Source organism: Dyadobacter sp. LHD-138 (assembly GCF_030929615.1).
In the GTDB taxonomy this organism is placed as follows: Bacteria; Bacteroidota; Bacteroidia; order Cytophagales; family Spirosomataceae; genus Dyadobacter.
In genome coordinates this window covers 1-57,671 of the sequence record NZ_JAVFVU010000021.1, presented here as the reverse complement: position 1 = coordinate 57,671, position 57,671 = coordinate 1, and the positions used below count along the sequence as shown (strand labels likewise).

At 42.8% G+C, this 57,671-nt stretch carries 39 protein-coding genes, 1 tRNA gene and 1 pseudogene (1 of these 41 running past the window's edge); 17 read left to right on the top strand and 24 right to left on the bottom strand.

The annotated features are described in order from the left end of the window. On the bottom strand, positions 1-147 hold the 5' end (the start) of the coding sequence (locus RB622_RS16700) for a hypothetical protein (RefSeq protein ID WP_308047717.1). The gene continues 558 nt to the left of window position 1, outside the view; 147 of the gene's 705 nt are visible here — the first part of the coding sequence; it begins with the start codon at positions 145-147; its stop codon lies off the left edge, out of view. Positions 148-728: 581 nt separating this feature from the next. On the opposite strand from RB622_RS16700, the gene RB622_RS16695 reads away from it, so the two are divergent. From RB622_RS16695 to RB622_RS16685, 3 genes are all read left to right on the top strand, one after another. Continuing rightward, positions 729-3,806, top strand: coding sequence for a TonB-dependent receptor (locus RB622_RS16695; protein ID WP_308047716.1), 3,078 nt, complete (start codon positions 729-731; stop codon positions 3,804-3,806). 37 nt (positions 3,807-3,843) lie between these two features. Then, entirely contained in the window at positions 3,844-5,304 is a 1,461-nt protein-coding gene (locus tag RB622_RS16690) for a RagB/SusD family nutrient uptake outer membrane protein (RefSeq protein WP_308047715.1), read from the top strand. 95 nt (positions 5,305-5,399) lie between these two features. Continuing rightward, complete coding sequence (locus RB622_RS16685; protein WP_308047714.1) at positions 5,400-6,935, top strand: sulfatase; 1,536 nt, start codon at positions 5,400-5,402, stop codon at positions 6,933-6,935. Between the two features lie 150 nt (positions 6,936-7,085). On the opposite strand, the gene RB622_RS16680 is transcribed toward RB622_RS16685, so the two are convergent. The 8 genes from RB622_RS16680 to RB622_RS16645 form a co-directional block, all read right to left on the bottom strand. Next, positions 7,086-9,551, bottom strand: coding sequence for a TonB-dependent receptor domain-containing protein (locus RB622_RS16680; RefSeq protein ID WP_308047713.1), 2,466 nt, complete (start codon positions 9,549-9,551; stop codon positions 7,086-7,088). Between the two features lie 171 nt (positions 9,552-9,722). After that, complete coding sequence (locus RB622_RS16675) at positions 9,723-10,886, bottom strand: PepSY-associated TM helix domain-containing protein (RefSeq protein WP_308047712.1); 1,164 nt, start codon at positions 10,884-10,886, stop codon at positions 9,723-9,725. Positions 10,887-10,948: 62 nt separating this feature from the next. Then, positions 10,949-12,151: a hypothetical protein gene (locus RB622_RS16670; RefSeq protein WP_308047711.1), complete on the bottom strand. Its 1,203-nt coding sequence runs from the start codon at positions 12,149-12,151 to the stop codon at positions 10,949-10,951. Between the two features lie 59 nt (positions 12,152-12,210). Further along, a complete protein-coding gene (locus RB622_RS16665) occupies positions 12,211-14,583 on the bottom strand; it encodes a carboxypeptidase-like regulatory domain-containing protein (protein ID WP_308047710.1) in 2,373 nt (790 codons plus the stop codon). Between the two features lie 373 nt (positions 14,584-14,956). Continuing rightward, entirely contained in the window at positions 14,957-16,186 is a 1,230-nt protein-coding gene (locus RB622_RS16660) for a DUF4374 domain-containing protein (protein ID WP_308047709.1), read from the bottom strand. Beyond that, positions 16,183-16,854, bottom strand: a complete 672-nt coding sequence (locus tag RB622_RS16655) for a hypothetical protein (protein ID WP_308047708.1) — start codon at positions 16,852-16,854, stop codon at positions 16,183-16,185. Before RB622_RS16655 ends, RB622_RS16660 begins: the two co-directional genes overlap by 4 nt. An 84-nt stretch (positions 16,855-16,938) precedes the next feature. Beyond that, positions 16,939-17,478: an RNA polymerase sigma-70 factor gene (locus RB622_RS16650; protein WP_308047707.1), complete on the bottom strand. Its 540-nt coding sequence runs from the start codon at positions 17,476-17,478 to the stop codon at positions 16,939-16,941. Positions 17,479-18,526: 1,048 nt separating this feature from the next. After that, on the bottom strand, positions 18,527-18,931 hold the full coding sequence (locus RB622_RS16645) for a DoxX family protein (RefSeq protein WP_308047706.1): 405 nt from the start codon (positions 18,929-18,931) through the stop codon (positions 18,527-18,529). A gap of 356 nt (positions 18,932-19,287) precedes the next feature. Here RB622_RS16645 and RB622_RS16640 point away from each other — a divergent pair, with 356 nt between their 5' ends. Further along, entirely contained in the window at positions 19,288-21,801 is a 2,514-nt protein-coding gene (locus RB622_RS16640) for a phosphocholine-specific phospholipase C (protein WP_308047705.1), read from the top strand. A 379-nt stretch (positions 21,802-22,180) separates the two neighbouring features. After that, the gene (locus tag RB622_RS16635) at positions 22,181-24,259 is read left to right on the top strand and encodes an ATP-binding protein (RefSeq protein WP_308047704.1); all 2,079 of its coding nucleotides are present in this window, start codon (positions 22,181-22,183) and stop codon (positions 24,257-24,259) included. Here the strand turns inward: RB622_RS16635 and RB622_RS16630 are convergent, their stop codons facing one another. The 4 genes from RB622_RS16630 to RB622_RS16615 form a co-directional block, all read right to left on the bottom strand. Further along, on the bottom strand, positions 24,260-25,417 hold the full coding sequence (locus tag RB622_RS16630) for a TlpA disulfide reductase family protein (protein ID WP_308047703.1): 1,158 nt from the start codon (positions 25,415-25,417) through the stop codon (positions 24,260-24,262). It abuts the gene before it with no gap. A gap of 337 nt (positions 25,418-25,754) precedes the next feature. After that, positions 25,755-26,057 carry a hypothetical protein gene (locus RB622_RS16625; RefSeq protein ID WP_308047702.1) on the bottom strand — a complete coding sequence of 101 codons (303 nt, stop codon included), beginning with the start codon at positions 26,055-26,057 and terminating at the stop codon, positions 25,755-25,757. Positions 26,058-26,256: 199 nt separating this feature from the next. Then, complete coding sequence (locus RB622_RS16620) at positions 26,257-27,183, bottom strand: NAD-dependent epimerase/dehydratase family protein (RefSeq protein WP_308047701.1); 927 nt, start codon at positions 27,181-27,183, stop codon at positions 26,257-26,259. A 40-nt stretch (positions 27,184-27,223) separates the two neighbouring features. Continuing rightward, positions 27,224-28,216 (bottom strand): aldo/keto reductase, encoded by a 993-nt coding sequence (locus RB622_RS16615; RefSeq protein ID WP_308047700.1) that lies wholly within the window; start codon positions 28,214-28,216, stop codon positions 27,224-27,226. A 186-nt stretch (positions 28,217-28,402) separates the two neighbouring features. Between RB622_RS16615 and RB622_RS16610 the strand changes: the two genes are divergently transcribed. The 3 genes from RB622_RS16610 to trpA all read left to right on the top strand — a co-directional run bounded on the left by RB622_RS16610 (position 28,403) and on the right by trpA (position 31,524). Beyond that, positions 28,403-29,299: a LysR family transcriptional regulator gene (locus RB622_RS16610; protein WP_308047699.1), complete on the top strand. Its 897-nt coding sequence runs from the start codon at positions 28,403-28,405 to the stop codon at positions 29,297-29,299. 246 nt (positions 29,300-29,545) lie between these two features. After that, positions 29,546-30,742, top strand: a complete 1,197-nt coding sequence (gene trpB, locus RB622_RS16605; RefSeq protein WP_308047698.1) for a tryptophan synthase subunit beta — start codon at positions 29,546-29,548, stop codon at positions 30,740-30,742. Further along, complete coding sequence (gene trpA / locus RB622_RS16600; protein ID WP_308047697.1) at positions 30,739-31,524, top strand: tryptophan synthase subunit alpha; 786 nt, start codon at positions 30,739-30,741, stop codon at positions 31,522-31,524. Before trpB ends, trpA begins: the two co-directional genes overlap by 4 nt. Before the next feature lie 164 nt (positions 31,525-31,688). Here the strand turns inward: trpA and RB622_RS16595 are convergent, their stop codons facing one another. Further along, positions 31,689-32,639, bottom strand: coding sequence for an aldo/keto reductase (locus RB622_RS16595; protein WP_308047696.1), 951 nt, complete (start codon positions 32,637-32,639; stop codon positions 31,689-31,691). A 179-nt stretch (positions 32,640-32,818) separates the two neighbouring features. On the opposite strand from RB622_RS16595, the gene RB622_RS16590 reads away from it, so the two are divergent. Together RB622_RS16590 and RB622_RS16585 are read left to right on the top strand one after the other, a co-directional pair. Continuing rightward, positions 32,819-33,541, top strand: coding sequence for an IclR family transcriptional regulator (locus tag RB622_RS16590; RefSeq protein WP_308047695.1), 723 nt, complete (start codon positions 32,819-32,821; stop codon positions 33,539-33,541). A 111-nt stretch (positions 33,542-33,652) separates the two neighbouring features. Beyond that, on the top strand, positions 33,653-34,237 hold the full coding sequence (locus tag RB622_RS16585; RefSeq protein WP_308047694.1) for a TetR/AcrR family transcriptional regulator: 585 nt from the start codon (positions 33,653-33,655) through the stop codon (positions 34,235-34,237). A gap of 54 nt (positions 34,238-34,291) precedes the next feature. Here the strand turns inward: RB622_RS16585 and RB622_RS16580 are convergent, their stop codons facing one another. Next, entirely contained in the window at positions 34,292-35,623 is a 1,332-nt protein-coding gene (locus RB622_RS16580; RefSeq protein ID WP_308047693.1) for an MATE family efflux transporter, read from the bottom strand. A 1,620-nt stretch (positions 35,624-37,243) separates the two neighbouring features. Here RB622_RS16580 and RB622_RS16575 point away from each other — a divergent pair. The 3 genes from RB622_RS16575 to RB622_RS16565 all read left to right on the top strand — a co-directional run bounded on the left by RB622_RS16575 (position 37,244) and on the right by RB622_RS16565 (position 41,410). Then, positions 37,244-38,479 carry a Pycsar system effector family protein gene (locus RB622_RS16575; RefSeq protein ID WP_308047692.1) on the top strand — a complete coding sequence of 412 codons (1,236 nt, stop codon included), beginning with the start codon at positions 37,244-37,246 and terminating at the stop codon, positions 38,477-38,479. Positions 38,480-38,491: 12 nt separating this feature from the next. After that, positions 38,492-40,516: a polyphosphate kinase 1 gene (gene ppk1, locus RB622_RS16570; protein ID WP_308047691.1), complete on the top strand. Its 2,025-nt coding sequence runs from the start codon at positions 38,492-38,494 to the stop codon at positions 40,514-40,516. A gap of 84 nt (positions 40,517-40,600) precedes the next feature. Further along, complete coding sequence (locus RB622_RS16565) at positions 40,601-41,410, top strand: SdiA-regulated domain-containing protein (RefSeq protein ID WP_308047690.1); 810 nt, start codon at positions 40,601-40,603, stop codon at positions 41,408-41,410. 219 nt (positions 41,411-41,629) lie between these two features. Here the strand turns inward: RB622_RS16565 and RB622_RS16560 are convergent, their stop codons facing one another. From RB622_RS16560 to RB622_RS16535, 6 genes and pseudogenes are all read right to left on the bottom strand, one after another. Beyond that, positions 41,630-43,045 carry an efflux transporter outer membrane subunit gene (locus RB622_RS16560; RefSeq protein WP_308047689.1) on the bottom strand — a complete coding sequence of 472 codons (1,416 nt, stop codon included), beginning with the start codon at positions 43,043-43,045 and terminating at the stop codon, positions 41,630-41,632. A gap of 12 nt (positions 43,046-43,057) precedes the next feature. Then, positions 43,058-46,231, bottom strand: coding sequence for an efflux RND transporter permease subunit (locus RB622_RS16555; RefSeq protein WP_308047688.1), 3,174 nt, complete (start codon positions 46,229-46,231; stop codon positions 43,058-43,060). A 23-nt stretch (positions 46,232-46,254) separates the two neighbouring features. Then, a complete protein-coding gene (locus RB622_RS16550; protein ID WP_308047687.1) occupies positions 46,255-47,379 on the bottom strand; it encodes an efflux RND transporter periplasmic adaptor subunit in 1,125 nt (374 codons plus the stop codon). 235 nt (positions 47,380-47,614) lie between these two features. Then, entirely contained in the window at positions 47,615-49,987 is a 2,373-nt protein-coding gene (locus RB622_RS16545; RefSeq protein WP_308047686.1) for a GAF domain-containing protein, read from the bottom strand. A 556-nt stretch (positions 49,988-50,543) separates the two neighbouring features. Then, complete coding sequence (locus RB622_RS16540; RefSeq protein ID WP_308047685.1) at positions 50,544-51,527, bottom strand: lipid A deacylase LpxR family protein; 984 nt, start codon at positions 51,525-51,527, stop codon at positions 50,544-50,546. 594 nt (positions 51,528-52,121) lie between these two features. Next, positions 52,122-52,709 (bottom strand): annotated as a pseudogene (locus tag RB622_RS16535) (NmrA family NAD(P)-binding protein); the annotation flags it as partial. A 117-nt stretch (positions 52,710-52,826) separates the two neighbouring features. Here RB622_RS16535 and RB622_RS16530 point away from each other — a divergent pair. Both RB622_RS16530 and RB622_RS16525 read left to right on the top strand, forming a co-directional pair. Then, positions 52,827-53,162 (top strand): DUF1508 domain-containing protein, encoded by a 336-nt coding sequence (locus RB622_RS16530; protein ID WP_308047684.1) that lies wholly within the window; start codon positions 52,827-52,829, stop codon positions 53,160-53,162. A gap of 318 nt (positions 53,163-53,480) precedes the next feature. Next, positions 53,481-53,567, top strand: a tRNA-Ser gene (locus tag RB622_RS16525). A 101-nt stretch (positions 53,568-53,668) separates the two neighbouring features. Here RB622_RS16525 and RB622_RS16520 read toward each other — a convergent pair. From RB622_RS16520 to RB622_RS16510, 3 genes are all read right to left on the bottom strand, one after another. Then, positions 53,669-54,064, bottom strand: coding sequence for a S24 family peptidase (locus RB622_RS16520; protein ID WP_308047683.1), 396 nt, complete (start codon positions 54,062-54,064; stop codon positions 53,669-53,671). Positions 54,065-54,197: 133 nt separating this feature from the next. Then, positions 54,198-54,410 carry a hypothetical protein gene (locus RB622_RS16515; protein WP_308047682.1) on the bottom strand — a complete coding sequence of 71 codons (213 nt, stop codon included), beginning with the start codon at positions 54,408-54,410 and terminating at the stop codon, positions 54,198-54,200. Between the two features lie 86 nt (positions 54,411-54,496). Then, the gene (locus RB622_RS16510) at positions 54,497-54,793 is read right to left on the bottom strand and encodes a helix-turn-helix domain-containing protein (RefSeq protein ID WP_308047681.1); all 297 of its coding nucleotides are present in this window, start codon (positions 54,791-54,793) and stop codon (positions 54,497-54,499) included. 449 nt (positions 54,794-55,242) lie between these two features. On the opposite strand from RB622_RS16510, the gene RB622_RS16505 reads away from it, so the two are divergent. Both RB622_RS16505 and RB622_RS16500 read left to right on the top strand, forming a co-directional pair. Beyond that, entirely contained in the window at positions 55,243-55,725 is a 483-nt protein-coding gene (locus RB622_RS16505) for a hypothetical protein (protein ID WP_308047680.1), read from the top strand. Positions 55,726-56,653: 928 nt separating this feature from the next. Further along, positions 56,654-57,493, top strand: coding sequence for an SH3 domain-containing protein (locus RB622_RS16500; protein ID WP_308047679.1), 840 nt, complete (start codon positions 56,654-56,656; stop codon positions 57,491-57,493). Positions 57,494-57,671 lie beyond the last annotated feature (178 nt).

Sequence of the window (57,671 nt, the reverse complement as noted above, 5' to 3'; positions counted from 1 at the left end):
GAATCCATCGTAGAGATAGCGATCTTTGGTGGAGATGACGGTTCTGATATCACCACCATTATTAACTCTGAATGCCGGATTATTGATTTGCGCCGACGTATAAAGTGGCGCTACAAAAAATAGAAAAATTGCGAAGAGGTTTTTCATGATTTTGTTAGGAGAAATTATTTTATTTCATAGCAACTAAAAATACAATATTTTGATCAAAAAGTTAAAATAAATATTTTTAAATCAATTACGGATACATAGGCGGATTTTCTTGCTTTAAGATAAATCAGGAAAATTAAGGTGTTAAGGAAATGAAGGTTGTCGTTATCAGGGAGCTTTCCGGCATACGAAAAGCTGTTTTTTGTTTATTTAACAACAAAATCATGAATTTTTCCTGAAATTTAATAAACATCAGTTTACAAATTTGGATTGTTAGGTTTAAATATCTTTACTTTGTCTATATAATTAATAGGCTTTATAGCATTTGCCTTCCACTATTTGACAAGATTATACTAAACCCGGATATGTTATTAAGTATTAATAAACCAGTTTCTTCATTTGTAAATCAGACTCCGGAAAGTCTTATTTCCGGCAATTCCTGCTCTTCCGTTTCGTGTTTGGCATGTTGTTAAACCCGGGACGATTGTAACCGTTAAGTACACTTCACTGTATCAGCTTCATCAAACGTCCCATTTCCATTTGCTTAATTAATCTATAATATCTATAATTTCAATATACTAATGTCGAGAATAATTTTACAACGACTCAGAGGAGCGGCTTTTTATTTGCCTGTCCTTTTATTGGTACTGCATAGCCTGCATGGTTATGGCCAATCGGTGACCGTAAGCGGTTTGGTAAAATCGCAGGGTGAGCAGTCAGCCATTCCCGGAATCAATATTCTGGTGAAGAATTCACTGACAGGAACGGCTACCGATGCGCAGGGGAAGTATACGATTAATGCGGCACCGGACGCGATTCTGGTTTTTTCAGGAATTGGTTTTCTTACGCAGGAAGTTTCTATCAATAGCTGCAGTGTTATCAACGTGACTTTGCAGGAAGATACCAAGCAGCTTAATGAACTCGTTGTGATCGGTTATGGTACGCAGAAAAAGAGTGACCTGACGGGTTCCGTTTCTTCAATTTCGGAGGCGCAGTTTAAGAAAACACCGGTTGTGTCGCTGGACAACGGTCTGCGTGGCAGGGCAGCCGGGGTACAGGTAACAAGTACTTCGAACCAGCCCGGCGGGGCCACCAGTATCCGGATCCGCGGGAGCAATTCCGTCAATACGGGCAGTGAACCGCTTTATGTTATTGACGGCTTTCCGATATTTAATGATAACGCTTCTACGGCTGGCGGAGCAACCGTGGGTCCGAAACTCAATGCGCTTTCGCTGATCAACCCCAATGATATTGTGTCGATCGAAGTTTTGAAAGATGCCTCGGCGGCGGCGATTTATGGTGCACGGGGAGCAAACGGTGTCGTATTGGTAACAACCAAAAAGGGGCAGGAGGGAAGACTGAAAATTGATTTTAACGCATACTACGGCGTGCAGAAAGTTTCAAAAACACTTCCGCTTTTGAATGCAACAGAATACGCTCAGCTGGTAAATGATGCCAACGGGAAAGTAATTTATACACCTGAACAAATTGCTTCTTTTGGTGCGGGAACCAACTGGCAGGACGAAATTTTTCGGTCGGCTCCGATTCAGAACTATCAGGTATCGGCTTCTGGTGGTGATGCGAAAACGAAATATTCACTTTCGCTCAACTATTTTGATCAGGACGGGATTATTATCAATTCCAATTTCAAACGGTATTCGGCCCGTTTTAATTTTGAAAAGCAGGCGACTTCCAAACTGACCTTTGGTTCTAATTTCAGCGTGGCCAATACCAATGCAAACCAGGCATTGAGTAGCACGGGTGGGGGAGAAGGAACCCAGGGGGTGATTGTATCGGCCCTTGATTTTAACCCGATCCTGAAAATCAGAAATGCAGACGGCACTTATGTACTGGAAAGTGACCGCGGTATACCGATTGGAAACCCGGTGGCAACGGCGCTTGAACTGACCAATAAATCGGTGAGCACGCGGTTTTTGGGAAATGTTTTTGCAAGTTATAAAATCATTGACGGTCTGGAATTCAGAACGAGTATTGGTGCCGATATTACGACGACCGGTGAGAAATATTATGCGCCGCGGACAATTCTGGCGGGATCAAGTGCGCAGGGGGTTGGCCGTGTCTCAACGGCCAATGGAACTTCCTGGCTGAATGAAAACACGCTGACTTATTCAAAAGCCTTTGACAAACATGCCATCACAGCACTGGCCGGTTTTTCTGCTCAAAAATATACGAGGAATCTGCTGACATCGGCGGCGTCCGGGTTTGTCAACGATTTGCTGGGAGCGGATAACCTTGGTTCGGGCGCAATCATCAGCACGCCGGTAACCAATCTGGTGGACTGGAGTCTGTTATCTTATATTGGCCGGATCAATTACAGCTTCAACGACCGATATTTGCTGACATTAACGGGCCGTGCGGACGGTTCTTCGAAATTTGGTAATAATAACAAGTATGGATTTTTCCCGTCCGGTTCGGTTGCCTGGAAATTGTCTGAGGAAGAATTTATCAAAAACATCAGCGCGATTGATGAGTTGAAATTGCGTTTGAGTTATGGTAAAATCGGTAATCAGGAAATTAACAGTTACCAGTCACTGGCTGGTTTGTCGGGAGCGAGTTATATCATTGGCGACAAAGTAGTCAAAGGTTTTTCCCCGGGCAATATCCCGAATCCGAACCTGAAATGGGAAACGACGACCCAGACTGATTTGGGTCTGGACATCGGTTTACTACGCAACCGTCTGAATCTGACTGTGGATGCATATTACAAGAAGACGACCGATATGTTGCTGAACATCAACGTGCCCTGGTCGACAGGATTCTCAACGGCTTTGCAAAATATCGGAAGTATTGAAAATAAAGGTTTGGAACTTGGCCTACAGGCCGTTGTATTGAACAAGGATCTGAAATGGAATATCAATTTCAACATCGCAGCCAATAAAAATAAGGTACTGGATCTTGGTTCGGTGACGCAGATCTTGACAGGCGAGATCAACGGTTACCTGAAAATCAATGACCCTGTGGTGATTATGCCGGGCCAGCCGCTGAACTCGTTCTACGGCTATGTCAGTGATGGGATTTTCCAGACGGGTGATAACATTGCAAACGGTCCGCAAAAAACTGCCGTAGCTGGTGACAGAAAATACAAGGATATCAATGGAGATGGCACGCTGGATGCAAAAGACAGACAGTTTATCGGCAATGCACAGCCTAAATTCTTCGGCGGTTTTACCAACGATTTTAGCTATAAGGGATTCGAACTGAGCGCTTCGTTCAACTATGTTTATGGAAACAAGATCCTGAACAGCACACGTGCAGACCTTGACCTGCCAACGGGACAAAAGAACAGTTCTGCCAGGGTAAAAGATCGCTGGACGCCGACAAATCCAAGCAATTCTATTCCAAGGGCTACCCTGAACCGCGCGTTCCTGTTTTCTGATGCGCAGATCGAGGATGGTTCGTTTCTACGGCTGGGCTCACTTTCTCTGGGTTATAACCTGCCCAATTCATGGTTGAGAAAATCAGGTATCAACAATGCCAAATTGTATGTATCCGGGCAGAATTTGTTTGTGATTACCAAATACACCGGTTTTGATCCTGAAACCAACCAGTCGGGACAAAACAATATTTTGCGTGGGATTGATTCGGATGCATATCCAAATTCTCGCTCATTCCTGGTAGGTGTAAACCTTAGCTTTTAAGCCTTAGCGCGTCCATTATTTAATCAAAAACGATCCGATGAAAAAGTTAATATATCTGTTTATTTTCGTGCTGACGGCTACTTCGTGCAACGACTTTTTGCAGGAAGATCCCGCATCGCTGATGGTCGATAGCAATTTTTATAAAACCGAGGCGGATGCCGATGCGGCCCTTGTTGCGGTTTATGATGGTCTGAACGACCAATCCAATATCTTTTACCGGGGTATTTATTTGCTGGCAGAACTCACGACTGACAATGCCGAATGTGGTCAGGGAGTTGCCAATGCCAATATTTTTGCCCTGAAAAATTTCACTTATGGTCCCGTTAACGACCGGATTTATCTGCTTTATACTTCGGTCTACAAAACCATTGCCAATGCCAATGTGGCCATCGATAAAATTCCGGCCATTCCGTTTGCGGATGCCAAGAAAAACCGGTTGCTGGGCGAAGCCAAATTTGCAAGAGCGTTGCTGTATTTCAATATGGTCAGATTGTTTGGCGATGTGCCGTTGGTTTTAAATCAGGTTACTTCTCTGGGCGACGTAAATGTGCCAAGAACCGAAGCGGCAAAAGTATATGAGCAAATTATTTCGGATCTTGAATTTGCGGAACAAAATCTGGATGCGACCAATGCTACGGCAAATGTGGGAAGAGCCACCAAAGCTTCGGCGACTGGTTTGCTTGCCAAGGTTTACCTGACATTAAAAGATTATCCGAAGGCAAGAGACAAAGCGAAATCGGTTTTGGATAACGCACAATTTGGCTTGGTTGATAACTATTTTGACGTTTTTACGCCGCAAAACAGATTTAACAAGGAGATCGTTTTTGCCATTCAAAACAAAGGAAACACCGGTGCGGGTAACGGTTTTGCCATGGCGCTTTTCTTGCCAAGATCTACCATAGCACTTCCGGGCGGTGGTACGGTGGCCGGTAATAGTGCCGATGTTCCGACGGAGGAGTTTTACAAAAGTTTCAAAGTTGGAGATTTGCGCAAAGACCGTACATTTTTCACCGAATACGATGCCGGTGGAGGAAAAGCAACTTTCCGTCCGCATTGGTATAAATTCTTCGATCCGTCCACGATAACCAATCTGGGTGAGGGGACTTTGAACTATCCGATCCTGCGTTATTCCGATCTTTTGCTGACTTATGCCGAAGCGTTAAATGAAATTGGTGGTCCTTCTGCCGAGGCTTTTGAGGCCATCAACAAGGTCCGCCGCCGTGCTTACGGCAAGCCGGTTGCGACGGCCAATGCAACGACCGATTTGCAGGGATTGAGCAAAACGGCTTTGCAGGATGCTATTCTGGATGAACGCAGATGGGAGTTTGGTTTTGAAAATCACCGTTGGTTTGATCTGGTGCGTACCGGTAAGTTACTGAGTACGTTACAGGCGAAGGGGAATACGGCGATCAAGGATTATCACGTTTTATTTCCACTGCCGCAACGGGAGCTGGATGTGAATAAAAGTCTGACTCAGAACAAAGGTTACACCAATTAAAATATCTTTGGGAAAAAGATCGGCAAACACCGGGTCTTTTTCCCAAAATAACCTTTTTAATTTTTTTGCTAAATTCGTTTTCTAAATTCCTAAGAATGAAAAAGTCAGTTCTAGTTTTACTTTGTTTAATCAGCTTTTCGTCCGGCATTTTCGCCCAGACGAAAGAGCGTCCCAACATTATCTTTATATTTTCCGACGACCATGCTTATCAGTCGATCGGGGCTTATGGAAATAAGTTGGCCAAAACACCAAATATTGACCGGATTGCCCGGGAAGGCGCTTTGCTTACCAACAATTTGGTGACCAACTCGATTTGCGGACCGAGCCGCGCTACGTTGTTGACGGGAAAATACAGCCATATCAATGGGTATAAAAATAACGACAGAACAAAATTTGATATCACACAGCAGCTCTTCCCCGATTTGCTTCAAAAGGGCGGATATCAGACGGCATGGATTGGGAAGCTGCATTTAAACAGTCTGCCAACTGGGTTTGATTACTGGAATATTCTGCCCGGACAAGGTATTTATTACAATCCACAGTTTATCACCGCACCAAACGATACGATCAGAAAAGAGGGTTATGTGGCCGATATCATTACGGAAAGTTCGCTGGACTGGATCAACAAGCGTGATGAGAAAAAACCGTTTTTCCTGGTTGTTGGTCAAAAATCGGTGCACCGCGAGTGGCATCCTGACTTGCAGGATTTAGGTGCTTATGATGATATCAACTTCCCGTTGCCTGAAACTTTTTATGATGATTATGCAGGCAGAGCGGCTGCGAAAGATCAGGATATGAGCATTGAAAAAACGATGCGTTTGAAGGAGGATTTGAAAGTACATCTGGATTATGACAGGGTTCCGGGCTATAAGTTTTTCTCTCCTGAGAAGAAGAAAATTTTCAAAGATTACTACGATAAGATCACGAAGGAATTTGATGATAAAAAACTGTCTGGCAAAGCGCTGACGGAATGGAAGTACCAGCGTTATATCAAGGATTATCTGGCCACTGCCAACGGTCTGGATCGTAACATCGGAAAGATTCTCGATTATCTTGACAAAACCGGTTTGTCCAAAAACACGGTCGTGATCTACGCATCTGACCAGGGTTTTTACATGGGTGAGCATGGTTGGTTTGACAAGCGTTTTATCTATGAAGAATCATTGAAAACACCATTTGTGATCCGCTATCCGGGCGTTATCAAGCCGGGAACAAAAGTGGAAAAATTGGTTTCAAATATCGACTGGGCACCAACGGTGCTTGACCTGGCGGGTGCGAAAATTCCAGCGGATATCCAGGGTAAATCATTTTTGCCGTTGCTGGATAAAAATGCAAAAGCAAACACGCCATGGCGCGACGCAGCTTATTATCACTACTACGAGTTCCCGGAACCTCACCATGTTTACCCGCATTTTGGGGTAAGAACAAAACGTTATAAGCTGGTAAGATTTTACGGCGGAATCGACACCTGGGAGTTGTTTGACCTGGAAAAAGATCCCCATGAGGTTAAAAATGTTTACGGAGAAAAGGCAAACGAGGCCATCATAAAAAGCCTGAAAGCACAATTGAAAACATTGATCGTGCAATACAAAGACGACGAAGCATTGAAGTTGTTTAACAGCGGGAAATAATTTGGCTGTCAGCGATTGGCTTTCAGCTTTCAGTATGGCTGTGAAATAGATTGTTTTTCGTCGGTCATCTTTGCCGGTTTTAAAGTAAAAAGGATCTGGTCTGCATGGATCAGATCCTTTTTACTTTAAAATGACCACCGAAAGCCTAAATCAACTGCCGCCCTTCACCCGGTTCTGGATATCTTCGCTTCCGGAGCTGCGTTTGCGGGTTGGGGTAATGTCTTTTCCGAAGCGGTAGGAGAATGAGATTGTCGCCATCCGGCTGTCGAAACGGATGTGGCCGTCCATGTCCAGGTTTTCGTATCGGGCTGTATTGCGGCGCTGCCGGGTCTGGAAAATATCGTTAACCATCAGTTTGATCGTTCCTTTTTTGTTCAGCACCTGTTTTTGTCCGCCGATTGAAATCACATAGTAACTTTTGGAAACGAAAACGCCATAAACGGATTTTGAGTTAAAGAAGCCACTCAGTTCGGCTGAATAACCTTTACCCAGCTGGAAGGTATTCTGGCTGTTGAAAGAAAAACTCCATATCCCGTTATTCAGGTTTCCGCCCTTTTGGTCGCCTTTGTATTCATTTCTGAAAAAATTTCCGAAACTGTTGCTTGACCACCAGCTGGCGGGCTGCAAGGAAGCCGTTAAGCTAATGCCGTAGTTGATCATGCTTTTCAGGTTTTGCGGACTCTGATAGGTTGTGTTCAAAGAATCCACCTGACCCATCATCCAGTTCATCACGTCGGAAGTGTAGCTGTAATTGATCGCGGTGATGAATTTCCCCTTATACGTATGACTCATCTCAACCGAATGCGTAAGTTCCGGCCTTAAAAACGGGTTTCCTTCATAATACAAAAACGGATCGCGGAAAAACCGGAACGGATTCATATCATCATAGTCCGGACGTTCGACCCGGCGGCTGTATGAAACCTGCCCGCTGTGGTTTGGCGTAAAGGTTTTGGTAACAAACAAACTCGGGAAAAGCTGGAAATAATTGCGCTTAACCAGCGAATCCGTTGTGACCTGATGCCCGGTTGTCTGCGTGTTTTCTCCTCTTAATCCAGCCTGCAAACTTAGCGAGCCAAATTGTTTGCTGAAATTGATATAACCCGCGTGGATCATCTCTTTGTAAGTAAAATGATTGCTCCACGAAGGGTCCGGAATCCATAAGCCGTTGCGCAGTGTGTCATATTTCAGGTTGTTGTCAACAGAAACGTAGCTGCTTTTCCAGCCGGTTTCAAACTTTGCTTTTTCTCCAAAAGGGTGTGTATAGTCAAGTTTTCCTACATAAACATTGGTAAGGGACGGCACAAATCCACGGCGAACGGAACGGGTTTCCAGGTGCGTATTTTCTGCATGCTGGTATTTTGTGTCCATACTTTGGTTGGAGCGGTTGTCATTTTTGGAATAGTCCAGATCGACCGTGAGCTCGTGGCCGCTTTTCTCAAACTGATGGGCGTAATTAAGGTTATAGGCATTGCTGTTCCAACGGTCCAGGTTATCGTTATGTGTCAGCGGATTGCTTAAAATGGCACCTGTTGACGACACCAGCAAGTTTGTCGTGTTGTTGTCGTTGATGTATTTTCCGAAATTCCCATTGACCAGCACGCCAAGCGTATTTTTTTCATTCAGGAAAAAATCGGCGCCAATTTTATAATTGTTGGTGTACAAAGGTTCGTTGGTCGCAGAATTCTGATAGGAAATCCGGTCTGGAGTTCCGGCTACTTCGCCTTCGTAAAACCGCCGGGTAAAACTAAGGTATTCGATTTCTCCCCGGAAAGCACGATCATAACTCCCGAAGACATTCAGTTTTCCGCTGCGGTAATTCAGATTAAGGCCGCCGCCGTAGCGATTGGCGCGACTTCTGGCTACATTCACATAGGCATTCCCGTTTATCCCGACCTTCTCATTTTTTTTCAAAACGATGTTGATAATCCCCGAATTTCCGGCCGCATCATATTTCGCCGAAGGATTGGCAATCAGCTCAATTTTGGAAACAGAGCCCGAAGACGTTCCACGAAGCAGGGTGGTCAGTTCGCGCTGCGACAGATACGTAAGTTTTCCGTTTAACATCACACTGACGCCCGGTTTTCCTTTCATGGAAATATTTCCTTCGTCATCCACACTGATCCCGGGTGCTTTTTCCAATAGCTCCAAGGCGGTATTGCCTTCTGCCAGAATACTGTTTTCAATATTTAAAACAGTGCGGTCGATATGCTGTTCCACCAATGGTTTTTGGGCTGTGATGGTAACGGCATCCAGTATTTTGTCGTCGGGCGTGAGGGTAAAGTTTTCTAAAACAATTTCATGTCTGGCTTTCGAGACCGTGAAACTTTTACTGGTGAATGATTTGAAACCCAAAAAGCGGGTATGGACATAATAGGCCCCCTCCGTTACTTTTTCAAAAATGAACCGACCGGAAGAATCACTTAATGTTCCTTTTATGATCGTTGAATCTGCTGTTTTATGTAAAGCAATCGTGGCAAATTCAACTGGTTTTTGGTTACTGTCAAGGAGTTTTCCTTTAATATTTCCGACAAGAATTTGCTGGGAAAATGTTAAAGCAGGAGATAAAGTAAAGAGAACGAGCAGCCAGATAATGGCATATTTGTTGATGATTTTCATGTTTTGAGCGTGAGTTTTTTAGTTTAAATAATGGTTGATCGGGTCTTCGATGCGCATCGTTTATATACTTTTGTTAATGAAGAATACTGGAAACTGAAAAGGCAAAAGGGGACACACCAGTCATGTAAAATGCCTGGAAATAGGTTTAATAAAATGAATTTTGGATGCGAATCAGATTTGTGACTGCAAGGATGAAGGTTTAAGCTTTTTTCCTTTTTTAGACCTTCCCCACTTGCTGCGTCCCCACCAGACGTAAAATCCTGTTATTGGCAAAGTTGCGCAAATAAGACTGGCCAGAAAGTACAGTATTTTTGTTGGCAGATTGCCGATCGCGCCAACATGTAAAGCGTAGTTTGTCCGTCGCAGCCAGTCTGCCAGTTTTAATTTATCAATGTGAACCTGCGTTGACGGCAGTTCTTTTAGTGTGTGCTGGTCAAGATAAACGTAGCGCCAGGAGCCATTGTACATGTCGGTACACAGGGGAATGGGCTCGGATAGTTCGTCGGGAAAAGAAACAATAATGGCATCTTTATTGTAGGTGCCAATTTCGGTAATACCTTTTTGAAAGGCGATGTCAACGTTTCGCATCAGGGAATTTGAAACGGCTTTTGTCGTATCAGAAACGGCCTTCACGTAGGGAGCCTGCATGCCGCCAGCCGAACTCAGCCAATAGATACTCTTTGACATCCATGCAAAACTCATGCTTAGCCCGGTGATCGTGATGATCAAAGCAACCAAAAGCGAGTAAAACCCGAGCACATTATGCAGGTCGTAGTTGATGCGCTTAAACCGGGCGCTCCATTTTATTTTGAAACTTTTATCGCGGTTGGATTTATTCCATTTTTTTGGCCACCACAAGATCAGGCCGGTGATGAGCAGAATGAAAAATATCAGCGTGGCATAGGATACAATCGTCTCACCAATACCTGTTTCGCCAATTTTGGCTTCGATCCAGAGTTCCGTATGGCCTTCAAGAACCCAGTGAAAAAAATCTTCTTCATGTACAATTGCCACCACTTTGCCGTCGTAAGGGTTTACGAAAACAGACGAGTCCGAATTCATGCTTACTTTGGCCGTTTTTTCGTGCCCGTAATACCAGATCCCACTGATTTCTTTTTCCGGGAACAACGGTGAAACTTTTTCTCTGATCACCGATGGTAGCAGATAAGGGGCGTTGGCAGGCCGTTCCGCATGCAGCCAGGGTTGGGTCAGTGATTTAAATTCCTGTTCAAAAACCAGAATGCAGCCGGTAAGTGCAACAATGAATACGATGATTCCGGAAGCAAGTCCAAGCCAGAGGTGAAGCCAGGCGTTTATTTTTTTTAGTATTGTCATCAGGGGAGGAAATTGTCAGGCAGTCGGGAACGTCCCGGACTGCCTGATTATTTAACTTGGTATTATCTCATTTTGTCTATACGAAGGATCCAGTCGTATCCACCGATCATTTCAATACCGGTTTTTACCGTTTGGGCAGCGATGTCATAGACATACACGTAATCTTTACCGGTTTCAGCGTTTGTTACCATGAATACTTTACCGTCTTCCACGACGATGTTTTGAATATAGGCGTCTGCGTCGTTCGGTATTTCTGAAAGTTTCCGGGTAATTTTTCCGGTTTCAAGATCCATCACGGCAAAGGCATAAATGTGCGTAGAACCCGTTACAGCAGGATCAATATATTTGAGAATAGCCTTTGTTCCGCCGATGTAGAACAAGCCAACGCCTTGATATCCGAGTGTGCCAGAGTTAACCACATAGCTCTCATCCAATACTGTGGTACGCTTTTTGATACGGTAGATGGCCGTTTTTTTATCAGGAATATTGCTCCATTCCACATTGGTAGCGAAATAAGTATTGCCGCTGTCATCAACAAAAGAAGAAGATAACCAGAGTTTATTTGTCCCCGGACCAGCTGAGATCGTGCTCTCAAGCGTTTTTTCGTATTTAAGCGTAGCATAATCCACGACACCAATGCTGGTCTTTATTTGCCAGGGTGCTGGATATTTGGCTGCAAAACCAAATTGTACAAATACCTTACCGTTTGTGTACTCAATATTTCCAAGACTGATTTCTTCAAATCCTGCTGGTACTGCCGGTGCATCAAGCACACCATTGGTTGTTTTTAAAGTTTCAGTATTGACAACCGAGTAATGCACTTTTTGAGCGTCTCCATTGGTTCCGACAAGGAATAATGTTTTGTCATCGATCCACGTAAATCCGCCGATACTTGCCAGGTGCGTGAAGGGAACTTCCAATACGGTGTTGTAAAGCTCTTTTTCATATTTGAATTTAGACAAACGCCCGGACGTGGTATTGTAATAATAGTAATAACCTCCTTTGGTAATAATTCCATAGTCAGATTTCCCGGTAACTTCGGCACCGTGGCCGGTAAGATTAATGGAACCTTCTGTCAGTGAATTTGTACCCAGCACATATTGCGTTGTGTTGGGATAACTTCCAATCTGCAACCAAACCGCATATTTTTCCTGGGTTTCTTCCGTAGGTTGGGGTGTTTCTTCATCATTGCTTTTGCAGGCATATAGCAGCGGGATTATTGCAAGAGCTAGGAGGAATGGATAAAGTTTGAAATTTTTTAACATGATTTTTTGCGTGATAATTGTTAAACGGTTATTGGATAAGACTAATAATGTTCAGGTTGTTATCTCAGGAAATATCTGAGTTTGACAGAGAAAGCCCGGCCTGGTTTTTGTAAACGGAAGTTGTCAAAAGCAAGGTTATTGGTGAAATTCCGGCATTCCAGCGAAAGGTTATAACGGCCGTTGTCCCACGAATTGGAGATGGAGGCGTTATGGATGTACTGGTCTGGAATTGTACTTTTACTGGCCTTGCTCCCAAAGGCTTCCCAGGTAAGGTAGAACCAGTGCACGTATTGTGTGCCCAGATTAAACTGCATTCTGGATGCTTTCCCGAGGATATTGTTTTTACCGATACTCAGGTCAGCATTCCCGAAAAGCCATGGTTGGTTTGGGATTTTATTTAAATAAGTCGCTTCAACGGTGCTTCCCGAGGAACCTGGCGAATATTTAGAATTGTTGATTGCATTCTGGTAACTGACGTTGGCGTTGAAGTAAAGCAAATCACCGTAGTTGTATTTAACATCGCCCTCCAAACCGTTCACCTTTACTTTGGACGTATTTTCATAACGGCTTACGCTGGAATTGGATTTGTAAACGACGGAATAGATAAAGTCATTGGCATTACGGTAAAACCAGGATCCTTCGATGAATAACTTATGCTTGTTGATCGTAAATCCGTAATAAGCGCCGATGTTTACATTGTGGCTTGACTCGGGTTTCAAGTCGAGGTTGGCGATCACCGTGTAACCATTTCCAAACATTTCTCCCACTTCTTGCAAGCGGTAAGCCTTTTCGTAGGAAGCCTTAACACCCAGATCGCCTAAGATTTTGTAACGGCTGGCAATTCCATAACCCTGATAGGTGTGTGAGTCATTGGCTTTTGCGTATTCTCCGGAAGTTGAAATATACCGGGATTGCTGAACGCTGATACCGTAAAACTTGCCGAAAAGTGTATTGGTCAGCCGATCGTTTAACAAATTTTGCTGATAGGCGGCACCAAGAATGTTCTTGGAAAGAATACCCGGTATTTCGGCGCGATCGGTAATGAGCTCGTTGTAATTTTCGTTTTTAAGGTGATCGTAGGTATAATTTACATTGAATGAATGCACGTCAGACAGCTGATATCCCAGGTTGGCACGGGCAAAAGTCCTTGGACGGTTGATATTTGTTATCGATTTTGCCCCGTTAATTTCCGCCAGACTGGTTTTGACCCTTGAACCATCCCAATAATATTTATAGCTGGAAGTATCCGTAACGACATAATTATCAACGGATCTTGACGCGAAGAGATTAGCATTCAGACCTTTCACGAAAAGATTGTCTTTGCGATAACGCAGGGAGGCATTGTAAGCATGCCCGTCTTTCCCCACGGCTCCGTAAACGACATCCTGTCGTGTTCCGGTTTGAATATCCTGCTTGGTGCCTGAATAGGAAAATCCCACAAACAATACGTCAGCCCATTTTTTATTGATCACACCCGCTTCCAGCTGTCCCATAGCTGATTTGTACTGGTCATGAAACCGCTTGAAATCTTTGTTTACATATTTGTATTGCGCTTCATCCCAGATTTCCATCCCACGCATCATGTAGTTGTTGTCGGAATAATTGGCAAATGTGCTGGCTTTGATAATAATGCCTTTGGACGTGCTGTACTGGCCGGTTAAAGCCAGCCGGTGTGTGTTAAACGACCCGTAGCTGTAACTTGCATCCAGATAATTACTGATATTCTGATTGGTGATGATGTTCACAGCACCACCCAGCGCGTCGGAACCCAGACTAACGGGCACCACGCCTTTATAAACCTCCATCCGTTCGGCGAGGTTTACCGGGATGTTGTTCAGCGACATGGCACTTCCCATTAATTCCATAGGCACGCCATCCAGAAAGAATTTAACAGCCTTGCCAGAAAGTCCATTGATGGAAAAGTTGAAATCCGAACCGACACCGCCTTCTTCCCGGACACGTACGCCGGCAGTTTTATTGAGAACCTGATTCAGATCGGCGGTTGTGTTTGCAAACCTTTTGGTTTCAATCGCGTTGACTGTGAAAGCCTGTTCCTTGATTTCCTGCGTCTCGGTTTTTCCATGGACCGTAAGCTCGTCCATGTTTTTTGAATCAGATTTCATCGTAAAACTGACCTTGATTTCCTGTCCGTTTTTTACAGTTATTGCTTTTGACTGGCTTAAATAACCTACCGACGAGATCACAAGGGTATGATTTCCGGATTTCCTTACAGTTAGTTTAAAGAAACCGTCAACGTCGGTTACGGTACCGGAAACAGTGCCTTTCAGGATCACACTGACGCCCGGAAGTTTGGTGCCATCTTCCGACTGAACAGTTCCTGAAACAGTTCCGGTGCTCTGAGCCTGAACGGCACAAGTAAACTGAGATAAAATAAAGAGAATTGTAGCGAATAAAAACTTGCCTGGGTGCATTTCGTTTAGCAGAATAAACTGGTTATAGTGATAAAACCGACGGTTTTGCCGATCCTTTCCAAATAGAAAGTAGCACTACTCCGCTTTTCCCGAAGGTCTGATTTATAAAAAGTCTAAATAATTTTAAGGAAATGCGTTAACGGGAAATAACGCTATGCAGCTGTTGGCAATTATCTATATGCGATTAGTTTAGTAACCGGGTGATTAATAGATTATTATAAAAATAAATAATGTAAACTAATTTTTCACTACTACTTATTTTGCCTGAATTACATAGCGTTATATTGGTGTTGACCCAAAGTAGGAGTTTGTTTTTTGATTGATAAGCATTGAAAAAAGAGATACTATCGAAATTATTTCAACAGCATTGTGACTATAATTTCTCTATGCGCAGGATATAGTCAATTTCACCTTCAAGTTTTAATCCCTTTTTCAGACTTTCGTTTTTCGGATTATAAATCCAGATGTAATTCCCCTCGGAATCAGAATTGAGTGAGATGTACACAAGGCCTTTATCCACGAGCACACAAGTACGTGAAGTGCCTTTGTCGAGCGGCAGTCCCAGTTTTTTGACGGTCTTTTTTTCTAGATCCAGTACATGAAATTCGATATGTGGAACTTTATAATGATCGTTGATGCCCGTAAAAAGCTCCCGGCGTTCACTTCGGATGATGGCCTGGTTATTGCCGATATCCCATAAACCATAACCATGGTTTCCTATTGGGGATTCTGAAATATTAAAAAAGTAGGTACTGTCCAGTATATTCTCGCCGTTTTTGATACGGTAAACTGCCGTGGGTTTATCAGGATGATTTCCAAGCGCAATTCCGGGACAGGCCAGGAAATAGAAATCGCCTTTTTCATCCGTGAACGTATTGGCCTGAGCCGTATTGGATCCCCCGGGATAGGTGGATCGGGCATCTTTTAAAGTTTTTACCGGTTTAAGGCCGGGATAGCTAAGGACACTGACATAAGCCGTATCACTCGTGGAATAATCCTGCGCTGCATTGATGGTGTGATACGTATAACCGACCAGCAGCTGGTTGTCTTTTAATTCGGAAAAACCAACGGACATGGCATTGTAACGACCAAAGGGTAACGGAACTGGGAGGTCGCCGACGGTCGCTTTCATGTTTTTAACGGCAACCCGGGCATACTTTACTTTTGATAACTGGCGGTTATACGAAATAAGCAGGAGGGTGTCGGGATGTACCCATTTATAATTATCCAGATAGGCAAATTCCGGTACCGATACCGAATCAACCGGTATAAAACGATTGTTTTCGACGGTGTATTTTAAGAAATAATGGTTCTTCTTTTCGTGACGATAGTAATAACCATCTTTGACAATCAGATCAAACCATATTCTTTTCGGGTAAGTTTGTGCTCCTTTTTGGATAGGATTGATTGTGCCGCCGGAGAGATCATTCACCTGGGTTATATATTCCCTGGTATCCCTGGCCATCGTATAGATACTATATTTTTTCCGTTCAGGATCCGTTTTTTCGGAACAGGCGGATAAGCAAACCAGAATGAAAAGGGTAAAGATTTTTAACGTTGTCAGATCGCCTTGGGCACGCATTGGTTTTCGGGAATATTTCAAATATTAAACTGATCCATGATCTGCCTCTTAACGACTGGCGGGAGTCCCATCAGCAGTTTTTCTTCCATGACAATGACCTCATTATTTTTCTTGTTTCTATAATTCAGTGCAATATAGGTTTCTCCTTTTTTGAAGGTCATTTTACCGGTATTGCTGGCCGAAGTGGTGCACACATCTTTGAAGGAAAGGAAGATATCTTTTTTAGGGCTGATCAGTATTGTTCCGCAAAAATCGATAAGGCCGGAATTGGCATCAATACGGGCGTTACTTTCCGGGCCAAGTGAAATTGTATAATCTCTGGCATCAATTTCCTTGTTGTCGGAAAGAGAATTGTTAACAGAGGTAATGATAGCCTGCTGCGTGTTTTGTTTAAAAACGAAAAGAGAGGCCGTTAAAACAACCAGAACACTGGCAGCCGTTGCGAGGTTAGTCCATTTCGCTTTTGAAAGATAGATACCGCCGAAATTGAACCTTTTTTGAGAAGAGGGCAGTATGGCTGAAATCTCTTCCCACATCTCGACTTTTGCAATTTTCCTATCAAAAATGTCTTGCAGAGGCACAAAGTCATCGGCTTCGTCATCCAGCAACCAGTTTTCCACCAGCGTCATCTCGTCAGGTGTACACAACCCGTTATGGTATTTTTCGATAAGCTCTTTACTAACCCTCATGAAAGCCTTCTTTTTAGAATGCAGCAGTTCTTTTTAGTAAAAGTAGCATATCTAAGTGTTTTCCGAAGCTGAGAAGAAAGAAAATCAGAATGAATATTCCGTAAGGTTTGATTTTAGTGAAGACACGGCCTTGGAAATGTGATATTCCACGGCTCTTTCGGAGATCAGCAGGTCGGATGCGATTTCTTTGTTTGATAATCCATCTTCCCGGCTCATTTTGAATACCTTGCGGCATTGATTTGGTAATTTTGCAATTAAAGCCGAGATCCTGTCGGATAAGGTGCTCAGCATTACATCGTTTTCGGTATAATTAAAAGAAGTAACCTGGCTCGAAACGATGTTTTTCAGGTGCTGTTCTCTAATCTTTTTGTTTCTGATGTATTCAAAAACCTTGAATTTGGCAGAACGGATCAGATACCGCTCCACGGACTGGTTAATTTCCAGTTCATCTTTTCTTTCCCAAAGCGATTTGAAAATCTCCTGAACCATTCCCTTGGCGGGTTCGGTTTCACCAAGATTGGAATAACAAACAGAAAAGACTTTCTCCCAATACAAATTGTAGATTTCCTTGAAGGAATCCTCGTCAATTTTAAATGAGATTTTATCGGTTTGATGGTTATTCATATGCATAGCAGCTGGCCTAAGCCGAACCGGATGCAAATATATGGTCTTATTTATATCTAGTCCAAATAATTTATTGATAATTTAGAAATAGATTAAATTTTTATTGAAAATCCGGTTTGGCAGGCTAGAATTTCCGGATGGAATTGCTTCTATGGACCGACGTCGGTGCCTGAATCGCGGAAAGTTGTTGCAGGAAGCTCCTACGGAGCCAAAAACTCCGTGCTTATTCCTTTTTTCTATAAACAGGGAGCTCTGAGGGAGCTTTTCTTGCGCTATATTTCTGCGTTGTTCTTCGTCCAACCGGGGCGTACTTTTTATAGAACGATAATTTTAGGTCAACAATCCCGGACTCCATCGGCGTCTCCTGATATTTCACTGGCGGCTCCTACGGAGCCAAAACTCCGTGCTTAATCCTTTTTCTATAAACAGGGAGCTCCGAAGGAGTTTTTTTTTACTATATTTCTGTGTTGTTCTTCGCCCAATTTGGGCATCCTGTTTGTAGAATGATGATTTTACCTCATGAATTCAGGACTCCATCAGAGTCTCCTGATGTTTCACAGGCGGCTCCTACGGAGCCAAAAACTCCGTGCTTATTCCTTTTTTCTATAAACAGGGAGTTCTGAGGGAGCTTTTCTTGCGCTATATTTCTGCGTTGTTCTTCGCCCAATTTGGGCATCCTGTTTATAGAATGATGATTTTACCTCATGAATTCCGGACTCCATCGGCGTCTCCTGATATTTCACAGGCGGCTCCTACGGAGCCAAAACTCCGTGCTTAATCCTTTTTTCTATAAACAGGGAGCTCCGAAGGAGCTTTTTTTTTACTATATTTCTGTGTTGTTCTTCGCCCAATTTGGGCATCCTGTTTGTAGAATGATGATTTTACCTCATGAATTCCGGACTCCATCGGCGTCTCCTGATATTTCACAGGCGGCTCCTACGGAGCCAAAAACTCCGTGCTTATTCCTCGCTTTCTATAAACACGGAGCTCGCCTGACGCTTTTTTTGCGATATATTTCTATGGTTATCCCGTAACGATTATTCTGCTTCTATTTTCCTGAAAGTATGAAAAGGCGCATTTTTTCGTCCCGCAGCAGTAATCCGCACCATACTAAAATACCGAAAATAAGTGCGAAATACAGTGGCTGTCCGGCCCGTACCATGATGGCTATTGCGCCTCCCAGATAACCTGTCAACAAAACTGCTCCCAGGATGGCGGTTCTTGGAATTGTGTACAAAATCGTGCAGGCAAGCAGGACGAATCCAATACTTTGTACCTGATCTGCCGGCCATCCCAATGCCACGGATCCCTGCATGGAATGTATTTCCTTGACTATTTTCATAATGGCGTCAAATAACAAAAATAAAACACAGAGTGTGCTGATAATTCTTCCCGTCAAAACGATCTTGTTTGATGGCGCATTTGTAGTCTGGTTTGTGATCACAGTTTCCATAATTTACTCGTTTAAAGGTTTGTATATTGTATTTTGCTTTTGCATGATACAAACCTACGGCTATTATTCTGTGCAGAAGATGTGCGAATACGGCAACATCAGGGGGTGAATGCGACATTTTTGTGTCGTCGAAGGTCGTTGCTGATTATTTGATTTGGTAATGCGTAGTTTAGTCTGTGCAGGAATTTTTATTATCAAATTAATAACAGAAAAGTGACCATCTGTTAACCCATGCTTAACACGGGGCCCGGTTTACGGTAATATATTTGACGGGAATTATATGTTGTAAAATTCAGGTAAAATCCGGCCGATATTGGGATTGTATCGGTCATTTTTTGTAAAGTATCTTAATTAAAATGAATTCAAGAAGAGATTTCTTAAAAAAAGCAGCGCTTCTGTCGGGCACCGGCGCTATGGCGAATATGCTGCCAGCCGTGATTGAGAAGGCTTTGGCAATAAATCCGGCGCTGGGCAGTACTTTTTATGACGCGGAGCATATTGTGTTTTTGATGCAGGAAAACCGGTCGTTTGATCACCAACTGGGTACTTTGCAGGGCGTACGCGGTTATAATGACCCACGTGCGATTACGCTGCCGAACAAGAACAAAGTATGGCTGCAAACCAATAAGGAGGGGGAAACTTATGGCCCGTTTCAATTGAATGTAAAGGATACAAAAGTGGCCTGGATGGGTTCAATTCCCCATGGCTGGACGGACCAGACGGATGCGATGAACGGCGGGAAATATGACAAATGGCTGGATGTGAAGAAGGCCCGGAACAAGGATTATGCCAAAATTCCTTTAACCATGGGGTATTGTGACCGTAAAGATTTTCCTTTTTACTATTCACTGGCTGATGCTTTTACGGTTTGTGATCACAATTTTTGTTCAAGCATAACGGGTACGCACCCTAATCGTCATTATTGGATGACGGGCACGGTTCGTGAGAAAAATGAGGTGGACGCCGTTGCACATTTATGGAATAACAGTAACTATGAATACCCGGAACTCGGTTGGAAAACGTATCCGGAGCGTCTTCAGGAAAATGGCGTTTCCTGGAAAGTTTACCAGAATGAATTGACCATGGGTTATGGTTTGAAAGGAGAGGAAAGCGCATGGCTAAGCAATTTCGGAACAAACGTGCTGGAATATTACAAACAGTACAATGTACGTTTGCACGAAGGAGGAATTGCCAATTTACAGACCAAAAAGGAAAATATAGTCCAGCAGATTTCCGCGCTGGAAAAACAGCCTTCGGATGAAAAGGTCACGCAACGGCTTGCCGCAGCAAAGAAACTGCTTTCTCTGATTGAAACCGCTCAGGCCAGATTTACCACTGAAACTTACAACAGCCTTTCGGAACAGGCAAAAGAACTGCATAACAAAGCGTTTATCACCAACATCAATGACCAGTATTATCATGAACTGGAATCACTGAAATACGATGACGATGGTAAAGAACGGACGTTTAAAGTGCCCAAGGGAGACGTGTTCCACCAGTTCCGTGAAGACGTTAAAAACGGAACTTTGCCGACGGTTTCCTGGCTGATGCCACCCGCTCATTTTTCCGATCATCCGGGTCAGCCCTGGTTTGGCCCCTGGTATGTGAGCGAGGCGATGGACATTTTACTCCAAAATCCGGAAGTGTGGAAGAAGACGATTTTCATCGTCACCTATGACGAAAACGATGGTTATTTCGATCACATGGCTCCGTATGTCGTTCCCAACCCGTATAAAGAAAACACGGGAAAGGTATCCAAAGGCATTGATCCGAAAATGGATTTTGCGACCCGCAGCCAGCAGACAAATCCTTCGATGGTGGAAAGCAATATCCGGGAGGGGGCCATCGGGCTGGGTTATCGGGTGCCGATGATTATTGCCTCTCCGTGGTCACGCGGCGGTTTTGTCAACTCCGAGGTTTTTGACCATACTTCGTCTTTGCAGTTTCTGGAAAACTTTTTGGAAAAGAAGTTTAATAAAAAAATCAAGGAAGAAAATATCACGGAATGGCGACGCACCATTTGCGGGGACCTGACGTCGGTATTCCGTCCATACAATGGTGAGACGATTACCAAACCAGAGTTTTTGGAAAGAAAACCATTTATTGAAGGCATTCATCAGGCGCAATTCAAGGAGGCTCCGGCCAATTATAAGCAGTTAACGGCTGCTGAAATTGAGCAGATCAATACCAATCATGCCGAATCACCGTATTTCCCTAAACAGGAAAAAGGTGTGCGTCCGGCTTGTCCGCTTCCTTATGAAATGTATGCGCACAATGTTTTTAACAAGGCGAAAAATAGGGTAGAGCTGTCATTCAGTGCCGGGAATAAGGTTTTTGGGAATAAAACGGCGGGGGCACCATTTCGGGTTTATGCCATGAGTCCGTTCCAAAACGATCCGTTGAGATCATGGGATTACAGCGTGGCGGCAGGCGATGTGTTGAAAGATGCGTGGAACCTTAAAGATTTTGATAACGAACAATATCATTTGCGCGTTTATGGCCCCAACGGTTTTTACAGGGAATTTGCCGGAAATGCGCAAAATCCTTTGGTTAAAATAACGGTGCATTATGAAGGTGCAAGACTGAACGCGGCACGGTTAACCGGAAATGTTGTTGTTACCATAACCAATAAGGATACCAAAGCTCATACCTTGATATTGGCTGATAACAGTTACAAGTCGGGATCTCAGCATAAAACAATCGCTGCCGGAGCGCAGACTGCGGTGATTTTAAACCTGTCAAAAAATCACAACTGGTATGATTTCAGCGTAAAACTGAAAGGGAATGCGATTTTTGAAGAACGTTTTGCTGGCCACGTAGAAACCGGTGTCGTTACGAAAACGGACCCGTTGATGGGGGGGATTGTATAGATAAAAAATGAAAATAGGTAGTAATTGAAAACCGGCCAAAGTTTTTTGGTCGGTTTTTTATGTTTGAAATCACGATTATCATTGCAAATGCTCGTGCACGGTTCTGGCTACCGTCAGTATCTCGTCGTGATTAACGTATACGCTTGCTGGTTGGCATGATTTCTACCCTTATTCTGGCCGGATAAATTTCAAATAAGCGTGTCCTGTTGGCGCAGACTGATCGTCGGAAAATTTTCTCTAAAAATTTATGGAATGAAGGTGACTTTTCACGAAAGGGTTCGTCAAACTCATCTATCTAGAAAATGATAGAAAAAATTCTATTAAACAATAGAGTCATTTCTATTGCGCAGGTACGGTTAAAATTTAGCAAGTGCATTTTATGGTAAATTTTTATGTGTTGATTAACAGGCGCCTACTGTTATTTGTAACATTGGCCTTTGTTTTGTTTGTTTTTTTGCCTAATGCTATACGTGCACAGGTCAGCCCGGATCTGCTGAAGTTGCTGCCAGATAGCTGTAAGCCAGTCCCGAAAGGTAAAGTAGCGCTGAGTATAACTGAGCAGATAAAAATCCTGGAATTTAGCAGAAGTAATGTACCGCTGCATTTTAAAACCGAGCTGGATCGCATTGCTTCCGGCCTCGCGGAACAAATTTCTCCGCAACGATCGGGTAGTGAAAATGTTGAGATATTGAGTCACTTGACTACGTATTATGCGGCCTTCGGGAACTATGCATTGAGTATGAAATATTGCAGTGATCTGCTTGATTTAGCTCGTGCAAAAAAAGTATGGAAAAAAGAAGATTTATCGGTGTCCTATGAGCGATTCAAGGGATATTTATATTCATACTTGGGGAACTATGAGGAAGCTGTACGTTTCCTTTATGTTGCTTTGGAAAGAGCTCGGCTTGGGGGTAAAACCACGGCATTGGGAGAGTTGTATGCTGCGTTAAGCGGGCCATATGAATCACTTGGATTATACGATTATGCCCTTAGTTATCAGGACAGCGCACTTTATTATTACGGGGATATTTATAAGGAAAAGCAAAACAAAGATATTTATAAGGATGTTTTGGTTGATCGGCTTGATATTTATCTGAAGTTGTTTGAGGAGGGCGAAGCCATCTATCGGGAAAAGATAAAGGCGTTAATCCGGGATGCTGCTTCGAAAAATATTCAAAATCCGGTATTTAAAACATTTAGTGCTGTCGATGCTTACTTTGCTAAGGATTTTGATCTGTGCATTTACTTGTGCGATTCGCTGCTGGTTTCGAAACCCTATAATGCCATGTTGGCAAAGGAGATAAGTATCGTTTATCTGTTAAAATACAAGGCATTAAGTCTGATGAAAGTTGGCAGGGAGGGCGAGGCTGTGGTGATTTTCGAAAAGCTGATTTCAGATTCCAGGGATGAAAAAGGCATGATTTTACGCAAAAGAATACCGCTGGTAAATGAAGTGAGCGCTGTTTTGTACAAATATTATAAAGAGAAAAATCGTGGAGAGGATGCTTTGGTTTATCTTGAAATCAACAAAATGACGGGAGACTCGATGGATGTTTTTAAAAACCGAGGTCATATTTTTGAAGTTGAACAAAAATATAATTTTGTCAAAAAGGAAGCGCAGGTTAAGGGTCTGGAAGGGGAAAATATGCTTAGGGGTAAAGAGCGTGACCGCGCAATAGCCATCACAATCATAGCCTTGCTTAGCCTTGTTGTTGTAGGCATGGTTTTCTATAATCGCAACCGGAAATTGAAGATCAAAGAAATGGAGGCAGAACAATTATCGCAAAGTAAAATTGAAAAACTTAGTTTCGCGAGCCAAATCCAGATTGCTGCATTGGAAGAAAGAAATCGGTTGGTGACCAAGATCGAGCAAAAACGGATCAGTATGGAGCTTCATGACGATCTGGCCGGAACGCTTGCTTCTGCCAAAATGCTATTGGAACAGGAAGCCCGGACATCTGATGATAAGCAACAGGGGCAGCGTTTGTTTGAGATTACAAACATTGTTGAACAGGCCTATCTCCGTGTAAGAACGAAAAGTCATGAATGGTTCAGGTTGTCAGAAAAGGAGGCCAAATCCTCTTTTTCTGAGATTATAGAAAATGTCATGGCCAAGGCTTTACCCCGGAATTTATTTGAGCAGGAGTTGCTGATAGACGATGAATCCCTGGTGGATTTGCCGCACCACATCAAAATAGAACTGCTCAGAATTATTCAGGAGGGCATTACCAACATTTTGAAACATAGTAAGGCACAGCGGATTGATATCATCCTTTACAAGGATCAAAAGTTGGTTGTGATGCACATCAGAGACAATGGCAAAGGTTTTGATTCACAAAGTCAGGAGGAGGGGATGGGGCTGCGGTCGATCAAAGAACGGGTTGTCAAGCTAAATGGACAAATGAATATTTCGTCCGATGCACGCGGAACAGAGCTGGTGGTGGAGCTGCCAGCTTGATTATTTCGTTTTAAAGTGCGCTTCCACTTTTTTTTCAATACCATCTGCACCTTCCGAGTATCCGACCTGTCTGTCGATTAGCCTGTTTTCTGAATCAAAAAGGAGCCACACAGGAATGGTTTCCAATTGATATTTTTTGCTTAGTTTGGCCAATGAAGTTTCATCATGCACTAAATATTGCGGCCAGGGCATTTGCTCTTTTTCAAGCGCAGTTTGCCAGTGTTTTTCGCTTTTATCAGTCGAAATACTAGTGATGTGCAGATTATCTTTATGCCTGTCGTAAAGCGATCGGATCTGTGGAATTTCCATGCGGCAGGGGCCGCACCAGCTCGCCCAGAAAACGACCAGATTATACTTTTTTGTGTCATCGAGAACCTGAGAGGCAAGGGTTTTATCCGGTTTTTTCAGCGCGATATCTGTTGGGAAAGAAGTTCCGGTTTTGTTCTCATATTTCGTGTAAATGGTTAATTTTTTGAATCCGGCTGAATTTTTAACGCGTTCGTCGAATAACGATAGGAGGTGTTTTAATTCATTTTCTTTCAGCTTGCCTTTGTTGAAATTGATTAGGCTGAGCATGTCAAAAGAGTAAGCATATTTTTGAACCAGTTTGCTGTTAAAATCCCGGTTTTTTTGTGATTGTACGGGACTGATCCTTAATAGCAGATGTTTGTATGACGCTTCTGTTTGTTTGTTGATATTGATAAAATTCAGGCTGGTTATTTTCGTCGAGTTGTTTTTCTCCCATAATTTATACGTTTCAAATCTGGAGATGCCTCGGTCGACATAAAAGGCAGATTCAGAAGTTTTTGCGATGTATGGGTTTCTGAATCCTATTATTTGATAAGGCATTCTTGGATCCAGGGTTTTATGAAGTATGCTGGCGTTGAATGGCAGGAAATCTTTTCCGACTTTAACGTTAAATTGTATTTTGCCATTTTTTACAACTGCCGAATCCACAAAATCTCTCGTAGCCGTGTTGCCAAGATAAAGCATCCGGCCTTCCAGATAAGTACTATCGCTTTTTAGGTCTATTGTTACAACCGCGTTTTCTTCTTTACCAATCATACTGCATGAATAAAAAAGGGATACGAAGAGCAACATGACCGTGGTTAGGGATGTTTTTTGTACCGATTGAAAATAATAGAAAATCGTTTTCATGGCTAATCATGTCTTGGTGAAACTAGATGTGTAAGCATGTATATTTTATGTATTTTCTTACATGAGTGCAATGTAAAATTTAATTTTATATATAAATTAAAATACTTTTATTTTTTACATACTTATATGACAACCAAACTGCAATCCGGCTGATTATGCATTGCTCAAAGCAAAATCCGGGTTGACAAAAGACGGAATAGGAATAACTGTACCGGGCCGGGGCGTAGCCCGCGTACCGGTGAACAAGTATTAAAAGGAAGCGTGAAGAAAGCGAGGAGAAACGAATATTGTTGCACTTGCGGCTTTTGCTGGTTCGGCAAAATCTCCCCGGTTTTTACTAAGATTCAATAACCCACATCCAGTTGGTTGGCCATGCATTTGAGTTGATTTTTTCGTGAATGACGAGCTCATTGTTGACAAACTCATAAGCTGTCAGGGTTCCTCCCTGATTTTCTACATCATTTTTTGCCGTGTTGTGCAGTGCGATCCAGGTTTCGGCTGAAATTTCTTCGGTATTGGTCCATCTCAGAGATTCCCATTTCGGATCGTCGGAATTCAGAATATACCGAAGAATAAGGTATTGGAGATACGCGTCATTGTTGAACCCCATGACGGAGGGTTTTTTGTCAGTTAACTTCATGAGTAGAGTCTGGTTAATTTGGTGAGAAACATAGTAATAATAGCAATAAAGAATAAAAAAATCAAGACAGATTCTAAATAAAAGAGACGAAATTTTGGCGGACCGGCACCAAAAAAATAACCCCGGCTGTAACTTTTCTCGAATGATCGGTACAACTGAGATTATTTTGAAACGATGCTATTGGAATAATTAAATTTTCCTATTTGCTGGCATGAATGGTTTTGTACGATCCCTGCTCGATATCTTCCAGAATTGATCCGTATTTTGGCTGCCATCCCAGCAGTTTTTTTGCTTTATCAGCATTCACCAGACTGTTTGATGCAAACCCGTAGGCTGCCGCATCTGGGCCCCATTTTTCAATAGCGTTATCCAGGCTAATGGATAAAGATTTACCTCCGAAGCCTAACATGTTGCTAATGCTCACGGCAACGTCTTTCAAAGATGCACTACCGTTTTCGGCATAGAAGTAAGAACCTGTCGGCGCATTTTCAAGGGCTAGCACATAAAGTGCCGCCAGGTCCTCAATATGGACATTGGACCATTTATTTTCACCTTTTTCAATGTAAACGCCGGCCTGTTTTTCCCGCGCGATATCAATCAGCATCGGGACCTGAATGCTATCAGGTTTGATCCCGGTTCCTGTACCATAAACCATGGTCGGGACAATGACGATAGTTCGTACATTTTCTTTCGCGGCGGCAAGTATATGGTCATTGAGTGCCACGCGGTGTAGTTTTTCCAATTTTGGCTGCACGGGGATATCTTCGGAATATACAATATCACCCTTTTCACCTTTTGCATTATCCCCAACCAGACTTGATCCGGAAGTGAAAACAAAAGTTTTACCCGTTCCTTTTAACGCTTCGAGAAACGTAACGACTGAATACACATCGTCGGCATCAGCGGTATGGATAACGGCATCGGCATTTTCGGTTGCTTTACGCAAAACCGCCGTATCATGAATGGCGCCGGGAACGGGTGTAATACCCAATGCTTTCAACTTTTCGGCATCAGCCTGTTTTCTTACCAGTGCCGACACTTCATAACCTTTTTTAAGCAATAGCGCGGCCACTGAGCCACCAATATATCCGGTCGCACCGGTGATAAACACTTTATTTATTGACATGATCTTGAAATTAATAGTTATAAAACGCAATTGTTAACCGTTATTTATTGAGCTGTGCAAGATTTTTGCCTATGAATTTTAATTCCTCCTCAGAGATTTGAATATCCACCGCTCCTGCATTTTCAATAGCCTGCTGGGCATTTCTGGCACCGGCCAGCACGATGGTAATACCGGGTTGAAGCGTTGTCCAGCGCAGCACAAGCTGAGATAAAGTGGCATTTTTGGCGGCGGCGATCGGTTGAATTTTGTTTACAAACGCCTCCACTTTATCGAGCTGGAACTGTCCGAAATATCCGTTACGGTGGTCATCGCTTTTTAGCTTAGAATCCTTGAAATACTTGCCGGTTAACAACCCTCTTTCCAATGGACTGTATGCGATAATAGAAATATCGTTTGCAAGTGAATAAGGCACGACGTCCGTTTCAATACCTCTGTTCAGCATGCTGTAAGAAACCTGATTTGAAGCCAGTTTGATTGTCTCTCCGGCGGTTTTTATTTGGGAAAGATCATAGTTGCAAACCCCCGCCGCTCTTATTTTCCCCTGTTGAATCAGCAGATCCATCGTTTCCATGGTTTCTGCGATCGGTGTGGTGGCATCAGGCCAGTGAATTTGAAGCAGGTCCAGATAATCTGTTCCCAAACGTTTCAGACTTTCTTCCACTTCTTTGATGATGTTTGCCTTTGAGGCGAATTTATAAACAGGAACCCGGTTTCCCTGGTCGTCCGTGGCATCGAAAAAATATTTTCCCTTTCCCTGATTGCTCTTGTCCCAAACCAAACCGAATTTGCTAAGGATCTGTATTTTCGACCTGTCCTTTTCCTTGATCGCTTCACCGATCAATGTTTCACTAAGTCCGAACCCGTAAAACGGTGCCGTGTCCAGGCTGGTAACGCCATGATCCAGAGATGCGTGGATGGCGTCAATGGAATCCTTTTTTTCGTTGCCTCCCCACATGGAGCCGCCGATGGCAAAAGCGCCGTAAGTTATGCTTGATAGGTTTAAATCTGTTGTGCCTAATTTTCTGTATTCCATGATTTTGTCGTTCGTAATGCCGCATTGATGCGACTTTATTTATAATTGTACTTTTTCATTAGAGAGGCTTTTCGATGTGTTGAAATACTCCTCCGTCTGAATCTTTTTACAAAGTTGGCAGGAAAAGAATTATCATAAAAATAAGTACTTTTATAGCTTGGTATTATTAAAATGATACATAAGTATATGGTAAATTTAGAATGGTACAGGACATTTAAAGCGATTTATTTGAGCGGAACGCTGACAGGCGCGGCAGAAACTTTATTTATTTCGCAGCCTGGTGTGAGTCTTCACCTGAGCTCGCTCGAAAGTTATGTGGGTTATAAACTCTTTGACAGGACGGCGCGGCGGATGATCCCGACGGAAAGGGGAAAGGTTTTCTACAATTTTATTATTGAACCACTGTCAAAACTGGAAGAGGCTGAAAAAAACTTCCAGAAAAGCACGGAGAAGCAAACGCCGACGATCAGTGTCGGGATGTGTTTTGAAACTTTCCAGATCACGCTTGAACAGTATATTTCAACCCTGCCTTTCAATGTTATCATCCAGTTTGGTCTTTATCCGGAGATGCTGGATAACCTTGAAAAAGGGATTCTCGATCTGATCATCACACCGCAAAAGGGGACGAGTCCGGAAATTGAGCATGAAGCTTTTTCTTCTGAAACAATTGTTTTGGTCGGTGGTAACGAGATTGATGATGTCAGGTTAAATGAAATTCTGGCGGAGAACGATGATGAAAAGCTCGAAACCTGGCTGAAACAGCAGAAGTGGTATGGCACAACGGGCGATATGGAACATTTAAGGAAGTTCTGGCAGTTGAATTTTAACAAATACCCGGATTTCAGGCCAAATTATATCGTCCCCAATTTGAACTCCATTGTACGCTGCCTGACCAGCGGTAAAGGACTCGCCATTATTCCAGACTTTTTATGCAAAAAAGAAGTAGATAATGGACAGATTAAACGTTTATGGGAAGGCAAAACAAAGCTGATCAATACATTAAGTTTTGGTACAAGAAAAAAAACAATGTATGCTGAGGAAATTGACGTGATTAAAAAGCTGTTCCGCGAGGTGATGAATTGATTGTGTGTGAATTATTTTGATCAAATGTGAATAATTTTGATCAAAATATTTGCTTGCTAATACTTTTCATGTGTACATTTGTAGCATGAAAAAGCAAATCTTCATTTCATTGGTTTCTTTCTGGTGGCGCAATACCGAACGCAGGTATTGTGAACGCTGGCTTTTCTGTTAAGTATTTCTTCGGATCTATATACAAGGCTCTCTGTTCGCAGGGAGCCTTTTTTTATTCTTTTAACTATCAAAACTATGTCTTATCAGGTTGATGAAAACGGGTTCTACGGTCCTTACGGAGGATCTTTTGTGCCGGAAGTTTTATTTCCCAATGTCGCGGAACTGGCGGAAAACTATCAGGATATTATGGCCGATCCTGATTTTCAAAATGAGTTAAAAAGACTTTTGCACCGCTATGCGGGACGGGAGACACCGTTGTATCCGTCGCCGTATTTATCGGGATTGTATGGAGCGAGCATATTGCTGAAAAGGGAAGATTTATGCCATTCCGGTTCGCATAAAATCAACAATACGCTGGGGCAGGTTTTACTGGCGAAACGCTTGGGGAAAAAGCGGATCGTGGCAGAAACCGGTGCGGGTTCTCACGGCGTGGCCACAGCCATGGCCTGTGCGTTGTTAAAAATGCCATGCTCGGTTTATATGGGTGAGGTGGATATGGTCAGACAATTTCCCAATGTGGAACGTATGCGTTTGTTGGGTGCAGAGGTGATTCCGGCCGTGTCGGGCAGTAAAACCTTGAAGGATGCGACCAATGAGGCTTTTCGCCACTGGATCAACAATCCTGAGGATACGTATTATGTGATCGGTTCGGTGGTTGGTCCGCACCCTTATCCGGATATGGTGGCGCGTTTTCAGTCCGTGATCAGCTGTGAGCTGTTGGGCCAGGTTCCGGAGTTAACAGGGAAGCAGCTGCCGGATTATGTCGTGGCTTGTGTGGGGGGCGGCAGTAACGCGGCCGGGTCTTTTTATCACTTCCTGGATCACCCTGCTGTCAGACTGATTGCAGCCGAAGCGGCGGGGAAAGGGTTACACTCCGGATTTTCCGCTGCGGCTACGTTTCTCGGGAAAGAAGGAATTCTGCACGGTACAAAAACAAAGTTTATGCAGACAATAGAGGGGCAGGTGCTGGAAGCTCATTCAATTTCAGCCGGATTGGACTATCCCGGGATCGGCCCACTTCACGCTTATCTGCATGACACCGGCCGGGCGGAATTTGTGGCCGTCACAGATGACGAAGCCATGGATGCGGGCATAGCACTCAGCAAAAATGAGGGAATCATTCCGGCTATCGAATCTGCGCATGCTTTGGCCGCGCTGGCTCAGTTGCGCTTAAAATCAAAGGATGTCGTAGTCGTATGCCTCTCTGGCAGGGGCGACAAAGATTTAGAAACATATATTCAATATTCAACTTCTCAAAAAAGCGAATCATGAGCATGTTACATGAAAACCGGCTAAGCGAAATTTTTCGGAGCTCGCGTAAAAAACTAAGTATTTATTTGACCGCAGGTTATCCAAAATTACAAGATACAGTTCCTTTGTTGGAAATATTACAAAACTCAGAAATTGATTTTGTTGAGATTGGAATTCCGTTTTCAGATTCGATAATGGACGGTCCTGTGATCCTCCATAGCCATCAGGTGGCTTTGGAAAATGGCATGACGATCGATCTTTTGTTTGATCAGCTTGCAGAAATCCGGGATTACATTTCGATTCCCATTGTATTGATGGGTTCCATGAATCCTGTGTATCAGTATGGCTTTGAAAAATTTTGCCGTCAATGCGGAAAAATAGGCATTGACGGCCTGTTATTGCCAGATCTGCCCTTGATAGAGTTTAAAAGGCATTACAGCACTTTTTACCGGCAAAACAATCTTGCATCGGTTTTTATGATCTCACCGCAAACCAGTGAAGAGCGTCTGGCGCAAATTGACGAAGCGACAGAAGGGTTTTTGTATGCCGTTTCCAGCAGTTCCACCACGGGCGCATCCAATAAAATGGAGGACAGTCAGTCCTATTTTGAACAGTTGCAGATCCGCAATTTCAGGAATCCGGTTGTGGTAGGATTTAATATCAAAACCAAAGAAGATATCTCCTTCGTAAACCAATATGTTGATGGCGTTATCGTTGGATCGGCATTTGTACAAATACTGGAAGGCGGTTTTGATCAGGAAAGGATCGTTGAGTTTATTGCCGGTTTGAAAGGTTGTCAGTGATTTTTCTTTTAACTAAGGAATAAACCTGGATCATAGCATTGATCTTGTTTGGTTTTTTTGAAAAGCAACGCGTAACATTCCCGGAACCAGATACATGTCATTAAACCAAACGCCCTGTTGCCATGGGAAACCTGCCGGGCGTTTGGTTTAATGACAATAAAATATTACCAGCTACTGGCCTTATTTAGCTTTACAATTGCCTCCTCGCTCAATTTTAGCGTAGCGGAATCGGTTAATTGTTTTAACTGTTCCGGACTGGTTGCGCTGACAATCGGAGCCGTCACGGCTGGGTGTGCGATAAGCCAGGACAGCGATATGATGGCCGGATTGCTGTGATATTCGGCGGCGATTTCATCCAGTGCTTTTAATATGCTGAATCCTCTGGCAGTTAAATATTTTTCAACCATGCCGCTTCTTTTGCTACCCTGTAAATCATCTTTCGACCTGTATTTTCCGGAAAGGAATCCGCTGGCCAATGAAAAATAGCTGATAACGCCGACGTTGTTTGCCGTGGTAAAGGGGGCAATATTTGTTTCAAAATCTTCCCTGTCGAACAAATTGAATTCGGGCTGGAACGTCTGATACACCGCCAGTTTTTCCTGCTGACTTATCTTGATCGACTCTTCCAGGCGTGCCACCGCAAAGTTGGATGCTCCGATGATACGCACCTTTCCGTCCTTTACAAGCTGGTCATACGCTTCCAGCGTTTCAGTAATTGGCGTCTGGGGATCATCATAATGCGACTGGTATAAATCAATATAATCGGTCTGAAGTCTTTTTAGCGAAGCCTCGGCGGCGGCAATAATGTATTTCTTTGATAAACCTTTTGGGTCCTTGCTTAGCTCGGCGCCAACTTTGGTCGCCAGAATAACCCTGTCGCGTTTTCCGCTCTTTTTAAACCATTTTCCAATAGCCGTTTCAGATTCTCCGCCGCTATTTCCCGGTACCCAGGCCGAATAAACATCCGCCGTATCCACCGCGTTAAAACCGGCATCCGTGAATGCATCTAGCAAGCGGAATGTCATCGCTTCATCGGCTGTCCAGCCAAAAACGTTACCGCCAAAAACCAGGGGAGCAATTTCAATAGCTGAGTTACCTAATTTCCTCTTTTCCATACTTTTAAAATTTCACTGTTGCTTTTTACTTGAATCATCATGCCAATTTTCAATTGCAATGCGCACGCAGCATTCATATCTGACCGAACACTTGCAACTGCTCCAAACATACGTTAGTTTTGAACTAAATAAACGATTTTAGATAGTTATTGTCAATTTGTTCATTATTGCTGAACTTTATGATACAATCCATTAGCCGGGCTTTCGAAATACTGGAATACATTGCCTTCAACGGAAATTTCGTAAGACTCAATGATATTGCCGATGCGGTAGGTTTAAAGAAAACCACTGTGCATAACTTTCTGAATACGCTGAAAGAATTGGGCTATATTGAACAAGATGAATTAACGCCGCGTTATCGTATTACTTACAAGTTTCAGTGCTTGTACTCTCCGGATGTTTCGCTTTTTCAAATTAAAAAGGAACTACGTCCCGTACTTGAAAGCATCACCGAATACACGAAGGAAACGTCATATCTGGCGATTCAGATGGGCTCTTATTTCAGGCACGAGCTTAAATGTGAACCCAATCGTTCGGTGCGGATTTCTCTGGAACTCGGGAAGGAATACGAAATGACGACAACGGCCATCGGTAAGGTTTTTCTGTCGTATTCGGATCATTTGCAGACGAGCCTGATGAAGTTTAATGATGAAAATTTCAATCAGAAATTAAAAGAGGAGACAAAACAGATCAAGGAAAATGGTTTTGCGACCGATCTTGGACAATATGAAGAAGACCTTAACTGCGTGGCTATTCCCGTCTTTCATCAGCGTAAAGTGGTTGCCGTGGTTTGTGTTTCCGGGCCTGCTTACCGGTTTGGTGAAAATGAGATTAATACAAGCCTGAAAAAAATGAAGGAGCTGCTTTCCCAGCTGGAAAAATATTCTGCTAAACAGGCTTAATCTTGTAACAGCGTTGTTATGCGTTAGTGTTGTTGCAAAATTTAAGAAGCGGAAATTGTGAACGGACCGGCGTAGCACCGGGAATGTTCATTGAAAAACAATAAATGTTTTATGGCAAGAACAAAAGAATTTAATGAGGATCTGGTGCTGGATAAGGCGGTCGATCTGTTTTGGCACAAGGGTTACAATAGGATATCCGCACAGGAAATAGTAGATGGGCTGGGGCTTAGCCGTTCGAGCTTGTATGATACCTATGGCGATAAGCGCACTTTATTTATCCGGGCACTGAAACGTTACCGCGTGCGGGAAACAGGCGGCATGATTACGCTGTTGGATGAGGCTGAGGATATTAAAAAGGTGATCAGAAGTATATTTCAGGCATCGGCAAAAGATTGTTCCGGGACAAAATTGGGCATGGGATGTTTTATCGTTAACTCGGGCATTGAACTTGCGCCGCATGACGATGAAATTGCGGATATCATCAAGGAGGGAAGGCTTGCGATGGAGGATGGATTTGGCCGTGCGCTGGAAAGAGGGCAGGAGCAGGGGCAAATATCTGACAGGCAATCTGCGAGGGCTTTCGGTGCTTTTTTGGTCAATAACCTGTGGGGGCTTAAAACCTACGGCAAATCACAACCTGATAAAAAAGTAATTGAAGATACGATCGAGATCACACTGTCGGTTTTGGAACCTTAGTATAGCCATTCAAACAAGGGCGACCAATCGATCACCCTTGTTTGAATGTGAAAATCATGACTGGTTATTTCTTTTGGACATTTTTAAAAACCGATTTATCAAAAAGACAGAAGCCAGCGTAAGTCCGATAATAAGGCCGAGCCAAATACCCGAAGGACCCATTTCGAAATGGAAGGAAAGTATATATCCGGTTGGCAAGCCGATCACCCAGTAGGCAATCGCAATCAGCATGGTAGGTGCTTTGACGTCTTTGATTCCTCGAAGGAGCCCGGCACTTATTGCCTGTGTACTGTCTGAAATCTGGAAAACTGCCGCGAAAAGTAAAAGTAAACCAGCCATTTCAAGTACCTGAGAATCATCGTTAAATGCTTTCGGCAGTTGGTGGCGGAATACTGCGAAACCAATTGCACAGAAAATTCCGTAGATCAAAGCGGTGATCATGGTGCTTTTGCCAATGGTTGAAATTTTTGGCCAGTTTGATTGCCCGAACGCGTTACTTACCCGAATAGATCCTGCCTGGGCAAGTCCCATAGAAACCATGAAAGTAAAGGAAGCGCAGCTTAATGCAATCTGGTGTGCAGCCTGCGCCACCGCCCCGATTGTTCCGATAATGATACCGGAAACGGCAAAAGCGCCTGCTTCCATGCCTATCTGGAGGCTGCTTGGAATGCCGATATGCAGCAGTTCTCCCAGCGTTTTGGTACGCAGTTTCCACTGATTTTTACTTACTGCGATATATTTGCTGAACGTTTTATGCTTTAAAATCGTAATCGCCAGTGCGATGAAAATAAGTGAACGGGTAATCAGGGTTGCCCAGCCTGCACCGATTAATTCCAGTCGCGGAAATCCCCAGTTGCCGTAAATCAGCAGCCAGTTTAGCAGAATATTGATCGGCATCCCGGCAAGCGAGAGTATCATCGCCGTTTTGGTGAATTCCAGTCCATCGGTAAACTGTTTCAGCGTCATGAAAAGCAGCATCGGAATGATGGACAATCCCATAAGCTGCATAAACGGAAGGGCAAGCGTCACCACCTCGGGGTCCTGACCCAAATGGAAAAGAATGTTTTTCCCGAACACCAAAGTCAGGGATATGATAACAGCGGTGAGTGCGCACAGGCAAAATCCATTGAACAAATAATGGGAAACCAGCTGTCCGTCACGTTTGCCATGCGCGAGAGAAACCATCTGCGAAACTGAAATTGTCATGCCGATCCCAATCACAAACGGTATGTTCATTGTGTTGACAACCAGCGCCGCAGCAGCCAATTGTTTGTAACTTATAGCGCCCACCATTGCGGTGTCAATCAGGTGTAGTGCCATTTGGGCAAGTTCCCCTATGATGATGGGTAATGCCAGTCGTATTGTTTTTGAAGCTTCACTTTTCATAGCTATTGCAATCCACTCATAAAAGGTACAAAGTTATGGAAGTTTGAAGTAAGCCCGGCAGGGAATTATAAAGTAATTAAAATATAATACTATGGGTTACAATACAGAAAATTGCGCAGTTTTTCACATGAAAGAATGTTGTACTGGAGTCCTGGATTTAGACAATTTCTTCTACCAGTTTCTGATGAATTGCGGTGGATTTATTCTTTGTGATAAAACATAAAAAATGTAATTATCCCGGTAAACGGGCGGAAGATATCCGTGGATGCCGGGATATTATTTTCGTTTGTAATCGTAATCCGGAGCCAATCGCTAAAATGATGCCCAGCCCGGATATGTGAAGTTAAATCCACAGAGTGTTGCGGTTATCTTTCTGATAATTAGTGTATTCTATTGTTTCTGGTCGCCTGCGTTTAAATGTAACCATGGTACGGTTATTTAAATACAAGCGTAAACCAGATTAAGAACTTAACTATACATCGTTATGGGCAGATACTTAAGTATTCTGACGTGATAGGACCTTATTTTTTTATGGTTCTTGTCGTTTTTACAGTTGTTTGCGCCGTTTGGCTAATTTCGGAATTAAAGAAAAGCACGATAGCCAAGCATGAATGGTTTGTAAAACGTAACGAACGTGACTTCAAAAAGATAGTAATCCATTAGTGATTTTATAGAAATTTTTGAAAATTGGGAAGCGAATTTCAGAAAATAGCAGTAAGAAATCTTTTTTTAATCTTTTATATTAAGTTCATATACTATTAGTTACAAATCCAATAAATTTACCGATTGTCATTCGATAACTTTTTTGAAAAATTTATTAAACGGTTTGGGAAAGATCATAAAAAAACATCCCGTAGGTATAACCTGGGGATGTCTGATTTTACTCAACGTTATGAGAACCATTTAACTGGTTTTCAGACACAAAGCTAATATATTTTTGGAGAATCACCAGTTTTTTTTGTAGAAACAGGTGAAGAAAAAGCGCCCAAATAAATTCAAAAAAATTAAAGCTTCGAAAATTTATATTCTTCTCACTAAACTTTTAGTTTTCTATTAAGGGCCTGTTTTTCTTTTTTTATATTTTCAATTAATAAATCATACCGCATTTTAGCCTGTTTTTATTGACCTTTAACATGTTTATGGGCAGATCTCGTTGCCTGATCCTGTGTTTTTCCAATTCAAGGAAACATTAAATTATTCAAAATATCAGGCAAAGCTTTCAAAGCATGACTATTGTAAAAATTACAAGCCAAAACGTTACATTTTTTTAATTTTCACATGCTGTATGGTAAGTATTTTATCGTATCTCATCATCGAGATTGCGCCGGAAGACTTGCGTTGTATACACAAATGTGAAATTTCGTAGCATCATCGCTAGTCGGCAGCATTGTGGTTGATGGTATTCTTAAATTTTCAACCTAAATACAATTGATTGACAAGGATAAACTGTATTTTAGTAACATGTTCGGATGAAATTCAGAGGGGAATTACCATGGAGAGGCTGGACCGTTGTGCCTGTATGGACTTAATCGTTTGACAAATAATTGGAGCCTTATACTTTTCCGCGATGGTGCACAAGAACAATGATGGGCAATAACTTGTAAATCAAATTCTCCGGACATGAATTATTCTTTATTATTAGAACAGACAGAGGCTTTTATAAGGTCAGCAGATCGCGGAAAGCACTTTGAAGAACGCCCTTTTCATAACCTCAAACATACTGAGCAGGTCGTTGCCAACGCTTCTGTCATGGCCTGGTACTATAGATTAGAACGCAAGAATTTTTTTACCGTCGTGGCTGCCGCCTGGTTCCATGACTACGGATATTTTTCGGGCGCGGCGGCGAACCACGAAGAAAGAGGCGCTGAAGTTTCTGCTGGGTTTCTGAGGGGTTTAAAAGTGGATGAGGATACCATTACGGCGATAGCGCGTTGCATATTGGCTACCCGGATGCCGCAAACACCTGGAAACTTAATGGAAGAGATTCTTTGCGATGCCGATCTTTATCATTTGGGAACGGATGATTTTTCGGAATTTAATAAATTGCTTCGGAAAGAGCGAGAAGAGATGCTGGGCATTAAAATTGATAAAAATGAGTGGTGTTTGAAGAACATTGCATTTCTTGAATCGCATCATTATCACACGCACTATTGCCGGGATTTACTGGAAGGGAAAAAGCAGGAAAACCTCGAAAAATTAAAGAAAAAAGCAAAAAAGGAGGAATTGGCTTTGTTCAATGTGGAGGCAATGAGCCCCGGGCCAGAATCGGGCCCGAAAGCTCAGACAGCAATGGAAGAACCGAAGATTAAAAAGCCAAAGGATGACAGGCCTGATAAAGGGATTGAGACCATGTTCAGGATAAGTTCGGGAAACCACCAGCGGCTGAGTGATATGGCGGACAACAAAGCTAATATTATGATAACAACTAATTCGATTATCATATCCGTTTTGCTCAGTATCTTGCTTCGTAAGCTCGAAGATGATTCGCATCTGATCATTCCCACGTTAATACTGCTGACGGTTTGCGTCACCACCATGGTTTTCTCGATTCTGGCAACGCGGCCTTCAGTTCCGAATGGTACTTTTACAAGACAGGACCTGGATGACAAAAAGGTTAACCTGCTTTTCTTTGGTAATTTTTACCGGATGAATTTCGAAGATTATGCCTCCGGAATGCAGGAAATGATGAATGACAGAGATTTTTTATATGGAAGTTTAACAAAGGATGTGTACGCTCAGGGCGTTGTGCTGGGAAAAAAATACCGGCTTTTGCGTACCGGTTATAACGTGTTCATGTTTGGTATTGTCTCGGCCGTAATTGCTTTTGTCGTCAGCTCCATGTTTTTTAGGTCTTAACCATATCTCCCAATGCGTGTTTATTTCTTTGCCGACCGGGATATCAGCTGGCTGTCTTTCAACGAACGGGTTTTGGAAGAGGCCGGAAAGGACTCCGTGCCGTTAAGTGAACGAATTAAATTTCTATCCATATATTCTTCAAATCTGGACGAGTTTTACCGGGTCAGGATGCCAGCGTTGCTGGCTTTGAAAAAAATAGATAAGGAGAAAACCGGGCCTACGGTTTATCGTGAAGCGGTTGAAATTATCAATCGTCAGCAGGAAGCATTCGGTACTATTTTTAATAAGGCGGTTTTGCCAGGATTAACGAGGTATTGTTTTAAACTTATCTACAATGACAGCATTCCTGAAAAATTAAAAGCGGAGACAAACTATTACTTTTTTACACAGGTTGCCGGTTTTTTGCAACCCATTTTGATCAAGGCCAATACGGATTTTTTCCTGGAAAATAACCAGCTTTACCAGGCGGTTGTAATCCGGTACGCTTCCAGCGAGGAACAATTGTTTCTGGTCAATATCCCCACCAATAATGTACCCCGATTTTTTAAGATCAAGCAGGATGACGGGGATTATATCGTGTTTCTGGAAGACATTATTCGTCAGAATTTACATCATTTGTTTCCATCGGCCACTATTGTTGGCGCTTACAATATTAAAATTACGCGGGATGCAGAGCTTGACCTCCGGGATGAGTACGGAGATCAGGCAAAAAAGATAGCCAAACAGCTTCGCAAAAGAGATTTCGGTTTTGCAACGCGGTTTTTGTATGAACCTGGCATGCCGCTCCGGCATTTGCAGGAGATGATTCAGATTTTTAGCCTTCAGAAAGCTTCGGTGGTGGAGGGTGGAAAACACCATAATCTGAAAGATCTGGCGGAGCTGCCTGTTTCCAATGCGGCACTTGCTTATGAGCCCTGGCCGGCGGTACAAAGTGTAAAAGCTTCCGAAATGCCGGAGACATTGTTCAAAGCCGTTGAGGAGGAAGACAGAATTATTCATGCGCCCTATCAATCGTATGACACGATTATCCGGTTTTTTAATGAAGCGGCTATTGACAGTTCCGTGGAGCGAATTTACACGACGATGTACCGGGTCGCGAGTGATTCCAGGATTGGTTATGCGCTGATAAGCGCTGCCAAAAATGGTAAAAAGGTATCCGTTTTGGTTGAACTTAAAGCCCGTTTTGACGAAGCCAATAACATCCGCTGGGCACAAAAAATGAAAGCGGCGGGTGTTAAAATTATTTATAGCAGCAACCTACTGAAAGTCCATGCCAAAATTGCTTTGGTAAAACGGAAAAACCAGCGTGCCCCTTATCTGGGGCTTCTTGCGACGGGTAATCTGAACGAGAGTACGGCGCGTTTTTATACGGATCATATTTTACTGACAGCTTATCAGCCTATGCTGGCGGAAATGGAAGGTCTTTTTGATTTCCTGAGAAAGCGAAAAGGCAGGGCTGTTCAGCAGATTCATTTTCAGCATTTACTGGTCGCACAGTTCAATTTGCAAACACGGTTTTTGGAAATGATTGACCGTGAAATGGAAAACGCCAGGGCAGGTCTTCCTGCTTCGATCACGATTAAAATGAATAATCTGGAAGAGAAAGTGCTGATTACTAAATTGTATGACGCGTCAAATGCAGGCGTGAAGATCAATTTGATTGTGCGTAGCATTTGCAGGCTCGTACCAGGAGTTCAGGGGCAAAGTGAGCATATTACCGTCAAAAGAATCGTAGACCGATATCTGGAACACGGCCGTATTTTCATTTTTCATAATAATGGAAAAGATGATGTATACATGGGTTCGGCCGACTGGATGAGCCGGAATATCTACCGGAGAATTGAAGTTTGTTTCCCGATTTACAATGAACAGATCCGTAAACAGATGCTCAGTTTGCTCGCATTGCAGTGGAACGATACCGTCCAGGCTGTGCGTATTGATGAAAAATTAAACAATATCTCACTGAGGAATGACGAAGCGGGACAGATTCGGTCGCAGGAAGCAATTTATAAGCTTTTGTCGCAGCAGAATATTTGAAACAGACAGACTTGTCTTTATATTTAGATTTTTAAAATTATGATCGGCCAAAAAATAAACTTGCTCGTTTTTTTAATCACCTTCATGCTTTTAGGTATGGGCTGCAATTCAGCTGGTGAACAAAATGTGCTTACAAAAGAATACGATTTGACCAAACCTGAGGTCTTTAACATGCCCGAAACGTTGAAGGAGATTTCAGGAGTAACTTTTAACAAAGGGAAAAGCGATGTCTTTTATGCTGTGCAGGATGAAGAAGGAAAGGTGTTTCATTTGACCTGGAAAAGTCAGGCGCATAAGTACACGGCGTTCGCAGGAAAAGGAGATTTCGAAGACATAGCCATCTTGAAAGATCAGGTTGTCGTTTTAAAAAGTAACGGTAGTCTGTTTTCGTTTCCTTTCACGGAAACGCAGCTAACACAAACTACGAAAACAAAAGAACATAGGGGCTTGCTGCCGAAGGGCGAGTATGAGGGAATGTTTGGCGATGAGGCTTCGGGTAAAATTTACGTTTTATGCAAAAACTGCGCTGGGGACATTCCTGATAAAAGCGTTTCCGGCTATGTCCTGGATCTGGGAAGTTCCATTCAGAAATCAGGTGGTTTTGTTTTAAATGTAGATGCGATAAAAGCGATTGCAGGTAAAATGAAAAAAAGATTTCAACCTTCTGCACTGGCAAAAAATCCGGTCACGGGTGATTGGTTTATCCTTTCAAGCATGAACAAATTGATCGTTGTTACGGATAAAAACTGGAAACCCAAGCAGTTTTATCCGCTTGCTGGCAATAATTTCAAGCAGCCGGAAGGCATAGCATTCGATAAACTTGGAAACCTGTTTATTTCTAATGAGGGGGACGAAACGACGAGTGGAAATATCCTGAAATTTAAGAGGTTGTAAAGTAAGAATGTAATATTGTTTCCCGGGTTTGTTTAAACGCAGCGGTATAGGGAGTTGGGGAGGGAGTTTGATGGAGTTGTTTTGTTTGGTAAAACGGCGAGAAAGACTTTCTAAACTAGGTTTTTGTACAAGACAAGAGGTGGATAACGAAAAACGAGGGCTCGGGAGGTAAACTCCACGGCTCTCGTTTTATTTTTAATGCTTCATTTTATTTTTGTCTCACTTCCATCCTCCGCCAAGTGACCGGTATAAGTCGACATTGGCGGCGAGTTGCGCACGTTTGATGGCGACGAGTTCCAGTTCACTTTGAAGGACATTGCTTTGCGCGGTGATCACTTCAAGGTAGTTGGCCAGACCGCTTTGGAAAAGCAAATTGGCATTGGAAATCGCTTGTTCCAGTGTTTTTACGCGGGTCGCTGCGATGGCTTGCTGTTCTTTCAACTTCTCTATTTTTACCAAAGCATCCGAAACTTCACCGACGGCATACAACACGGATTGTCTGAATTCGAGGACGGTTCTTTCGCGTTCCACTTTAGAAACCTCATATTGTGTTTTCAGCTGGTTGCGCTGGAACAACGGTTGCGTTAAGCCTCCTGCGGCTGCTCCGAAAAGAGAGGCCGGGATGTTAAACCAGTTTGAGGCTTTAAAAGAATTAATACCGCCGGAGGCCGTGATCGTCAGGGCCGGATACATATTCGCTTTGGCAATACCTACATTCGCGTTGGCTACATCGAGTGCCAGTTCGGATCTACGGATATCAGGTCTCCGGTTTAATATACCCATTGGGACGCCACTCGCTAATGTTTCAGGGAATTTTACCTGATCAATCTGGAGGTTTCGTTCGGTTCTGCCCGGCAGCTCACCCGCAAGAATGCTCAAGGCATTTTCCTGCAAAGTGATATTTTGCTGCAACTCAGGAATCAGTTTGGCAGCATTCAGTCTTTGCGCTTCTGCCTGTTGAATAGCCAGCGACGTCACCTGTCCGGAACTAAACTGCAAACCGAAAATCCTCAACGTACTGTCATTTAACGCCAGGTTTTTTTCAGCGATTGAAAGCTGTGCATCCAACATCAGCAGGTTGTAAAAGCCCTGGGAAACAGCTGCGACAAGGTTCGTCCGGATCGCGTTTTTCGCTTCGATCGTTTGAAGGTATTCAGCCAGGGCGCGACCATTTCTGTTGCGGATTTTGCCCCAGATATCGGCTTCCCAGGATAAACCCACACTGGTTGTGAAATCTTCAATATGGGTTGTTTTCAAAAACGAGCTGGCACTTAATCCATTCAAACTATTATCCGAAGGGCGGTTTGAACCGGCGCTGATCTGCAGGCGTGCGTCGGGTAGATAAGCCCATCTGGTTTGCTTGAACAACAACTGAGACGCCTCAATATTTTTAAGCGCAACCTGCATGTCATAGTTTTTCGCTATGGCACTGTCCAGCAATTTTTGCAGGGAAGCGTCTGTGAAAAAACTGTCGAGGGGCAAGTCAGCAATACTGACTGTGTCCGTTGTGGCAGCGGCATTCCTGAAAGTTTCAGGTAAAGCCGCTTTTGGCGTTTCTACGTTTTTCGAGATCTTACAAGCGGCGAGCGTCGTAAGCAACACGAGAAATGAGATTCTGTTTATGTATTTTTTCATAATGTAATAACTTTAAATTGCCTCTGCCAACTCCACTTCTTCGTGTTTGACAACGGCAACGGGTTTTCCCGTAACCAGTTCCTGGAGATATTGGAACACCACAAACAATACAGGGATAATGAACAAACCAAGGACGACGCCGGTGATCATACCGCCAGCCGCGCCGATACTGATCGAATGATTTCCCTGGGCGGATGGCCCGGCGGCAGTCATCATAGGAATAAGACCTACCACGAAAGCAAGAGAAGTCATGATAATCGGACGGAGACGAAGTTTGGCGGCTTCAAGCGAAGCGTGTAACAATGCCTTTCCGGCCTTTCTTCTTTGTACGGCATACTCCACAATCAGGATCGCATTTTTTGCCAGCAGACCGATCAACATGATCAGCGCCACCTGTACGTAAATATTGTTTTCAATACCGGTTACTCCGATGGCGGCAAATACGCCGAATATTCCGGTCGGGATTGAAAGAATAACGGCGAACGGAAGAATATAACTTTCATACTGCGCCGCAAGAAGGAAATATACGAAGACCAGACACAGTGCGAAAATAACCGCAGATTGCCCTCCTGACGAAATTTCTTCTTTTGTTATCCCAGAGAATTCATATTTAAAACCAGAAGGCAGATTTTTTGCCGCCACTTCTTCCACCGCTTTAATGGCATCTCCCGAGCTGAATCCCGGTTTGGCAATGGCATTGATCCCAATGGAGTTGAACAGGTTATAGCGGGAAGCATTTTCAGGGCCAAATACACGTTTCAGTTTAACCAACGTATTAATCGGCACCATGTCGCCCAAACGATTTTTTACCAGAACACCATCCATGGACGAAGGATCCGTGCGGTCGGCAATATCAGCTTGAACCATCACCCGGTAGTATTTACCAAAACGGTTAAAATCTGAGGCCTGCGCGCTACCAAAATAGGCCTGCATCGTTTGCAGAATATCTTTTACGTTGACGCTCAGCTGCTCAGCCTTCACTTCATCCACTTCCATTTCAAGCTGAGGATAATCCGCGCGGAATGCTGTGAATGCTACGGCGATCTCAGGGCGTTTCATCAGCTCTCCGATAAAGCCATTGGCCACGCCGCTGAACTTATCCAGTTTACCTCCGTTTCTATCCTGCAATACAAAATCCAGACCGTCAATATTACTGAAACCGGGTACGGTAGGGAAGGTGAAGACAAAGAAATTGGCGCCTTTAATTGCTCCCAGCTTTTGTCTGATCTCATTCATGATTGCATTGATATCCTTAACCGCACCTCTTTCCGGGGCAGGTTTTAAATTAACAAACATAACGGCTGACGAAGGGCTGGAAGATTGTGTCAGAATATTAAATCCGGAAAGTCCGTCCAACGCTCTTTGCGACTCCATTGTCCCTAAAACCGCTTCGGCCTTGTGAAGAACTTCCGTTGTGCGTTCCAGGGAAGCGCCCACCGGCATTGATAGTGATATTGCTATAAATCCTTGATCCTCAGAAGGTATGAATCCAGTTTTAGTTTTAGAAACCATATAACCAGTTGCAATCGTAACCAAAACCAAAGCACCAAGACTTAACCAGCGATAGCGAATAAGGAACCGAAGGCTGTTAACATATCGGTTGGTCAGCTTATCGAAAGATGCGTTGAAACCCATGAAGAATTTCTCCTTGAAGCTTTTCTTTACGTAAACACCATCTTTGTCGTGCTTATGTTCTTTCAGGAAAATCGCGCACAAAGCAGGACTTAATGTCAGCGCGTTAACGGCCGAGATTACAATGGCTATTGCGAGTGTGAACGCAAACTGGCGATAGAATACACCCGTAGAGCCTTCCAGGAAACCAACCGGTAGAAATACGGCCGACATAATCAGGGTAATGGAAATAATCGCACCGGTAATTTCGCTCATGGCAGATACCGTGGCAGCCTTGGGGGGCAATCCTTTTTTCTCCATTTTTAAATGCACGGCCTCGACGACGACGATGGCATCATCGACGACAATTCCGATGGCTAATACCAAAGCGAAAAGGGTCAACAGGTTGATAGAGAAGCCAAACAGGGACATGAAAAAGAATGTTCCAAGAATAGCAACCGGTACGGCAATGGCCGGAATAAGTGTTGAGCGGAAATCCTGAAGAAAAATATAAACCACGATGAAAACCAGGATAAAAGCTTCCAGCAAGGTATGCTGCACTTGCTCGATTGACTGGTCCAGAGAATCTTTGGTGTTATAAATAGTCACATATTTGATGCCTTTTGGAAAATCCTTTTCGGCTTTTTTCATCAGATCCAGAATCGCAATCTGGATTTCACTCGCATTGGAACCGGCCAGCTGCATGGTGGCTATGTTCACACCTGGCTTGCCATCGATGCGTGTAAAGTTTCCATAGGTATAAGAACCGAACTCTACTTTTGCCACATCTTTCAGTCTCAAGATTGAACCGTCGGCATTCGAGCGGATAATGATATTTTCATATTCCTCCGGTTTGTTCAGCTTTCCCTTGTATTTGATCACGTATTCAAAAGATTCCTGGCTGTTTTCACCGAATTTTCCGGGTGCGGCTTCCAGGTTTTTGTCACGGATGGCGGCAATCACTTCGTTCGGAGTAAGATTATAGGTGGCCAACTGACTTGGTTTAAGCCATACGCGCATCGAATAGTCTTTGTTGCCTCCAAATATTGTCGACTGCCCAACACCTTTAATCCTTTTGATTTCAGGAATGATATTGATCTGAGCATAGTTGGCCAGGAAAGTCTGGTCGTAAGTTGCGTTTTCCGAATAAAGGGCTGTCACCATCAGCATACTGTTTTGCTGTTTGGCCGTTGTTACACCCGCCTGAACCACCTCTGCCGGTAATTGACTTGTTGCCTGTGATACACGGTTTTGAACGTTAACCGCCGCCTGATCCGGGTTTGTACCCAATTTAAAATAAACGGTAATGACCAAGGATCCGTCATTGCTGGCCGTTGAGTTCATGTAGCTCATGTTTTCAACCCCGTTAATGGACTCTTCCAGCGATGGGGCCACGGAGCGTAATACCGTTTCTGCGTTTGCGCCAGGGTAGTTGGCAATCACCTGAACAGCGGGCGGCGCAATGTCCGGAAATTGCTGCAAGGGTAATGTGGTTAGTCCCAGCACCCCGAGTATCACCAGTAAGATGGAGATAACGGTGGCTAAAACAGGTCTGTCTATGAATTTCTTAAACATAAAGATTCATTTTAGGTGTACTATTAGTTTTGGGCAATCACCGGTTTTGCCTTTTCAGGTGTGATTACGGCGCCCTCCTGTAAAAGATCGAGTCCGGTGAAAACGATTCTGTCGCCCGCTTTCACGCCGTCTTTGATCAGGTAATTATTTCCGCTTTTTCCGATGATGGTGATCGGCAGTTTTTTTACTTTGTTGCCTTCCGCTACTGTATATACGAAGACTTTGTCCTGTACTTCAATGGTAGCGGATTGCGGCACCAGAATGGCCGAATCATGCTGAAGGCTTAACCGCACTTTCCCGGTATTTCCCGAGCGAAGCAGTCCCTGTGCGTTGGCAAAAGTGGCTCTCAAAGTAATGGCGCCTGTGTTTTTATCAAACTGCCCGTCGATCATATCGATCTTGCCCTGTTTAGGATAAATAGTCTGATCTGCAAGCAAAAGCGATATCGGTTCAAGCTTTTTCAGTTTATCGTTCAGCGTTGCACCGTCATATTGCGCTTTGAATTTGATAAAGTCAGATTCACCCAGTGCGAAGTAAACGTGTACTTCCTGCACGTCCGAAAGCTGGGTCAACGCCTCTACGTCAGTGCGGGAAACAAGGCTTCCCTTTTTCTTCGGCAACCTTCCGATGTATCCGTTTACGGGTGCTTTAATCGTGGTATATCCAAAATTGATCTGGGCTGTTCCAACCATGGCTTTCGCTTGCTCTGCATTGGCAATGGCTACGCTGTTGGCTGCTTTGGCCGCTTTTAGCTGAAAATCAGAGATTACTTTGTTCGCCACAAGCGGTGTCAGCTTATCAATTTCCAATTGTGTATTCACAATCGACGCTTGGGCTGCGCTCAGGCTTGCTTTCGCATTGTTCAGCTGTTCGCGGTAAGGAAGATCGTTGATTTTGAAAAGAGGCTGTCCAGCTTTAACGAATGCTCCTTCGTCAACAAACACCTGATCCAGGTAACCATCTACCTGCGGACGGATTTCCAGATTAACCTTTCCTTCGATCGATGCGGGATATTCCTGATACGTTGTGGCCTGGCCTGATGTAATTTCTACTACGGGTAACGTTGGCGGCGGCGGAGTCGTTGGAGCCTCCTGTTTTTGTGCACATCCATACAATAGGACAGCGATGCCTAAAATTAGATTTTTCATGATGGTGGTATTAATTTAAATAAGAGATGAAAATTTCAAATCCCGGTGTTCTTACTTTTCTTGCGGTGGTAGAGCTATAATGTTTATTTTAGAACGATCGTTCAAAAATTATTCGATTTCTTGAAAAAAAGTTTTAAAAGCGCTCTTTGGGGCCGTGAAAAGTAAGTTTACGGCCAGAAAATGGGGTTTTTAATGGATTGTTTTGTTTTTGTAATGCAACTCGATAGCTGATTTTTTACAGATAGTTTACACCGATTCTGATCGCTTTTAATCCGGCGACTCCCTGTAATTCTTCCAGTTCAAGATATTCCAGGTCATGGTTCAGAAAACCCATTTCCTGAAGGTCCTGGATATAGTCCTCATATTCCTCCGCTTCACTATCGTTGAAGTACACCAACGCTATTTTTCCGGGCTGTGTAAGGCGTTCTCCGCTTTCCCGGACAAGGGCTTTGTCGATCCGTTTTTTAATAATCTCATAACGGATGTTGTAAGCGCCTTCCACATCAAATCTTCTCTCATCATTTCTGAAATTTATGTTAATAGGATTTGAATGAATAAATATCAGCTGGGTGGTTCTGAGTGGATGCTGCATCTGCGGCAGCAGTTTTTCTGTCAGCCGGGTTATCTCAGCCATCGACATCAACTGCCACAAACGAAGATTTTTTAGATAAATGTTATCAAAAGGCTTGTCCGGTGCCATCGACTGGCCGATGTACATGTCATATTCGATTCCATCCGTTCTGAATTTTTCAAAGTAGAACGGATAGGCCGATTTCAATGCTTTTTGGGCATTTTCAATATAACTTGTTACCGAGGTGTTGATCAGCTGAAGCGAGGATTCCAGTTTTCTTCTGTTCTCAAAAGCCAATCCGGTTGATTCCAGCAATGCCGCAAAGTAAAAGTCCACCACGTCCTTTGTTACAGGATATTCCTCACGGATCCGTATCAAAAACGGATTTACTTCCGCAGCCAGGAAACGGTTTAAAGCCAGTTCATCTTCCGAGGTCAGATAGCCGTTTATTTCGTCTGCCCAGCGGCTGCAAGCGCAAACAAAGGTTTCCATGGTTTCCAGTTCAATCAGGCTTTTGATCGACTGGAAAGTTTCTGTCAACAGTGCAAGCTGCTTTCTGATATCTTCTCTTACGGCTCTGTTTCTTTCAAAAGTCGAATTCCGGATATCGATGGCGCCATACAAAGGATGTACTTTTTCAAAGGTCACCGTTTCTATTTCTGCACCCGTTTCGCTATGCGTACTTTTTTCCAGATAATTCCAGGCTGCCTCGTTAAATTTCCATTGTACCGATGGTTGCAAAGGCGTAAACTTATCCCGGATGATGGTATCGATTTTGGCGTTGAATTCGTCCGTGTTGTATTTCAGCAACTGCGCGATCAATGGCAACGCTGTCTGAAGTCTTGAAAACAGGGCGTCATCAAGTGATACGCCACGTTTCGAAAACACTTCCAGAATACCTGCCATTTTTTTATTATAAAAAACCGGAACCAATGCATAGGAAGAAATACCTTCCGTATCCAAAAGTTTCCCCAGCGGCTTATCCGAAAGATGTCCGTTTGTAATATTGTTGTACACAACCGTTTGCGGGTTGGTATAATACTGATTCACGAGTGTATTAAAGGCTTCCTCCGTCAGACCAAACTTTTTGACGGCTTCTATCATCATGCTTTGTGAACATTCTGTGCCCGCAAAAACGTACTTTCCGTTAATCTGATAGGAGGGGATCAGCCCGAAATCAATGGCGTCATCACCTGCCAGGGTTTTAAGTGCCTGAATAATAGCCTGATTTCCTTCGGTTTCGTAGGAATGATTTACCAGCGCTTCTTTAATAATTTCTGTCGCTCTTTCAATGGTTACATCCAGCAGGGTAATAACGGAAAAGCCTTCAAAGCGAAAACGGTTTAGAGGCAGTATATTTTCCAGCTCCGTTGTGTCCGCACCCTGCTGAAGGTATGGCTCAATCATTTTATAATCCAACACGGGAAGTTTGCCTTTAAGCAAAATGTCAATAAAACGGGTATCCGTATTGATATGATAAAACTTCGGCAGATTGGTTACTGCGTCGGTATACTGGTACAAAATCTCGTTTTTAATCAGCGACGGAATATTGTATAATCGTTCGAGGACGAGCCGGTACATAAACTGGATCTGTTGCTTTTTATAATCCTGCACAGGACTGAGATTAAGCGCTTGCCCATCCGAGGTCTGTTCGGAAAAAAACTGGTAAAATCCATCTGTACTGAAAAATATCTTATCCGGAATGGGGGTACTTAATGCCCAGAAATGCTCTTTTTCACTGGTCGCCAAAGGTGTCAGGATCATGTAAACAAGCTCCATCAATTCTTTGTATCTGACCGAATCCCTGGCCAGTACAGCCGATCCGTTGCCTTTCATTTCATTTTCAAACTTCTCAATCACAAACCGGTAAAACTCTGATTTAACAGCCGGTTCGTCTTTAAGCATGTTTTTTAAATGTGTTACGAAAGGTTTGAACGACAATGTTGAATCCATCAGGACAGCTTTGAAATCATTGTTTTTGATTTCGAGAGATCCTTTTAAAGGTTTCGGGGCGATATTTGATTTGGCCAGGTACATTTCCTCAGACTTAAATTTTAACCGGGTTGATTAAAAATTCCGCGTGACCGATGCCGACGGTTTTATTAAATGAATGGCTCCTCTTTTTCATCTTGTCGGGTATAGTTAATATCAATAATTGGTTTGTTAATGGGTTGTGAAATTGCTGCCTATTTTACAGGCATCTGCCTGGATTCTTTTGTTAAATATTTGCGGTTACGGTAACCGCAGCAAATGTCTGAATCAATTTAATCTGTCCTGTATTTATGGCCTTCGATGTATTCATTTTCTTAGATTCATCCCGGAATACGTTCTGGTCGTATAAAGTCTATAAGCGATATTATTGAATGATCGTTCCAGATGTGGTGAATAATCTTAAATTTTTGCTATTTTTCTTTAAATAGTTTAATAAATAATAAAATTATAAAAAGTTTATTGAGTCTAAAATACCAGGGTGAAATTTTGTGACCAATAGTTTCATTTGTGTTTACTATCGATTATATATATACGTTTTCGGCATATTTGGTTTAAAAATTAAATTTTTTCTATCCTAAGTACTAATTTTTAATTTCAACAACTACCAGCTGAAATAAAGAGAGAGATTGCCAACGTTATGGTTGTACAATCCTTTGTTGTAAGCGGTTGAAGGCTTCTGCGTATATGAAATGCTGAAATTGCCGATCGTGATCACGGTTCCGAAATTCATTTCACCCCAAAAATGATTGATTCCCGGACAAGAAGGTGGTGTATCCGTGCTTTCTGCCTGGGTTGTTCCCGGGATATCTCCGTGCATCAATGCATTGTTGGCGAGAAATGTCAGTTTCGGTTTGACAACAAAGTAAAATTGAAATTTGGCATTGTACTGACTCATAAAACCATTGAAATAGGGGTTCATTTTACCGATCCGGAGTAGGGGATAGATCGTAACCGCATTAATCAGGGTCCCGGTTGCTATTTGCGCACCACCGATAATTTCGACAAAGTTTTTAATAGCCGTCAGCTGTTTTTCGGCGGTAAAATTGATATTTAGTAACACCTTCGTATTAAATTGATTTTGCCAGCCCATCGGTTTTTCGTCCTTAATAACGCGATGAATCCACATCTGTGTTTGTCGCGCGAAGGATGCCGGGCCGCGGACGCCGGCGAGTATTTCAGTCTGGAAACTGATTTTTTTTATTTTGTTATACGAATAAAGTGAATGGGTCAGAAATAGTGCGCCGGAGTAGGCATAGTCATCGGACTGGTATTGCTGTTCTGCGAGATTATCAGGCGTTACCATCATTTGCATCACAGACCATCCATAAATATCAATGCTTTCGTCGCCTGCTTTGAGCATATAATGATCAACAAGACGGGAAGTTTTTTTGCGCTGATAGAAAAAATCCAGACGGACGCCATTGGTGTAAGCTTTGTCGGTTCCGTCGCCGCGGATGTTGAGAAAATCGTTATCCTCGTAAAACCGAAAAAGTCTGGTTGGCGCTGGTGCTTGCGCCATCGTCAAATCTGCATTTGCAAGGGTGAGCAGGAATGAAAAAAACAATGGGGGTAGATTTTTTTTCATAACCGGAAGATTAAAAGTTGTTACATGATTTCAGAGCGCTGGATGATGGAAACAAACGGAGAATCGGTTCTACAAGTTTAAAGTCGCTGTTTTCAGAGTTCTTTTATAAGTTTCCGGGCAATGTTTTTTTTTAAGCGTTGTCAATATGAAATTTGATATTAAAAATAACGAAAATAAATGTCTTGATGAAGGATTATGTCGTATAAATAACAGCAGTGTGGCGTTGATTTATAGTGCGTTGCGTGGTGCTTTGCTGCATTTTATTGCGAACATGCAAAAAAGCTTTTTCCGTTCTAAGAGCATGGTTTTTCAAAGTGGGAATTATGTTTTTTTGATAAAATCAAGTCGAAATTGGACTATGTTCACCCGGTTTGTAGAATACATACTACGGTAAAATCGAAAACATTCTTACTTGGTTCTGGGTTCGCCTTAGTAATTTTGGGGATTGTTATATGCAATTATGAATTGATATATACAATTTTCTAATCCCGATCTTTCGGGTTGGTAATATAAAAACGTTGAGTGTAATACATAAGACCTGCTTTGATTTCGAAGCAGGTCTTATCTTTTGGACCCTTTTGTATTTTCAGATCGTTATGCCGAAAAAAGAAAAGCGTAATCTTTTGCGAAGCGCTCAAAGTTAATGGGTGTTTTTCCTGTGACTTCGGTAACGCCGGTATGAACGGCCGCCGCTTCTCCCAATTTGTAATGCGCATAATCTTCGATAAGACCTTCTGCCTGCCAGTGTGGAAATCCCACTTGCAAAAGAGCTTCCCGAAACAGGTCCGGCGTGATATCGATAAACTGAATATGGTGATTGGTTGCAGTTGAAAGTTTTTCAGCAAGCTGTTGGTGGGTCAGCGATTCCGGGCCCGTCAGGTTATATGTTTTTCCTTCATGTTCTGGCTGCGTTAAGGCCTCACCGGCTGCTGCGGCAATGTCACGTATATCGATCAGACTGATTTTTGCATCGCCAACTGCCCCATAAAACTGTCCTTCCTGCATGATCGTTTCACGGAATCCAAGGAGTCCCTGCATGAATAGATTGGGACGCAGGAACGTGTATGGAATTCCGGATGCCCGGATCAGATTTTCAACGACGGCATGATAACGGAGAAAGCGAACCGGCGAATCGACAGCAGCTGCCCACTGCGAAAGTTTAACGATGTGTTTTAAGCCTGTATGTGTTGCTGCGTTTTTTACGGTTCAAAAAAGTGATTCACAACATCCTCAATTGGGAAAATGAGTTTTGATTCCATCATTTAAATATGGTTATTGGACAAATACTTACCAATTCGGATGATGGCAATTTTTCAGGTCTTTAAAAGCAGCAACAAAAACCAGTATTACTATTTACTAAAGGCGACCGGGAATTCTCAGCTTATTCTATCCTGCGAGGGTTTTGCCTCAAAACAAAGTTGTCTGGACGGAATAAAATTTATCATCACAAACGCAGCGGATGAGCACACTTTTGTGCGTAGCGATAGCTATTTACGTTATACTTTCGAGGCGAAAGATTCCGAAGGAAATGTGATTGCCAGGAGTGAAAATTATACTTCAATAGGTCCCCGGGAACAGGTGATGGATTTGATTAAAACAGATGCACCGTTGGCTTTAATTCAGGATCTGACCTGATTTAAGGAGCCAGACTTATAAAATCTTCCGCGGCATGATTTTTAACTAGGCAGCGGCATACGTATTTTATATACATTGATTTTGCCCATTTGTTTGCTGTAAATGATGCAGGGCTGTTGGGGAACACATACCGGATTTTATTAGCTGCTTATTTTGGCAAGTCCGAAAGCCCGTTATTTAAGGAGCATAATTGTTGCAGACATTAAAGGCATGATAATCAGACATACATCTTATTTTGGTAAAAATAATGTTGGAGAATGTGTTATTTGATTTGCTTATACAGTGTTTAAAGCTATCTTTGCACCCACATTGACAAATAGAGAGGTGTCCGAGTGGTTGAAGGAGCACGCCTGGAAAGTGTGTATGCGGGTAACTGTATCGAGAGTTCGAATCTCTTCCTCTCTGCAAAAGGTGCTGTAAATCAGATAGTTGTGAAAATTACACACTTTTTTACACACAATTAATAGCCCTGAGCATTTAATGCTCAGGGCTATTTTGCTATTATCTCAAAGAGTTCTTGATACTGAGGTAACTTCGTAAATAGCTGAAATGTCGCTAAATTCTATTTCAAAATCAGGGTACAAATCTTTATCTGAGTTCAATGAGGTGCAAAAGACGGAATGTTCTTCGATTCGAGTAACTTCTTTGATAATCAATCCCCATCGGGTTTGAAATACGTAGATCCGGTTTTTGTTTGCGGGCTGATTTGCTGAAGTGCTATCCTGCGCGATTTTTGCAACGTTGAGAAAATCTCCGTTTCGGATACTTCCTTTCAGGCCACTATCCATGCTATCTCCGATCATTTTAAATAGTCGAATCTCCTCTACGAAGCCAGGGTTTACCGTTAAATCGGTTTTTTGCGAACTGATCTCTTTCTCTTTGGGATTGCCATTTACTTGCATAATTTTGTACTGTTTAAATTAAGAAATTGATTTAACTGGCCCGGTTTGCCTTGTCCTCGAAAACTTCGGCATTCCGGGTTTATCTTTATAAATAAAGTTGGGAATTCCCCAACCATTTAGGGCGCAGAAAAAATTATTCAGGCGTGAACGTGACGATTGTGCGAACTTCAAGTGTCCCAAATTCCGCAAGTATCGCTTTCATCCGCTTTTCTGAAATACCTTTCTCGTAGGTATAGTCCATCCAGGCTGTCTTGAGCCTTCCCTTTTTTTGGTCTGCAGGTAATTGCTTGTAGACATTGTCCATCCACCATTTAAAGGCTTCGTTGACTGTTGCAAATGTTTTCATGCACAAATATACTAATAGTTGGGAAAACTCCAACTATTTATTTAAAGGTTTTTTTATTAAATTCCGATTAGGTAATACTCGTATATTCAATATCTATATTTCACCACACCTAAACGGGCCTCGACATCCTCGTCGAACTGATCTACTCTATATCGGACCCTACCGTTCTCACCGGGTTCTTTTATATGTCTGAGCCATCCTTCTTTTCTCCACCTTGCGACTGTCTGTCGATCCACCTTGAATCTTTCTCCGGCCTCTTTTTCGTCAAGCCAGGCATTGTGTTGAAGTAATCCAATTAGTTTGCTGTTTTGATCTTTTAAGACTCTCAGCAATTCGAGCTGACTCTCGGGTAACGAGATTCTTATAGTGGTTGAGGTATCCATAGCTCATTGTTTATAACGGTTATTACTCTTATGCTTCGGATGAGAAAATTTCAACTGTTTATTTAACGTTTTTCACCCTCTTTAAATTTAGGTTTAGTAAGGAAGTAGGTAAGATTGTCCGGTCCAGCTTGCACCCGACGCCCGGCGCAGATCTGCGGACAAGTACCTAGAAGTTGTGTTGGTTGAGATTTACAGGTCGAGATTAGCAGTATAGGGAAAATCGAGGGCTTTGGCACCTGCTTAAAAAGTATTAAGTAGATGTTACTTACATTTTAGTAATAATTAACTTATATTAGTGTAAAGTAATTTAAAGTATTATAATGAATCGTTTTGTATTACATTTGCGTTCTTAATATAGGGAGATGAGGAAAACGCTTATCAGTCGACCTTTATCTACTAGTAAGAACGTTGTGTTGTAGACTAGAAATATTAACCTGGCAGACGCAAATATGAATGCACTACAAGAAAAACCTACCGAAAAGCAAATCAAGAGCGATGAATGGTTCAATGAATTTATCTGGTCATTGAGAGCCGATCAGGCGCAGTTGGCTGCGGGGGGTGCTTCAAAAGAAAAACAAGATATGTACCACAGTTTAATGGATAGCAATATAACTGACATGGTTGACGTGAATGTTAGGTCTGCGAAAAAACATTACATATCTAGCATGCTCATAGATTATCTTAATGAGTTGAAGCGCTTTGAAGAGTCCCCTTTCACTAAATTGGCTGCCAGTTTTAACAATTCAGAATTGTTAATTTGGGCAGAGATTAAGGAAGATGAGTGGGATATCGAAAAGAGTTTAATCATGGCAGAAGCTAAGATTAACGCTACGTATCATGAAAAAGGATTCGATATGACTACCACAATAGTTGAAGACTGCGACCAGCTTTGTGTTCCAAGCCATTATATTATGTTGTACGGAAATAAGTAATACAGATTTGGCACTCCCTGAAGATCACGTAACCCAAGCGAAACGAAACTTTAAGTTCTTAGAATCAATAAATGCTAGCCCTGCGGACTGTTTAGATTGGCAGGTAACGGTATGTTTCTATACAGCACTACATCTTATTAATGCGCACCTTGCAAATTTTGGCATGAAGTATTATACGCATCATGAGGCTAATAGTGCAATTAATCCTTATAATATCGCATCCCCCACAAAAATAACAGAGGACGCGTACGCAGCCTATAAATCTTTATCTAACCTATCCCGAAGATCGCGATATTTAGTAACAATAAAGGGCGATAGAATCGATGACTCTGCGCCTGCTGCTATGACGAACGTAAGCCATCAAGCAAAAGCATTCAGACATCTACATGAGGTTATTAAATTTTACTCAGACAAGTATAAAACTGATTTAGGGGTAATTAATATCGCATGTCAGAATCTGAACCGGGGTGAAAACTTAAAATGCTACGAAATTAAATAGTAATAGGGGCTTCGGCCCCTATTTTTTTTGTGCACAATATTGAAGCAATTGCCTCATTCTGGCTTTTTGATAGGTATTAACTTTCCAACTTAAATAAATTAGTCATGGAAACTGCAGTGCCGGGAAGCTTTGAGATTACGCTACCAAAAGAACAAATTGACTTAATAAAATCAGTCATCGATACGGTTGCGAGGGTTCATGATATGTTCAAAAAAAACAGTATGGATAGATACAAGGGAAGCTACTGAACGATTTAAAGTCGGTCAAGAGATTAGAAGGCCAATTTTTAGGTAAAACACTTGTCCCACATAAGTAAATACGTCTTGGTGTGTCGGTTTTCAGGAAGCGTCTCTTTTAGGATTTGGTAATTTGATATTGGGGTGATATATTGTTCCACACTTACCCTCAATACTATCCTACCTTAAAAATATGAAGATTCACTACATCGCCCTGTTTTGCTCTTTGTTTGCCTGGTCCTGTGCAAGCAACAGTAACCAAGAATCACCGGCCGAAGCTACACCGGTAGAGGCTGAACAGCCTAAGGAAGAGTTGTTCGGCATTAAAAAGGATGAGCTTTTTCTGCGTAAAGAACCCAGCCTGAAAGGACAAAAAATAGTTAATCAGAAGGCCACTGAGGCGCTTCGTGAGACTCACTACATTTCAGTTGATAAGTCAGTAAAGGTTAAAATTTTAGAGAAAGAGAAAGGGTGGGTAAAGATACAGGTTATGGAACCGGACTGGCTCCAGTATACCCACATAGGTTGGATTGAGGATAAATATCTTGGAAGCTTTGATGAAATTAATCCTAAGCGCAGCGCGCCGGTAAAACTTTCTGCATTTGCTAATATAGAACCATTGCGCCAAAGTTTGTCTGGAAATGGTATTGGACAGTTGCATCCTTGGAAGCACGTCGACGGCGGAGACTGGCAATCAATTACGGATTATTTTGAAATCGGTCGAGAAGCAAACCAATATGGGCTCCGCAATAATTTGGCGTACTACCTGAGTAGTCCAGAAGAGGGATTTATTGAAACACTCCAATTGGTTCTAAATGTAAATGAGCCAAGAGAAAGAGAGTTTGCCCATGAAAAATTAAAGGAGACGATTCGTAAAACTTTTAAATCGTTAGCTGAACCTATTCCCGCAGGGCTACTAAAAGCTGTAGACAGAGAAGTTCACTTTACTAGTAAAGATGAGAAGATGATTGTCACTATGAAACCGGAAAAGAGCAGGATTATGACCTTAATTCTCGAAGTCAAAACGAAATAGCTGAAATCTGAGAAACTGTGCCAAAACAGTATTGAGTCAGCAAATTAATCCTTTTGTCGGGGAGTGTAATCTAAACTCTGTCTGGTCGTCAAAGTTGATTCAAATTTAATTTTTCTTTTCGATTTCAAATGTTTTTTTTGCTTGCTATTGAGTTTGTCAAGGGCGGCTGAGGCACGAA

Coding starts and splice junctions, on each gene's coding strand:
- ppk1 (WP_308047691.1), top strand. CDS start 38,492: ATGCGTGTTTATTTCTTTGCCGACCGGGATATCAGCTGGCTGTCTTTC.
- RB622_RS16550 (WP_308047687.1), bottom strand. CDS start 47,379: ATGAAAAATCTAATTTTAGGCATCGCTGTCCTATTGTATGGATGTGCA.
- RB622_RS16520 (WP_308047683.1), bottom strand. CDS start 54,064: ATGCAAGTAAATGGCAATCCCAAAGAGAAAGAGATCAGTTCGCAAAAA.
- RB622_RS16655 (WP_308047708.1), bottom strand. CDS start 16,854: ATGAGGGTTAGTAAAGAGCTTATCGAAAAATACCATAACGGGTTGTGT.
- RB622_RS16515 (WP_308047682.1), bottom strand. CDS start 54,410: ATGAAAACATTTGCAACAGTCAACGAAGCCTTTAAATGGTGGATGGAC.
- RB622_RS16540 (WP_308047685.1), bottom strand. CDS start 51,527: ATGAAAAAAAATCTACCCCCATTGTTTTTTTCATTCCTGCTCACCCTT.
- RB622_RS16650 (WP_308047707.1), bottom strand. CDS start 17,478: ATGAATAACCATCAAACCGATAAAATCTCATTTAAAATTGACGAGGAT.
- RB622_RS16680 (WP_308047713.1), bottom strand. CDS start 9,551: ATGAAAATCATCAACAAATATGCCATTATCTGGCTGCTCGTTCTCTTT.
- RB622_RS16690 (WP_308047715.1), top strand. CDS start 3,844: ATGAAAAAGTTAATATATCTGTTTATTTTCGTGCTGACGGCTACTTCG.
- RB622_RS16610 (WP_308047699.1), top strand. CDS start 28,403: ATGGTAAATTTAGAATGGTACAGGACATTTAAAGCGATTTATTTGAGC.
- trpB (WP_308047698.1), top strand. CDS start 29,546: ATGTCTTATCAGGTTGATGAAAACGGGTTCTACGGTCCTTACGGAGGA.
- RB622_RS16505 (WP_308047680.1), top strand. CDS start 55,243: ATGAATGCACTACAAGAAAAACCTACCGAAAAGCAAATCAAGAGCGAT.
- RB622_RS16635 (WP_308047704.1), top strand. CDS start 22,181: ATGGTAAATTTTTATGTGTTGATTAACAGGCGCCTACTGTTATTTGTA.
- RB622_RS16510 (WP_308047681.1), bottom strand. CDS start 54,793: ATGGATACCTCAACCACTATAAGAATCTCGTTACCCGAGAGTCAGCTC.
- RB622_RS16590 (WP_308047695.1), top strand. CDS start 32,819: ATGATACAATCCATTAGCCGGGCTTTCGAAATACTGGAATACATTGCC.
- RB622_RS16555 (WP_308047688.1), bottom strand. CDS start 46,231: ATGTTTAAGAAATTCATAGACAGACCTGTTTTAGCCACCGTTATCTCC.
- RB622_RS16585 (WP_308047694.1), top strand. CDS start 33,653: ATGGCAAGAACAAAAGAATTTAATGAGGATCTGGTGCTGGATAAGGCG.
- RB622_RS16670 (WP_308047711.1), bottom strand. CDS start 12,151: ATGTTAAAAAATTTCAAACTTTATCCATTCCTCCTAGCTCTTGCAATA.
- RB622_RS16575 (WP_308047692.1), top strand. CDS start 37,244: ATGAATTATTCTTTATTATTAGAACAGACAGAGGCTTTTATAAGGTCA.
- RB622_RS16560 (WP_308047689.1), bottom strand. CDS start 43,045: ATGAAAAAATACATAAACAGAATCTCATTTCTCGTGTTGCTTACGACG.
- RB622_RS16645 (WP_308047706.1), bottom strand. CDS start 18,931: ATGGAAACTGTGATCACAAACCAGACTACAAATGCGCCATCAAACAAG.
- RB622_RS16640 (WP_308047705.1), top strand. CDS start 19,288: ATGAATTCAAGAAGAGATTTCTTAAAAAAAGCAGCGCTTCTGTCGGGC.
- RB622_RS16545 (WP_308047686.1), bottom strand. CDS start 49,987: ATGTACCTGGCCAAATCAAATATCGCCCCGAAACCTTTAAAAGGATCT.
- RB622_RS16630 (WP_308047703.1), bottom strand. CDS start 25,417: ATGAAAACGATTTTCTATTATTTTCAATCGGTACAAAAAACATCCCTA.
- RB622_RS16685 (WP_308047714.1), top strand. CDS start 5,400: ATGAAAAAGTCAGTTCTAGTTTTACTTTGTTTAATCAGCTTTTCGTCC.
- RB622_RS16595 (WP_308047696.1), bottom strand. CDS start 32,639: ATGGAAAAGAGGAAATTAGGTAACTCAGCTATTGAAATTGCTCCCCTG.
- RB622_RS16675 (WP_308047712.1), bottom strand. CDS start 10,886: ATGACAATACTAAAAAAAATAAACGCCTGGCTTCACCTCTGGCTTGGA.
- RB622_RS16620 (WP_308047701.1), bottom strand. CDS start 27,183: ATGTCAATAAATAAAGTGTTTATCACCGGTGCGACCGGATATATTGGT.
- RB622_RS16500 (WP_308047679.1), top strand. CDS start 56,654: ATGAAGATTCACTACATCGCCCTGTTTTGCTCTTTGTTTGCCTGGTCC.
- RB622_RS16580 (WP_308047693.1), bottom strand. CDS start 35,623: ATGAAAAGTGAAGCTTCAAAAACAATACGACTGGCATTACCCATCATC.
- RB622_RS16530 (WP_308047684.1), top strand. CDS start 52,827: ATGATGGCAATTTTTCAGGTCTTTAAAAGCAGCAACAAAAACCAGTAT.
- RB622_RS16565 (WP_308047690.1), top strand. CDS start 40,601: ATGCTTTTAGGTATGGGCTGCAATTCAGCTGGTGAACAAAATGTGCTT.
- RB622_RS16615 (WP_308047700.1), bottom strand. CDS start 28,216: ATGGAATACAGAAAATTAGGCACAACAGATTTAAACCTATCAAGCATA.
- RB622_RS16665 (WP_308047710.1), bottom strand. CDS start 14,583: ATGCACCCAGGCAAGTTTTTATTCGCTACAATTCTCTTTATTTTATCT.
- RB622_RS16625 (WP_308047702.1), bottom strand. CDS start 26,057: ATGAAGTTAACTGACAAAAAACCCTCCGTCATGGGGTTCAACAATGAC.
- RB622_RS16695 (WP_308047716.1), top strand. CDS start 729: ATGTCGAGAATAATTTTACAACGACTCAGAGGAGCGGCTTTTTATTTG.
- trpA (WP_308047697.1), top strand. CDS start 30,739: ATGAGCATGTTACATGAAAACCGGCTAAGCGAAATTTTTCGGAGCTCG.